Annotated in this window: 50 protein-coding genes and 1 riboswitch (2 of these 51 running past the window's edge); of the genes, 32 read left to right on the forward strand and 18 right to left on the reverse strand. The window is 42.5% G+C overall.

Features of this window, described 5'->3' with window-relative positions:
* Both BWD47_RS12835 and BWD47_RS12840 read right to left on the reverse strand, forming a co-directional pair.
* Nucleotides 1–345, reverse strand: partial view of a ketopantoate reductase family protein gene (locus BWD47_RS12835; protein ID WP_075594091.1) — the beginning only. 558 nt of this gene lie to the left of the window's left edge; 345 of the gene's 903 nt are visible here — the first part of the coding sequence; it begins with the start codon at nt 343–345; its stop codon lies beyond the left edge, outside the window.
* Entirely contained in the window at nt 338–688 is a 351-nt protein-coding gene (locus tag BWD47_RS12840) for a VanZ family protein (protein ID WP_036970865.1), read from the reverse strand. Before BWD47_RS12840 ends, BWD47_RS12835 begins: the two co-directional genes overlap by 8 nt.
* Nucleotides 689–842: 154 nt before the next feature.
* Here BWD47_RS12840 and BWD47_RS12845 point away from each other — a divergent pair, with 154 nt between their 5' ends.
* Both BWD47_RS12845 and BWD47_RS12850 read left to right on the forward strand, forming a co-directional pair.
* The gene (locus BWD47_RS12845) at nt 843–1325 is read left to right on the forward strand and encodes a YajQ family cyclic di-GMP-binding protein (protein WP_036970862.1); all 483 of its coding nucleotides are present in this window, start codon (nt 843–845) and stop codon (nt 1323–1325) included.
* Between the two features lie 217 nt (nt 1326–1542).
* Nucleotides 1543–1698: riboswitch (cobalamin riboswitch) on the forward strand.
* Between the two features lie 33 nt (nt 1699–1731).
* Complete coding sequence (locus BWD47_RS12850) at nt 1732–3585, forward strand: TonB-dependent receptor domain-containing protein (RefSeq protein WP_075594092.1); 1854 nt, start codon at nt 1732–1734, stop codon at nt 3583–3585.
* A 60-nt stretch (nt 3586–3645) separates the two neighbouring features.
* Here the strand turns inward: BWD47_RS12850 and msrA are convergent, their stop codons facing one another.
* The 3 genes from msrA to BWD47_RS12865 all read right to left on the reverse strand — a co-directional run bounded on the left by msrA (nt 3646) and on the right by BWD47_RS12865 (nt 8419).
* Entirely contained in the window at nt 3646–4179 is a 534-nt protein-coding gene (msrA, locus tag BWD47_RS12855; protein ID WP_036970858.1) for a peptide-methionine (S)-S-oxide reductase MsrA, read from the reverse strand.
* 85 nt (nt 4180–4264) lie between these two features.
* Complete coding sequence (locus BWD47_RS12860) at nt 4265–7363, reverse strand: efflux RND transporter permease subunit (protein WP_075594093.1); 3099 nt, start codon at nt 7361–7363, stop codon at nt 4265–4267.
* A 3-nt stretch (nt 7364–7366) separates the two neighbouring features.
* The gene (locus tag BWD47_RS12865; RefSeq protein WP_036971758.1) at nt 7367–8419 is read right to left on the reverse strand and encodes an efflux RND transporter periplasmic adaptor subunit; all 1053 of its coding nucleotides are present in this window, start codon (nt 8417–8419) and stop codon (nt 7367–7369) included.
* Between the two features lie 241 nt (nt 8420–8660).
* Here BWD47_RS12865 and BWD47_RS12870 point away from each other — a divergent pair, with 241 nt between their 5' ends.
* From BWD47_RS12870 to BWD47_RS12885, 4 genes are all read left to right on the forward strand, one after another.
* The gene (locus BWD47_RS12870) at nt 8661–9377 is read left to right on the forward strand and encodes a DUF2982 domain-containing protein (RefSeq protein WP_036970855.1); all 717 of its coding nucleotides are present in this window, start codon (nt 8661–8663) and stop codon (nt 9375–9377) included.
* A 23-nt stretch (nt 9378–9400) separates the two neighbouring features.
* Entirely contained in the window at nt 9401–9733 is a 333-nt protein-coding gene (locus BWD47_RS12875) for a hypothetical protein (RefSeq protein WP_074988863.1), read from the forward strand.
* An 89-nt stretch (nt 9734–9822) separates the two neighbouring features.
* Nucleotides 9823–11499, forward strand: coding sequence for a DUF1566 domain-containing protein (locus BWD47_RS12880; RefSeq protein WP_036970850.1), 1677 nt, complete (start codon nt 9823–9825; stop codon nt 11497–11499).
* Between the two features lie 61 nt (nt 11500–11560).
* Nucleotides 11561–12022, forward strand: coding sequence for a DUF1566 domain-containing protein (locus BWD47_RS12885; RefSeq protein ID WP_227006851.1), 462 nt, complete (start codon nt 11561–11563; stop codon nt 12020–12022).
* Here the strand turns inward: BWD47_RS12885 and BWD47_RS12890 are convergent.
* Nucleotides 12010–13119, reverse strand: a complete 1110-nt coding sequence (locus BWD47_RS12890; RefSeq protein WP_065978028.1) for a tRNA nucleotidyltransferase — start codon at nt 13117–13119, stop codon at nt 12010–12012. The two genes, BWD47_RS12885 and BWD47_RS12890, sit on opposite strands and share 13 nt — an antisense overlap.
* Nucleotides 13120–13314: 195 nt before the next feature.
* On the opposite strand from BWD47_RS12890, the gene BWD47_RS12895 reads away from it, so the two are divergent.
* Both BWD47_RS12895 and BWD47_RS12900 read left to right on the forward strand, forming a co-directional pair.
* Nucleotides 13315–14235, forward strand: coding sequence for an ExeA family protein (locus tag BWD47_RS12895; protein ID WP_036970843.1), 921 nt, complete (start codon nt 13315–13317; stop codon nt 14233–14235).
* 13 nt (nt 14236–14248) lie between these two features.
* Complete coding sequence (locus tag BWD47_RS12900; RefSeq protein WP_075594094.1) at nt 14249–15328, forward strand: general secretion pathway protein GspB; 1080 nt, start codon at nt 14249–14251, stop codon at nt 15326–15328.
* Nucleotides 15329–15353: 25 nt separating this feature from the next.
* On the opposite strand, the gene BWD47_RS12905 is transcribed toward BWD47_RS12900, so the two are convergent.
* Nucleotides 15354–16562 carry an HD-GYP domain-containing protein gene (locus BWD47_RS12905; RefSeq protein ID WP_036970838.1) on the reverse strand — a complete coding sequence of 403 codons (1209 nt, stop codon included), beginning with the start codon at nt 16560–16562 and terminating at the stop codon, nt 15354–15356.
* Between the two features lie 225 nt (nt 16563–16787).
* Nucleotides 16788–20591, reverse strand: coding sequence for a bifunctional proline dehydrogenase/L-glutamate gamma-semialdehyde dehydrogenase PutA (gene putA, locus BWD47_RS12910; protein ID WP_075594095.1), 3804 nt, complete (start codon nt 20589–20591; stop codon nt 16788–16790).
* A 166-nt stretch (nt 20592–20757) separates the two neighbouring features.
* Here putA and BWD47_RS12915 point away from each other — a divergent pair, with 166 nt between their 5' ends.
* The gene (locus BWD47_RS12915; RefSeq protein WP_036970835.1) at nt 20758–21240 is read left to right on the forward strand and encodes a winged helix-turn-helix transcriptional regulator; all 483 of its coding nucleotides are present in this window, start codon (nt 20758–20760) and stop codon (nt 21238–21240) included.
* 110 nt (nt 21241–21350) lie between these two features.
* Here the strand turns inward: BWD47_RS12915 and BWD47_RS12920 are convergent, their stop codons facing one another.
* Nucleotides 21351–21950 (reverse strand): TIGR04211 family SH3 domain-containing protein, encoded by a 600-nt coding sequence (locus BWD47_RS12920; RefSeq protein ID WP_036970833.1) that lies wholly within the window; start codon nt 21948–21950, stop codon nt 21351–21353.
* A 213-nt stretch (nt 21951–22163) separates the two neighbouring features.
* Between BWD47_RS12920 and BWD47_RS12925 the strand changes: the two genes are divergently transcribed.
* The 3 genes from BWD47_RS12925 (at nt 22164) to BWD47_RS12935 (ending at nt 24809) form a co-directional block, all read left to right on the forward strand.
* Nucleotides 22164–23684, forward strand: a complete 1521-nt coding sequence (locus BWD47_RS12925) for a CYTH and CHAD domain-containing protein (protein WP_036970831.1) — start codon at nt 22164–22166, stop codon at nt 23682–23684.
* Nucleotides 23650–24336: an START domain-containing protein gene (locus BWD47_RS12930; protein WP_051501826.1), complete on the forward strand. Its 687-nt coding sequence runs from the start codon at nt 23650–23652 to the stop codon at nt 24334–24336. Before BWD47_RS12925 ends, BWD47_RS12930 begins: the two co-directional genes overlap by 35 nt.
* A gap of 68 nt (nt 24337–24404) precedes the next feature.
* Complete coding sequence (locus tag BWD47_RS12935) at nt 24405–24809, forward strand: diacylglycerol kinase (RefSeq protein WP_036970830.1); 405 nt, start codon at nt 24405–24407, stop codon at nt 24807–24809.
* 444 nt (nt 24810–25253) lie between these two features.
* On the opposite strand, the gene metK is transcribed toward BWD47_RS12935, so the two are convergent.
* A complete protein-coding gene (gene metK / locus BWD47_RS12940; protein ID WP_075594096.1) occupies nt 25254–26405 on the reverse strand; it encodes a methionine adenosyltransferase in 1152 nt (383 codons plus the stop codon).
* A gap of 267 nt (nt 26406–26672) precedes the next feature.
* Between metK and tkt the strand changes: the two genes are divergently transcribed.
* The 4 genes from tkt (at nt 26673) to BWD47_RS12960 (ending at nt 31279) form a co-directional block, all read left to right on the forward strand.
* Nucleotides 26673–28664 (forward strand): transketolase, encoded by a 1992-nt coding sequence (gene tkt, locus BWD47_RS12945; protein ID WP_075594097.1) that lies wholly within the window; start codon nt 26673–26675, stop codon nt 28662–28664.
* 333 nt (nt 28665–28997) lie between these two features.
* Complete coding sequence (locus tag BWD47_RS12950; protein WP_036970827.1) at nt 28998–29309, forward strand: pyrimidine/purine nucleoside phosphorylase; 312 nt, start codon at nt 28998–29000, stop codon at nt 29307–29309.
* A gap of 182 nt (nt 29310–29491) precedes the next feature.
* Entirely contained in the window at nt 29492–29848 is a 357-nt protein-coding gene (hpf, locus tag BWD47_RS12955; protein WP_036970825.1) for a ribosome hibernation-promoting factor, HPF/YfiA family, read from the forward strand.
* 258 nt (nt 29849–30106) lie between these two features.
* Entirely contained in the window at nt 30107–31279 is a 1173-nt protein-coding gene (locus BWD47_RS12960) for an NRAMP family divalent metal transporter (protein WP_143474494.1), read from the forward strand.
* A gap of 105 nt (nt 31280–31384) precedes the next feature.
* Here BWD47_RS12960 and BWD47_RS12965 read toward each other — a convergent pair whose 3' ends face one another.
* The 3 genes from BWD47_RS12965 to BWD47_RS12975 are packed head-to-tail and all read right to left on the reverse strand — an operon-like array spanning nt 31385 to nt 33714.
* The gene (locus tag BWD47_RS12965) at nt 31385–32572 is read right to left on the reverse strand and encodes a VWA domain-containing protein (RefSeq protein ID WP_075594099.1); all 1188 of its coding nucleotides are present in this window, start codon (nt 32570–32572) and stop codon (nt 31385–31387) included.
* 1 nt (nt 32573) lies between these two features.
* Nucleotides 32574–33422, reverse strand: a complete 849-nt coding sequence (locus BWD47_RS12970) for a MoxR family ATPase (RefSeq protein ID WP_075594100.1) — start codon at nt 33420–33422, stop codon at nt 32574–32576.
* Nucleotides 33423–33474: 52 nt separating this feature from the next.
* Complete coding sequence (locus BWD47_RS12975; protein ID WP_065978071.1) at nt 33475–33714, reverse strand: DUF1653 domain-containing protein; 240 nt, start codon at nt 33712–33714, stop codon at nt 33475–33477.
* A gap of 61 nt (nt 33715–33775) precedes the next feature.
* Between BWD47_RS12975 and BWD47_RS12980 the strand changes: the two genes are divergently transcribed.
* Genes BWD47_RS12980 through rpoS form a run of 11 tightly spaced genes read left to right on the forward strand, consistent with a single transcriptional unit; the run spans nt 33776 to nt 41348 of the window.
* Nucleotides 33776–34258 carry a DUF2947 domain-containing protein gene (locus tag BWD47_RS12980; protein ID WP_036970820.1) on the forward strand — a complete coding sequence of 161 codons (483 nt, stop codon included), beginning with the start codon at nt 33776–33778 and terminating at the stop codon, nt 34256–34258.
* A 59-nt stretch (nt 34259–34317) separates the two neighbouring features.
* Nucleotides 34318–34950: a hypothetical protein gene (locus tag BWD47_RS12985; RefSeq protein WP_065978034.1), complete on the forward strand. Its 633-nt coding sequence runs from the start codon at nt 34318–34320 to the stop codon at nt 34948–34950.
* Nucleotides 34951–34972: 22 nt separating this feature from the next.
* Entirely contained in the window at nt 34973–35263 is a 291-nt protein-coding gene (ftsB, locus tag BWD47_RS12990) for a cell division protein FtsB (protein ID WP_036970819.1), read from the forward strand.
* A complete protein-coding gene (gene ispD, locus BWD47_RS12995) occupies nt 35253–35954 on the forward strand; it encodes a 2-C-methyl-D-erythritol 4-phosphate cytidylyltransferase (protein ID WP_075594101.1) in 702 nt (233 codons plus the stop codon). The genes ftsB and ispD overlap by 11 nt, the downstream gene beginning before the upstream one ends.
* On the forward strand, nt 35951–36433 hold the full coding sequence (ispF, locus tag BWD47_RS13000) for a 2-C-methyl-D-erythritol 2,4-cyclodiphosphate synthase (protein WP_036970817.1): 483 nt from the start codon (nt 35951–35953) through the stop codon (nt 36431–36433). Before ispD ends, ispF begins: the two co-directional genes overlap by 4 nt.
* Nucleotides 36430–37458 (forward strand): tRNA pseudouridine(13) synthase TruD, encoded by a 1029-nt coding sequence (gene truD / locus BWD47_RS13005; RefSeq protein WP_036970816.1) that lies wholly within the window; start codon nt 36430–36432, stop codon nt 37456–37458. Before ispF ends, truD begins: the two co-directional genes overlap by 4 nt.
* Nucleotides 37459–38223, forward strand: a complete 765-nt coding sequence (gene surE, locus BWD47_RS13010) for a 5'/3'-nucleotidase SurE (RefSeq protein WP_036970815.1) — start codon at nt 37459–37461, stop codon at nt 38221–38223. It begins immediately after the preceding gene.
* A complete protein-coding gene (locus BWD47_RS13015; protein WP_074988868.1) occupies nt 38213–38851 on the forward strand; it encodes a protein-L-isoaspartate(D-aspartate) O-methyltransferase in 639 nt (212 codons plus the stop codon). The genes surE and BWD47_RS13015 overlap by 11 nt, the downstream gene beginning before the upstream one ends.
* 11 nt (nt 38852–38862) lie before the next feature.
* Nucleotides 38863–39441 (forward strand): YqaA family protein, encoded by a 579-nt coding sequence (locus BWD47_RS13020; protein ID WP_065978037.1) that lies wholly within the window; start codon nt 38863–38865, stop codon nt 39439–39441.
* Between the two features lie 41 nt (nt 39442–39482).
* Nucleotides 39483–40307, forward strand: coding sequence for a peptidoglycan DD-metalloendopeptidase family protein (locus BWD47_RS13025; RefSeq protein WP_036970808.1), 825 nt, complete (start codon nt 39483–39485; stop codon nt 40305–40307).
* A 57-nt stretch (nt 40308–40364) separates the two neighbouring features.
* The gene (gene rpoS, locus BWD47_RS13030) at nt 40365–41348 is read left to right on the forward strand and encodes an RNA polymerase sigma factor RpoS (RefSeq protein ID WP_036970803.1); all 984 of its coding nucleotides are present in this window, start codon (nt 40365–40367) and stop codon (nt 41346–41348) included.
* 95 nt (nt 41349–41443) lie between these two features.
* Here the strand turns inward: rpoS and mutS are convergent, their stop codons facing one another.
* Complete coding sequence (mutS, locus tag BWD47_RS13035; RefSeq protein WP_036970801.1) at nt 41444–44014, reverse strand: DNA mismatch repair protein MutS; 2571 nt, start codon at nt 44012–44014, stop codon at nt 41444–41446.
* A gap of 21 nt (nt 44015–44035) precedes the next feature.
* Here mutS and BWD47_RS13040 point away from each other — a divergent pair, with 21 nt between their 5' ends.
* The gene (locus tag BWD47_RS13040; RefSeq protein WP_036970798.1) at nt 44036–44533 is read left to right on the forward strand and encodes a CinA family protein; all 498 of its coding nucleotides are present in this window, start codon (nt 44036–44038) and stop codon (nt 44531–44533) included.
* A gap of 58 nt (nt 44534–44591) precedes the next feature.
* Nucleotides 44592–45638, forward strand: coding sequence for a recombinase RecA (gene recA / locus BWD47_RS13045; RefSeq protein ID WP_036970796.1), 1047 nt, complete (start codon nt 44592–44594; stop codon nt 45636–45638).
* Between the two features lie 496 nt (nt 45639–46134).
* Here the strand turns inward: recA and BWD47_RS13050 are convergent, their stop codons facing one another.
* Both BWD47_RS13050 and BWD47_RS13055 read right to left on the reverse strand, forming a co-directional pair.
* Complete coding sequence (locus tag BWD47_RS13050) at nt 46135–48258, reverse strand: TonB-dependent siderophore receptor (protein WP_036970794.1); 2124 nt, start codon at nt 48256–48258, stop codon at nt 46135–46137.
* A gap of 138 nt (nt 48259–48396) precedes the next feature.
* Nucleotides 48397–49566, reverse strand: a complete 1170-nt coding sequence (locus BWD47_RS13055; RefSeq protein ID WP_036970793.1) for a DcaP family trimeric outer membrane transporter — start codon at nt 49564–49566, stop codon at nt 48397–48399.
* A 271-nt stretch (nt 49567–49837) separates the two neighbouring features.
* On the opposite strand from BWD47_RS13055, the gene acs reads away from it, so the two are divergent.
* Together acs and BWD47_RS13065 are read left to right on the forward strand one after the other, a co-directional pair.
* Entirely contained in the window at nt 49838–51778 is a 1941-nt protein-coding gene (gene acs / locus BWD47_RS13060; RefSeq protein ID WP_075594102.1) for an acetate--CoA ligase, read from the forward strand.
* A 96-nt stretch (nt 51779–51874) separates the two neighbouring features.
* Nucleotides 51875–52525: a response regulator transcription factor gene (locus tag BWD47_RS13065; RefSeq protein ID WP_036970789.1), complete on the forward strand. Its 651-nt coding sequence runs from the start codon at nt 51875–51877 to the stop codon at nt 52523–52525.
* A 51-nt stretch (nt 52526–52576) separates the two neighbouring features.
* On the opposite strand, the gene purU is transcribed toward BWD47_RS13065, so the two are convergent.
* Nucleotides 52577–53407 carry a formyltetrahydrofolate deformylase gene (gene purU, locus BWD47_RS13070; RefSeq protein ID WP_075594103.1) on the reverse strand — a complete coding sequence of 277 codons (831 nt, stop codon included), beginning with the start codon at nt 53405–53407 and terminating at the stop codon, nt 52577–52579.
* A 459-nt stretch (nt 53408–53866) separates the two neighbouring features.
* Between purU and BWD47_RS13075 the strand changes: the two genes are divergently transcribed.
* Nucleotides 53867–56509 (forward strand): DUF2339 domain-containing protein, encoded by a 2643-nt coding sequence (locus BWD47_RS13075; protein ID WP_075594104.1) that lies wholly within the window; start codon nt 53867–53869, stop codon nt 56507–56509.
* 12 nt (nt 56510–56521) lie between these two features.
* Here BWD47_RS13075 and BWD47_RS13080 read toward each other — a convergent pair whose 3' ends face one another.
* On the reverse strand, nt 56522–57671 hold the 3' portion of the coding sequence (locus BWD47_RS13080; protein WP_075594105.1) for a PAS-domain containing protein. The gene runs 2291 nt beyond the window's last position; only the last 1150 of its 3441 coding nucleotides appear in the window; its start codon lies off the right edge, out of view; its stop codon occupies nt 56522–56524.

A 57671-nucleotide genomic window follows, 5' to 3' on the forward strand; every position in this document is an offset into this window, starting at 1 on the left:
ATGGGCCGAAAGCGCGGCGTTAAGTTCATCCACATTGCCCATGCCATTATGAGACAAGATAACTTGGCAGTGCTCAGCTAGATAAGGTTGAAGTTGCTTAAATGCAGCTTCAACCTGAAAGGCTTTCACCGTAAATAACACCCACTCGAATGGGGCAAACTGGTTAAGTTCTTTATGATTAATTAGGCGTGCGTTAATAGGTTGTGATTTACCATTTGAAGATTGATAAAAACGGGTGGTCAAAGTGGGCTTGCGCGTTAATAAGGTAACAGTATGTTGAGCTGATAAAAAATGACTGAATAACAAGCCAATAGCACCATCACCTACAATTAAAATATTAGCCATTGCGCTGTTTATTACCTAAATGAAAACCAAGTTTAATAATAAAGTAGCTCGAAGCACCTATAAAATCGGCAACAAAATCGGCAACTGAAGCTTGACGATAAGGCAGCATATCTTGCATAAACTCAATGGCAGCACCGTACCCTGCAAGCAATAATATTTGCACTATAAGGGGTAATTTAAACGCTTTATCCATCACCATAGCCAGTACGAAGAAAATGCCAAAATGCGCGACTTTATCAACATGTGGGAATAGGTTACTTACGCCTTTAATTTCTTTGGCGAAAAGAATAGTGAAGCCAATAATGCTGACTAAAAATATAATTTGGTATATGCGCCTAGTCACAATAAACCTTTAAACTGCCTAAAAAATGAATGGGCAGTATATCAAACAATTTTCGTATCGCACCTGAACGGTGTGCAGAAAAATGTAAAGATTTATAAAATTGACGTTATAATCCTAGGCATATTTATTTTAAAAATCTTGTTAGGAGAACCCCATGCCTTCATTTGATATTGTTTCTGAAGTAGAAATGAACGAAGCGCAGAATGCAGTGGATAATGCTAAGCGTGAATTAGAAACACGTTTTGACTTTCGTGGTGTTGATGCATCAATCGAATTAAACGACAAAGTCATTAAGCTAAAAGCTGAAGCACCACAGCAAGTTATGCAATTATTCGATATTCTTGCTGCGAAAATTTCAAAGCGCGGTTTAGACGTATCTAGTTTAGAGCTTAGAGATGAGTCGCGCAGCGGTAAATTCGTCATGCGTGATGTGGCACTTAAGCAAGGTATCGAAAAAGACGTTGCAAAGAAAATCGTCAAGTTGATTAAAGACTCAAAAATTAAAGTACAAGCCGCTATTCAAGGTGAAGAGTTACGTGTAACGGGTAAAAAGCGTGATGATTTACAAGAAGCAATGCAAGTTGTTCGTACTGCTGATTTAGGTCAACCATTCCAATTCAAAAACTTCCGCGATTAATTAATTTTATTGCGAAAGCACTGTCTGACTACGAACGCACAGCTCTACTAGAAGAGCGGTGAAGTTGTGACTAATCTAAAGCCAAACATAAACGTGTTTGGCTTTTTTATTTTACTTTCTATCTAAGTTCATTTAGAAGTTTAGACGTCCATTGACATTTATTCCTAAAATCATCACAATAGCAGCCTATTTTCAAGGTGCTTGCTGTATCTGCTTAGATACATGCTATTTCAAAGGCTGAAATAACAGCAAGATAATCGGGAAGCTGGTGCGTTTTCAAGGAGAAAACAATGCCAACACTGCCCCCGCAACGGTAATGCGTATGCTCAGTATATGCAGAGTCCGGAGACCGGCCTTGAATTAACTTACTATTTGCGTGTGCGGTGGGCACAGGCTAGGGGATATCATGCTATATAAATCTACGTTAGGCGTAGCGGTTGCTGCTGCGTTGTCTTTTTCTGTGTCTGCGGATGAGCAATCAATCGAGCACATCACAGTGACTGCCAATAAATTCGAACAATCTATTAATGAAGTCTTAGCGAGCGTTACAGTCATTGACCGTGCTGATATCGATGCAAGCTATGTTCGCGACTTACCTAGTTTACTGGCAACACAAGCCGGTTTCCAAATTAATGCTAATGGTGGTTTTGGGCAAAGTTCAGGTGTTTCACTTCGGGGTGCCAGCTCACGTCATACGCTTATTTTAATTGATGGTGTACGCACAGGTTCGGCAACGCTGGGCTATAAAAGTATTAGCAATATTCCGTTAAACAGTATTGAACGCGTTGAGGTCATTAAGGGTTCTCGTGCTGCTGTGTATGGCTCAGATGCGTTAGCGGGTGTGATCAATATTATTACTCGTAAAGCACAAAATACCACCTTGGATATCACCTTTGGTTCAGATTCTTACCAAGAGTACCAAGTGGCTACTGGTGGTCAGATTGCAGACGTCGATATTTCTGTTAATGCAGGTTACGAAAAAACAGACGGCTTTGATGTATTGCAAGGTGTAGCGCCTGATGAAGATGGCTATGAAAATAAAAACCTTGGTTTTAACCTAGGCTATCAAAATGAGCGGCTAGGGGAGCTTTTATTACAGGGTCAGTACTCAGAAGGTGAAGCGCAATACGATAGCTCTTTTAGTCCTGCTGATAGTACAGTAGAAAAAGGTGAGTTCGAAAACTACCAAGCTTCATTAGGTTGGAAAAAAGCATTCGAAAAACACGCCCATGCGATTGATATTGCAATCTCTAGCGACAGTTCAGATGACTCGCGTATCGACTACACCGGTGCAACGGTGGTTGATAAGTTTGAGACAGAACGTGAGCAAATCGATTACAACGGCCAATATTTTTTAAATCAAAGTTTAACAATTAGCGGTGGTTTAAACTGGTATAAAGATGAAGTAAATACTAATTCTGGCACTTATCTAAAAGACAGTCGTGAGGTATTCGCTGCGTTTGTTGGGGCTTACTACGATGATGAGCACGTGCTGGCAAATCTAACGGTACGACAAGATGATGACCAACAATTTGGTGACGAAACAACCTATACGGCAGCGGTCGGTTATCATCTAAATGATATCGCGACATTCCGCTTAAGCCAAAGCACCGGCTTTAAGTCACCAACCTTTAATGATCTGTATTATCCCGGCTCTGGTAACCCAGAACTCAATCCTGAAACATCAGATAACCAAGAGTTAGGTTTGTCACTTAATGTGAATGATATCAGCCTAGATATCGCTATTTTCCGCAGTGAAATAGATAACAAAATTGCCTGGGCACCAAATGCATCCGGCGCTTGGCAACCAACGAATATCAATCAAGCTCGCCACGAAGGGGTTGAATTTAGCTTTAAAAACCAAGTGCTAGGTTTTGATCACAGCTTCAATTTTACCTACCTATCAGCAGAGGATACTGAAACAGGTAATGCATTGACCTATGTATCTAAACACAGCGTGAATTGGTCATTACATAAAGCATGGGGCGACTTTGATGCTGGTATTGATATGCAATATCGCGGTGATCGAGATGGCAAACTGACACACTTACCTTCATACACGTTATGGAACCTTGTGGGCCATTACCAAGCAACCGATAACCTGACCGTGTCACTTCGCGTAGAAAATCTATTCGATAGAGAATATAACGCCGTTGATGCGTATGGGAAAGATCTCGATGGTGATTTCATCAACGACGAATTTTATTACTACAATACGCCAGAGCGTCGCTTATTTGTAGGTGCCCGTTATCAGTTCTAATAATAAAGGAAATTATTAGTTCTGCGTCTAAAAGCTCGCTACCTACTTAGCGGGCTTTTTTCATTTTAATTTATCGGCGTAATAACGAGCGAACTTTTCAAGTTTAGGGGCAATAAGAATACTGCAATAACCTTGGTTCGGGTTTTCGTTATAGTAATCTTGATGGTATTGCTCTGCTGGGTAAAAGTGTGTAAGCGGGCTCAGCTCGGTGACAATCGGCTCACGAATTTGTTTTTGTAAGGCTGCTATCATCGCCTCTGCTTCATCTTTTTGCTGTTCATCATGATAATAAATGACACTGCGGTACTGTGTGCCAACATCATTACCTTGGCGGTTTAATTGTGTCGCATCGTGCAGCGTAAAAAACATTTCAAGTAAGGTATTGTAGCTGATAATGCTGCTATCAAAGTCCAGTTGTACGACCTCGGCGTGTCCGGTTAACCCCGTACAAATCTGCTGATAACTGGGGTTTTCAATCTCGCCGCCAGCATAACCAGAGCTTACATTTAATACGCCTTTGACGCGTCTGAATGCGGCATCAATACACCAAAAGCAGCCACCACCCAATGTGGCTATTTGTATGTTGTTATTCATGTTTTACTCCCTCACTGTTTTGCTGACTATAGCTGAAAAAACAAAACGCCGTAAAGACGGCGTTTTATTGAAAGCTACAGAGCGTCTAAATTTCTTCTAACGGTTTGTCTTTCGCTTGCTGTTCCAGTTTACTTTGTAAGTACTCTGGTGACTGTGTATTACGCGCAAAGGCAGTATACGCAGCGGGCACAACAAACAAGGTGAGTAAGGTTGCCACAATTACCCCAGTGAATACCACAACACCAATTACCATACGGCTTTCTGCACCCGGACCACTTGCGAGTACTAGCGGTACAGAGCTCATTACGGTTGTTAATGAGGTCATAATAATGGGACGTAAACGCTGCGTAGCAGCTTGTGTAATGGCTTCGTTAAACTCAACGCCTTTATCTCGTAGCTGGTTTGCAAATTCAACAATCAAGATACCATTTTTAGCACTTAAACCTATTAGCATCACAATACCAATCTGGCTGTAAATATTTAGCGTTAAGTCTGTGTACCATAAACCAAATAAGGCCCCAACTAAACCGAGTGGCACAGTTAGCATGATCACCAGTGGGTGAATAAAACTTTCAAACTGGGCTGCAAGCACTAAGAACGTCACTGTCAGTGCAAGGATGAACACATAGGTCATCGCTGATGCACCTTCGTAAAACAGCTGAGACTCACCTTTGTAATCAATGGCGCCATCAATGTTGTTCTCTTCAGCGGCAACCTGATTTAAAAAGTTCAGTGCTTCTTCTAAGGTGTAGCCATCAGCTAAGTTGGCGCTAAGAGTAATCGCACGCATACGGTTGTAGCGATTTAAACGTGATGCAGTCGCTTCTTCTTTTAGCGTAATGAGGCTATCTAGCGGCACGAGTTCACCACTACGTGATTTTAGGTAGATGTTTGAGATATCCGTTGGGTTAGCAAAGTCTTCTTTGGTCCCTTTTAGGATCACATCGTACTCTTCACCACGGTCGATAAAGGTTGTCACTCGACGTTGACCTAGCATGGTTTCAAGAGTGCGGCCTACATCGGATACAGACACGCCTAAATCAGCGGCTTTGTTTTTATCGATATTGATTAAAAACTGTGGGAATGTCTCTTTATAGTCGTGGTCAATGCGCACAAGGCCTGGGTTTTTCTCAGCACGCTTAATAATGCGATCACGCCAATCGGCTAATTGGTCGTAATCGTTACCTTGTAATACGAACTCAATTGGGCGTGATGAGCCACCGCCACCAATACCACTGCGCATAATAGCAAAGGCACGAATGTCAGTCACTTCTTGCATTTTTCCACTAATTTCATCGATCACTTCCCATGTTGAGCGTTTTCGTTTATCCCAATCGGCCATACCAACGATTGCAACACCCCCTTGGCCGCCCCAGCCAGGTACACGAATGAGCACACGGCTCAACTCACCAGACTCTGAATATGGCATTAAACGCTCTTCGATTTTAGCCATATTAGCGGCGTTATTTTCGTAACTTGCCCCTTCAGGGCCGCTCATCATGATAAAGAAAGTACCGCGGTCTTCTTTTGGCGTCAGTTCCGAAGGAATTTGCTGAAATAGCATGAAGCTGGCAACGCCTGTCATGATCATGGTGAGCAACAAGCTCCATTTTCGACTCATGTTTGATGCTAGTGAATTACGATACGCCTGTTCAATTTTGGCAAATGTTTTATCCATCCATTGGCTAAATTTACTTTCTTTTTCAGAGGCTTTAAGTACCTTTGAGCACAACGCTGGTGACAAGGTTAGCGCGGTAATACTTGAGAAAAACACAGCCGCACTCACTGCCATGGCAAATTCTGTGAACAATGCGCCAATACGGCCATCCATAAAGACCAGTGGCACAAACACTGAAATAAGCACCAGCGTGGTGGCAATAATGGCAAAGCCTACTTCACGTGCCCCACGAAAGGCAGCAAGTAAAGGTGGCTCACCAAGCTCTATACGGCGGTGAATGTTTTCAAGCATTACAATGGCATCGTCGACCACTAAACCAATGGCTAACACTAAAGCGAGTAGGGTAAGCAAGTTGATTGAGTATCCCATGGCAAGCAAGAACATAAAGCTACCAACGAGTGCCACAGGAACAGTAACTGCGGGCACTAAAGTCGCGCGAATACTCCCCAAGAATAAGTAGATAACTAAGACAACCAAGGCCATTGAAATAGCGAGTGTGCGGTACACTTCGTTAATCGATTCTTTAATGAACACTGACGAGTCGTAGCTGTCTTGAATCGTGGTGCCTTCAGGTAGGTTACGTTTTATTTTCTCAAGTTCGGCGCGGGCATTGTCTACCACAGTAAGGGTATTCGCTTTTGCTTGTTTTACAATGCCTAAACCAATCATGTTACGGCCATTACCACGGAATAAACTTTCGTCGTCAGCAGCTTCTAAATGCACATCGGCCACTTCACCTAGGCGCACTAAGTAGCCGTCGTCGCCCCGTTTAATAACCAGGTTTCTAAAGTCGCGTTGATCCTTATAGCTGCGTGCTGTACGCACAGTAAAATCACGGTCAATTGATTCAATCTCACCAGCGGGAAGTTCAACGTTTTCTGTGCGTAAGGTATTCTCGATATCGCTGCTGGTAATCCCACGTGCCGCCATGGCTTTGCGGTTTAGCCAAATTTTCATGGCGTACTTACGCTCACCACCGACACGTACATTCGACACACCATCAACTACGGCTAAACGGTCGACAATAAAACGCTGTGCGTAGTCAGAAAGTTGCAACGAATCCATTGTCGAACTATTAAGGACAAACCAAGCGATTGGACTTTCATCGCTGTTCGATTTTGACACCTCAGGTGGGCGTACTTGTTCTGGTAGGCTATCAAGCGCACGTGCTACACGCTCACGCACATCGTTTGATGCGGCATCGATATCGCGACTGATATTAAACTCAATAGTGATGTTTGAGCGGCCATTACGGCTTGACGAATTAATGCTTTTAATCCCTTCAATACCCGAAATACGATTTTCGAGCACTTGGGTTATTTTGGTTTCAATAATTTCTGCACTGGCCCCAGTATACGATGTGCTTACACTCACAATCGGGGTTTCAATATCAGGGTATTCACGCAGTGGTAGCATCGAAAAAGCGACGAGACCAAAGGTAAGTAACAGTAAGTTTATTACGATCGCAAAGACCGGACGTTTAACGCTAGTATCTGTAATTTTCATGGTTTAGCCCTTGATACTAACTTTGCTGCCAGTGCGAATTTTGATAATGCCTTCAGTCACGACTTGTTGACCATCTGTTAGACCCTTATCGATGGCAACCCACCCGTTATGACGTCCCGCTACATGTACTTCAACTTTATTGGCAACCCCGTCTTCAATTTTGAATACATAGTGTTTATCTTGCTGAGGGATTACTGCTTTTTCAGGCACCATGAGTGCTTGGTTTGAACTCAGTTGTAATGCAGTGTTTAACAGCATGCCAGGGCGTAATAAACCGCTTGAATTGGTAAAACTGGCCGTCACTTCAACACTGCGAGTAACCGAGTCAATGCGTGAGCTGATGTGCGTGACTTTGCCGTTAAAGGTTTTTCCTGGGTAAGCATCATTTTGAGTCATGACTTTCATGCCTAGCTGCAGTTGCGCAAGGTATTTTTCAGGAACTTTAAAGTCCACTTTTATAATACTGATATCATCGAGAGTGGTAATATTGGTGGTGCTATTAACATAAGTACCTATCGAGATTTCACGCTTACCTAATAAGCCTGAAAAAGGCGCTTTAATGGTCATTTCTGCCAGTTTAGTTTTGGCGCTTTCAAGCTGAGCTTCGGTGGCATCTACACGAGACAATTGCTCTTCAAGTAACGATTTAGCGGTTGCTTGCGAACGTGATAGTTCGGTTAAGCGGTCTAGTTGGCGTTTTTCTTCACGTAAATTGATACTCAATTCTTTTACTGCTAATTCTTCTTGTTGTGCTTGTAACTGAACTAGTTTTTGACCTTTACTTACTAAATCGCCATCATTGAAAAATATATCAGTCACATAGTCGTTTTGTGCACTGCGAATGAAGATCGCTTGATTCGCGCGCGCGCTGCCTATCGCTTCGATTAAAACGGCATTTTCTTCAGCCGTGACGGTATGTGCGACAACCTGGGTTGAACGGTCTCCAAAGTTGCTTTGCTCGCCTTGGCTTGAAGGTAAATATAAATAAATACATAACCCTAGCAAAAGGGTAATAATAAAAGGAAAAAGCGCTTTACCAGATTGTGTCGAATACATCATCGTGTTACCAGAAAATTAGTTGAGTGTAGTGTACAAAATTAGTACGTGCCCCGTATGTCAGGTATCTCATATATTTGTGCATTTGGCGTAAAAGTTAAAAGTTCAGCGTATTTGTTCCTTAATTGTTATGAGAAGAGAGGTGTAAGTATGAGTAAACAAACCAAGTGTCCGTATTGTTTAACGCTTAGAAAGATTGTTTTGGTCACAATTGTAATGTTTATTTTTTACTTTTCAGTGTATGGATAACAAAAACGCGATTTTAAAGGTACGGGCACAGGCTTCGCGACATGGTATTGAGTTTTTATTGGTCGGAGGCATTGGGCTTGTATTCATTATGCTGTTTAACCTGCTACGTCCCGGTGAGATTAGTATAGTGGAAATTTTTTTAGTCAGTAGCTGCCTTGCTGCTATATTTGTCGGCTTTTTAAAAACACAAGAGCCTTATTATAGCTTTACCTATACTAATCAGTTGCTTATATATCATCATAAAGTTGGGCATTGGCAATTAAAACGAGAAAACTTTCACCACAGTGGTGTCCCAAAAGTGGAACAAGGCTTAGAATACCTTGAGTTAAACGCAGTTGGTATTAAACTCAATAACATAGATGAATTTTTAACTCAGATTCACCCCCGAATTGCAGGGCGATTATTAATAGAACAACGTCATATATTTATGCAAGTTGTTCAAAAACATTGCAAAAATGGCAATTGCCCATCAGAATGGTTAGTTGAAGAGACGGACTACACTGCCCCTAGTGGTCAGCTTTACAAAGGATTGATTGCCATGTTTGCTAATCGTACGCAGCATTTGAGGCAATTGACAGGGTACGATTTATTGTTGCCTGCCAATGCACTTGATACTGATATTTGGCAATTCAGTGCAGATTTGAATCGTTGGAAATTAAACCCTAGTGAATTTATCAATACTCGTTTACAGAAAGATGTAAGTAATTAGGTGGCAGTAAGTAGGAAAAGGCTATGAGTCAAGAACGTTCTTTTATTAAAAGTGGTCGAAACACAATTATTCATAAAGATAAAAAACTCGACTTAGTAATTGTGAATGGCGAAAACCACCCACGTATAAAAGTGACACAAAATGGTCTTGAACCGTTTAAAGAAGATCTGCCAAAAAACCGTCGTGAAGCAAAAGAGCGTTACCTCGAAATGGTTTACATCACCAGCCCTGATGTTTTTGCAGAAGAAAAACGTCTATTGTTCATTCAAGCCCTTGATGGCCGAGAATATAAGATAGATTACAGTAAAATTGGCACTAAATTGTTTGTGCGTATTCATCAAGAAAGTTACTTATAATTTAGAGTGTTCTTGGCACTTTACTTGCTAGTTATCTTCTTATTTGGCCGTTGGTTATAAAGCCAACGTTGCATTTTAAGGTGGTAAACATGAGATTAGTGCCTCTTGTAGTTGTTGCATTAACGACACTCACAGCCTGTGGGGGCGGTGGGTCGAGTGACACAACACCAATCGCTGCGACAGTTAATGCTGGAGCTGATCAGCAAATTATTGAAAAAAGCGAGTTTACATTATTGGCTAAGGGCTCGCCTGCTGATGGAACATTTACGTGGCAACGAGTAAGTGGCCCTGTTGTAGAGGGTTTCCCAGCAGAAGGTGCTGAGCAAACTCTCACTGCCCCTGATATTAAGCGAGACTCAGAGCTCGTACTTAAAGTTAATTATCAAACGGGTGATGGTCAGTTAGTCAGTGATGAAGTAAGCATATTCATTACCTCTAATAACCAGCTGCCTGTTGCCGTGATCACGCAAACTGCACCGCAAGAACTGCCCTCGAAATACAATGATACTATTGTGCTCAGTGGTGAAGAGTCTGTCGATATTGATGAAAATGGTTCGATAGACAGTTATTTATGGACTCAGCTTTCGGGCCCAGATTTAACCGTTGATAGCTTTAATAATCAAACGATTAGCTTTACTCACCCGCTGCTAGAATCAAACACGTCAATGACATGGCGACTAACAGTGACCGATGATGAAGGGGGCTCTGCAAGCTCTGAACAGTCATTTACGCTTAATAAAACCCTTGAAGTAATCATTGCTAACGCTGGGGAAGATCAGCAAGTTATAGAGTTTGATACCGTTACGCTTGATGCAAGTAACAGTGAAATTGTGACTGCAACCAAGCAGTGCTATTGGGAACAACTAACGGGTGAAATAGTCACCCTTGCAAATCAAAATCAATGTATCACCACATTCATTGCCCCTGATGTTGATACCGACACAGAACTTAGTTTTGAGGTTACCGTCACCGACAGTAAATCGCGCAGTGATACAGATACGGTAGTGATTGGTATCAGCCCTAAACCCCTCGGCCTTATAAATGATACGGGCATGAGCGACTGCTATAACAACACGCAAAAAATTAACTGCAAAAGTGATAACTTCCCAGCTCAAGATGCAGATTTAGGGCGTGACAGTGTTGCTAATCAACTTGATAAAGTAGGCCAAGGTGACTTGGCATTTGATTTTACAAAATTAAATGAATTTGCGGATGAGCTGCCAGACGACGCAGCAAACTTTAGTTGTGTACGCGATAACGTGACAGGCTTAATTTGGGAAGTAAAAGCGGCAAGTGCCACACTGCCACCGGCAACCACTAACCGTGCAGCAACAAATCATTATACGTGGTATTTAAATAGTAATAACGGGGTACAAACGGGCAGTGTTCAAGGTGCAGCAAACTCAACATGCCCAAGTAACACTGCGTGTGGTTTACAAACGTATGTGAATGAAGTGAATGCGATTGATTTTTGCGGCGGCACTAATTGGCGTGTTCCTACCTATACCGAACTTCTTGGAATACTGGATTACGCTAAACAAGGTGAAGTAAGCTTACTCAACAGTGAGTTTTTTCCAAATCAGCCAAGCAATATTCAGCTAAGCGATGATGGCAACCCGTTTATGCCGTATTGGACATCACAAACCGCTGTGGATGGTACCAGTTTGTCGCAGGCATATATTATTGATATGAGTAGCGCAAACGACTTGGCCTATCCGAAAGGGAAAACCGCCTTTGTCCGTTTAGTAAGAACACCGGGAGAATAATATGCGTAAACTATCTTTCTATGCATCGGTTGCCTTACTGGCAACACAGCCTACATTTGCTATGGCGCAGGTTTGCTACGATGCGGTAACGCAAACGACCCCAGACAGCCGCTTTGTCATTAACGAAAATGGCACGGTAAGTGATGTAGAAACAGGCTTAATGTGGCAACGTTGTAGCTTTGGACAAACTTACAATAGTGCAACGGCAACATGTGAAGGCACCAGCCAGCAGCTAACCTGGGGTGAAGCATTACGCGGTGCAAAGAATACGCGTCTTGCCGGTTTTTCTGATTGGCATGTGCCTAATGTAAAAGAGTTAGCCAGTATTTTAGAGCATCGATGCGTGCAGCCGAGTATTAACGAAAGTGTCTTTCTTGCTACTAAGCTGCAAAATTACTGGAGCAGCACATCAGGAAAAGAGCGAACAGACCTTGCTTGGGTTTATCAGTTTGATAAAGGCATAAACAGTCTTCACGCTAAAGAATCCGATGTATTTCTGCGACTCGTACGTTATGAAAAATAATTTTTAATGATAGATAGCCGCGCGTTTTCAAGCGCGGTTTTTATGTCGGCCCCTTTAATTCCTTGGGCGATAAATTGCTGTGGATCGACAGCGCTTGCCTGTTCAGTCACTTGGTGTAGTTGTGTTATACATGCCACTGGCTTTTGTTCACTTATTTCTAACGCCTTGAGTACGGCGTTTAAACGCTCAGGACGACGCCATAAATCAAGTCGGTTAAAACAGCCTAGCAGTGCGTCACAATCCGGCTGCTTGTCAGTCAATATTGAACGATGAGCAACAGTGTTAAGAGCAACATCACGCACTTCATTTGGTAGACGGATCTGCTGTGCGATTGTGTGAATATCAGATTCTGTTAGCGAGAGTGTCACTTGGCTAAAAAGTAATGCTGTGTCTGTAATAGAGTGCTTGTTGGCATAATCAAAGCGCGCTTGCATCGTTTGATACAATGCATCACTCCACTGTGATTCTAACGTGGGGCTGATCACATGTAAGCCTCCAATTTTAAAGAGAGTATTTAAAAACTCTGCAAATGCGCCATCACTAAGAGATTTTTCGCATTCTAACCAAACTCGTTCCGCTGTGAGTGTTTCAAGCTCGCCTGCTTTTACCATCGCAATAAGCAAACGTTCTGTTTCTGGCGCAATAGAAAAGCCTAAGTAATGATAACGAGCAGCAAATCGGGCGACTCGCAAAATACGTAACGGATCTTCAGAAAACGCATCTGAAACATGGCGTAATAAACGGTTCTCGATATCGCTTTGCCCACCAAAAGGGTCAACTAATGTGCCATCTTCGGCTTGCGCTATCGCATTAACAGTTAGGTCTCGGCGGATTAAGTCTTGTTCTAAAGTGACATCGGGCGTGAAATCGCAGATAAATCCCGTATAACCTTGGCCTTGTTTCCGCTCAGTTCGGGCAAGTGCATATTCTTCTTTTGTTTTTGGGTGCAAAAAAACAGGAAAGTCTTTGCCGACTTGTTGGTAGCCTTGTTTAATTAGTTGCTCGGGAGTTGCACCTACGACAACGTAGTCGCGTTCTTTTACTTCACGACCTAACAGTGCGTCTCTTACAGCACCACCGACCAAATAAACCTGCATAGTACACCTATTATTTTTACCTTTTCGGTATTTTACGTTATTTGCCAGCGATACCCAAACTCCAAAAAACAGGCGCTTTATTCGGGGCTGTGTTTTTTATCTTAAAGTAATTTTAGTATAACGTACGAACAAGGTTTTAAGTCGCGTAGTTTTTTGCCATTATAGGCCGTGATTTTAAACGCAAGGAACATCACGGTGTATTTAAGCTATTTTGGCTTGTCAGAAAAACCTTTTTCGATTGCCCCTAATCCTGAATATTTATTTCTTAGTGAGCGTCATAAAGAGGCCTTAGCGCACCTTACTTATGGACTAGGTGAAGCCGGCGGTTTTGTACTTTTAACCGGCGAAGTGGGAACAGGTAAAACAACATTAACCAGAAGTCTGCAAGAGCAGTTACCTGAAAACACGCAAGTCGCACAAATTCACAACCCGGCATTGTCTCAACTTGAATTGCTAGCCAGTATTTGCGACGAACTTAAGATTGACTATGACAGCGAAAATGCAACATTAAAAACCTTAACAGATGTGATTAAAAAGCATCTTGAGGCGAATAATTTAGCAGGCGGTCATACCATCTTAATTATCGATGAAGCACAATTGCTGGCTCCCGATGTGCTTGAGCAATTACGCTTATTGACGAATATAGAAACAGATCATAAAAAGTTACTACAAATAGTGTTAGTTGGGCAGCCTGAGCTACAAGAGCTATTAAAACGCACCGAACTTAGACAACTTGCTCAACGTATTACGGCGCGTTACCACTTATTACCGCTTAGCGAAGGCCAAGTATTTGCTTATGTTAAACACCGTTTACTCAAAGCAGGTACTGAACAAGCGCTCTTTTCTGCTGATGCCTTAAAAGCGATTTACCAAGTAACAGAAGGGGTGCCAAGGCTTATTAATTTATTGTGTGAGCGCTGCTTAGTCGGGGCTTTTTCACAGCAAAAGCTGAGCATTGATAGTGAGCTTGTCATGCGCTCAGCAGTTGAAGCCTTACCGCCAAGCAGTGCGCCTATTTCGTCAACTGCGAACAAAGAGCCAAGTTATGTTTGGCTTTATCCTGTTTCATTTTTAGCCGTATTGGGTATGGGTATTGGTTTATCTTACCTAATATAACGAGTGATCATTTATGTCATTACTTTTAGATGCAATTAAACAATCTGGTCAACACGAGCAAACAGCGATTGATCATGACCACGCTGCTCTGCAGCTTAAACAACAACAAGAATTAACCCGTTATCGCCGTCTTGCTTTTTCGTTTGGGTTATTACTAGCGGTTATTTTAACGCTGATGGCAGGCTTTTCTATTGGTAAATGGCTGCAAAAAAATGAACCTTTTGCGCAAAAGCAAGTTACTAGTAACAGTGCTGAAAAGACACAAAGTTCTTCACAAGCAACAGAGACTTTAGCGACAACAGATACAAATAATGTACCTGTGACAGAGGAAGCACCCGCAACAGCTGTTCCGCAAGCTGCCAATACACAGGCTAATCCACCTGTTAACAATACTGCGAATAATGTGGGCCAAGTGCCTGTTACAGTCGCACCTCAGCAGCAAATGATGCAGCAAGTTCCTGTGCAAGGGCAGCAATATCAATGGGTACAAGTACCCGTTAATACCGTGCCTGTTTATGCTAATCAAGGTTATCAAGGGCAACCTGTTTATCAACAGCCTGTGTATCAAAATCAGCCTATTTATCAGCCTCAGCAGCCGCAATTTTCGCAGCCAATGCAAATGCAACAAATGACACCGCAGCAAATGAGCAGTCGAGACATTGACATGAGCAAATACAAGGTGCTGGGTAAGCCGCTAAATGATCAAAGCCCATCGCAAGCCAACCAAACCGTGGTTGATGACGAATTTAACGACGTGCCTAATAACTTAAAAAGTGCCTTCGAGAGAGCAGTACAAGATGTCGATAATAAGCATGTGGCTGATATAACGCGCAGTACTAAAAACTCATCATACGCAGAGCCTGTCGAACTGCTGCCTGACTCGTTGCAAAGCTTGATCCCAACAATTAAGTATCAGGCGCATATTTATGCCTCTGAAGCCTCTAAACGTTGGATAAAGATAAATGGTCGTGAATTGTATGAAGGCGATAACATTGGCGTACTCAATGTGATAGAAATCACACCTGAGCAAAGTTTATTTAGTTACGACGGTTACGAGTTTACGTTAAAAGCACTGCAAGACTGGCCAGAGTAGCCAGTCTTATATTTAAAAATAGTGGCTATGGCAAAATTGAGTTTTTAAAGAAGCGGATCAGATCGACATTAAAGTCATTGGGTCTGACTGCTGCTTCTAAGCTATCGTGACAACGGTTATTTGCTAAATCAATATCTTGCACTTCGGTATAGTGTGCATGTTTGGCGTTATAAAACACTTTTACCACGGGTTTTAATGGGCTGCTTGGGTTACTTCGTGTAACCACGGCAAGCTTTTGGCTTTCAAGTTTCACCAAGGTGCCGACAGGGTGAATACCGATACATTGAATAAATTTCGTCACAAGGTCGCCATCAAAACTATCTGGGCAGCCATCTTTTAGAATTTTAAATGCTTTAATTGGCTCCATACCGGCTTTATAGACTCGCTCTGCGGTGAGTGCGTCATATACATCAACAATCGACGCCATACGAACGTACAGGCTTAATTCATCACCATGCTTACCGAATGGGTAGCCGCTGCCATCTAATCGCTCATGATGGAAACCCGCAATTTCAACTGCGATGCCACTGAGGCCTGATTGTTCTAATATTTCTTTGCTGAAACGGGCATGGTCTTGAATGATTTGATATTCTTCGTCTGTTAACTTACCTGGCTTATTGAGTATTTCATCAGGTATTTTTATTTTGCCAATATCATGCAGTAGGGCACCTGTCGCTATTTCTTGAATGATGCTTTTATCGATGCCTAAGTGTTTGGCAAAAATACTAATAAGAATTGAAACGTTAATTGAGTGTTCGAGTAAATAGGCGTCTTTTTCGCGCATTCTGGTAATGCAGGCAAGGGCATCTTGATTACGGAAAACAGAGTCCATAAAGCCACTGGCCAATTCTTGAAATGGCGCAATATCAATTTTATTACCAGTACGAATATCATTAAATGCTTTGCTTTGGAGTGACTTTGCTTCGTTGTATAAACTATTCGCTTTGGCCATTTCTGCAGACACGCTATGCGATGTATGCCAGGGGTTATGGGCGACGGTTTGCGGCTCTGGCGGCGAAGTGTTTTGCTGCTCTTCCACTTTATTGTCACTGCTCATTGTGAGCGTTTTATCGGGGTCGATAACGACTTCTAAGATACCCGCTTTAGCTAGTTTATCGATACCTCCCTGAGTCTTCACCCATCCTTGGTTTTTAATGCGGATTTTGCCTGTCTGTTTTGTAACGCTTTGTACAAACATACCGGGCTTAAGTTGATTAATAGGGAGAGTTTTCAAGGCCTTTACTTCAAGTTAAATACATTACCTTTAACCTAGCAGATAATTTGTCTTCTAGTAAATAATAATAAAGGTGATAATTTTGAAATTGGTGCAGCTTTTCGTCTATAAAGTGGTTGTTTTTCTTAATGTTAGACTATTTTATCTGGGTATAAAAAAGCCCCTGTTAGGTACAGGGGCTTTTAGATTTTATAACAGTAAAGTTAGTTAACTTTTATGCGCTGTTTACTCATCATCTTCAACAAGCGTCATCAGTGATGTATTACCACCTGACGCTGTTGTATCGATACTGATTGTTTTTTCAGTCAGTAAGCGCTTGATTAGCGTATCGTAGTACTCAGAGCTAATCACTGGCAGAATCGCCCCTTTACGTTGTGCTAACTGTTGGCTGAAATAGCCTAAACGTGATGAGCGAGCTGCTACAACCGCACCGGCAAGGTGAGGGTGTGCCAAGATAGCTTGTAACTGGTTAGGCTTAGCAACTTGGAATACACCTTCGGCGATACCTGTTGAAATAAACTTGTCTTTGAAAGCAACCGCTTCTTCGTAGAACAGTTCAGATGCAACGGTGATAACTGTATTACCCGCAGCAAGTGCTGTGATAATTGAAATCGCCCAGAAGTTAAATGAAGTACTCTTATCGGCATAACACACAACACAACCACGAGGCTCAAGGTGAAGCGTATTAGATTCACCTGTTGGTCCAGGTAATACAGTGTGTTTACGCATGTGCTTTTCAAGGCGGTTAAGCTGCGCACGTGCATCGGCTAATGTTAATGCTAAGTCATCAGCAAGCTCATCGATAATTTCGACAGTAGCGACTTTTGCTAACAACTGACGTACCGCAGAAACGCGGTCGTTTAACGGTGTTGCACGCCAGATTTTTTCATCGCGTAATGAGTTTTCCATTAGCTTAGCAACTTGCTCAGCCGCACCTGAATAATGGTGAGTGTCTAGCTCATCAGGTGATAGGTTCGTCATTTGTACGTTATCAGGTGACGCTTTTTCTTTCACAAGACGTTGTAAGTAGTTAGGACCACCTGCTTTAGGGCCAGTACCTGAAAGGCCACGACCACCAAATGGTTGCACACCAACAATTGCACCAATCATGTTACGGTTTACGTACACATTACCTGCACGAGACATTTTTGCTAAGTATTCACAACGCTCTTCAATACGTGAGTGAATACCCATTGTTAGACCGAAGCCTGTGCCATTGATTTGATCAATCACATTATCAAGCTCAGAGCCTTTGAAACGAATAATGTGCACACATGGACCAAATACTTCGCGTTTAAGTACTGAAAGGTCTTTAATTTCATATAAACGCGGTGCGAAGAAATAAGCGCCATTTTCGTTGTTATCAGGAATTGCACACTCGTAATGAAGTGTTGCATTACCTTTTAAGTATTCAACGTGTTCGTTTAAGTTTTTCAGTGCTTTTTCGTCAATTACAGGACCAATGTCAGTCGAAAGTAATGAAGGGTCGCCAACATGAAGCTCTTTTAATGCGCCTTTGATCATCTCAATGATGCCATCAGCAATATCTTCTTGTAAGAATAAAACACGTAATGCAGAACAACGTTGACCCGCACTTTGGAAGCCAGAGCTGATCACATCATCAACAACTTGCTCAGGAAGCGCTGTTGAGTCAACGATCATACAGTTTTGACCACCTGTTTCTGCAATTAACGGCACTTGAATGTCGTTACGTGCAGCTAGTGTTTGCGAGATGATTGTGCCTGTTTCAGTTGAACCTGTGAACATCACAGCTTGAATACGTTCATCAGGTACAATTGTCTTACCTACTTCGCTACCACGTGCAATAACAGGTTGTACAACATGCTCAGGTAAGCCAACAGATAACATAAGGTCAATTGTACGAAGCGCAATTAAACTTGTTTGCTCAGCTGGTTTTGCAATCACCGTGTTACCCGTTACGATAGCAGCAGCAACTTGGCCTAAGAAGATAGCAAGCGGGAAGTTCCATGGGCTGATACATAAGATCACGCCACGCGCTTCAAAACGCTCATCTTCAGATAACTCTTCAGCACGAGCAGCGTAATAACGGCAGAAATCAACGGCTTCACGCACTTCATCAATGCCATCTTGCGCCACTTTACCCGCTTCTTTAATACAAAGAGCGACGAGTTCATCGTGGTGACGCTCTAAAATATCAGCGATGCGGCGAAGTAAGTTAGCGCGTTCTTTAACCGGTGTTTGTGACCATGATTCAAACGCTTTTTCAGCATTTTCAAGAAGCGCAGTCATCTCGTCAGATGATTGTAGTTTCACATGACCAATGATTTCTTTGTGGTTCGCAGGGTTTTTAACTGCAATTGAACCTTCTGGTACATCATTTAACTCAATGCGATTTTCTGCAAACCAGGTGTCTAGGTTTTCTTTAAATGGTGTAATGGCATTGATGTCAGTTAAATCCATGCCTTTTGAGTTCGCTCGCTCGTCACCGTATAAATCGATAGGCATCTTGATTTGCGTGTTGTACTTATTACGCAGCCCTTGCAGTGTTTCAACTGGGTCAGGTAACAGTGCTTCAACTGGTTGAGTGGTATCAACAATCGCGTTAACAAACGATGAGTTAGCGCCGTTTTCTAATAAACGACGTACTAAGTATGCAAGTAAGTCTTCATGCTGACCTACGGGTGCGTATACACGACACTGAATTTTTTCTTGTTCAACGATTTGGTCGAACAGTGATTCACCCATACCGTGTAAACGTTGGAATTCGAAGCCTTCGTGATCGCCTTTTGCAACTTCTAAAATCGTCGCTGCTGTATAAGCATTGTGTGTTGCAAATTGCGGATATAGAACATCGCGTGCTTCAAGCAGTTTAATCGCACAGGCTTTGTATGATACGTCGGTAGTCGCTTTACGGGTAAATACAGGGTAGTGATCTAAACCATCTTGTTGTGTGGTTTTGATTTCGGTATCCCAGTATGCGCCTTTTACAAGACGAACCATTAATTTGCGGCCAACACGGCGTGCAAGGTCTGCAACCCACTCAACAACGAAAATAGCGCGTTTTTGGTAGGCTTGAACTGCTAAACCGAAACCTTGCCAGTTACCCAATTCTTCATCACTGAATACCGCTTCGATAATATCTAAAGAAATATCTAAACGGTCAGCTTCTTCAGCATCAACCGTAAAGCCGATATCGTAGCTTTTAGCTGCAAGTGCGAGTTCTTTTAGTTTTGGTACGATTTCAGCCATAACACGTTCACGATGCGTGAACTCGTAGCGAGGATGAATCGCAGAAATTTTCACTGAAATACCCGGGCTCTTTATTGGGCCACGACCATTTGCAGCTTTACCAATTGCGTGAATGGCTGTCATGTAACTTTGGAAATAACGCTCAGCATCTTTCATGGTGCGCGCGCCTTCACCTAGCATATCGTATGAGTATACGTAGCCTTTTTGTTCTTTATCAGCAGCACGTTCAATTGCTTCGTCAATGGTACGACCCATTACGAACTGCTTACCCATGATCTTCATCGCGAAGTTCACAGATTTACGAATAACCGGTTCACCTAAACGACCAATGGTTTTCTTAAGCACACCAAATTGTTGCTCTTTAGATTTGTCGCTGTAGTTAACCATTTTACCCGTTACTAACAGACCCCAAGATGAGGCGTTTACGAATAAAGAGTCACTGCTACCTAAATGCGAACTCCAATCACCCTTGGTAAGCTTGTCACGGATAAGCGAGTCTTGCGTTGCCTTATCTGGAACACGTAGTAATGCTTCTGCTAAACACATTAAAACAACGCCTTCTTCACTCGATAGTGAGAATTCGTTTAACAGTGCATCGACACCGCTTTGACCATCTTGGTCGCGACGGATATTTAAAACCATTTGACGAGCACGTTCCCACGCTCGGCTACGGGCTTTAACGCCTACTTCAGCCAAAGGCAAAATGTGATCGATAACCGCATTTTCATCTATACGGTAAAAGTCGCGGATCTTTTGTCTAATTGGACATTCAGTTGTCAAATCGCCATTAAATAGCATATGTAACCCTCTGGTATGTGGAGTCTAGAAATAAACTAAAAGTATTTCTTACCATTGATATAATCCGTGCATTCTAATTAAAATCCAGCAGAATATGCTGGTTATATTTTTCGATTTACGATAATTTACAGGGCATACCGTTAACTTAGCCGCATAAAATTCTGTTATGACTAACCCGAATAGATTACGCATGTTAGATCGTATCGATTTAGCAATTTTAGACGCTCTGCAAAAAAATGGCAGAATATCGAACGTAAACCTGGCAAAACAGGTGAATTTGAGTCCGAGTCCATGTCTTGACCGTGTTAAGCGCTTAGAGCAAGAGGGCTACATTGAGGGGTATTATGCAAAGTTAAGCGAAGCCAAGCTTAATCAAAGTTTGTTGGCTCATGTGCAAGTGTCGTTAGTGACCTCAAATACCTCAGTGTTTAAAGTGTTCAGAGAATATATTTTAAATATTCCACAAGTGGTCGAGTGCGACATGGTGGCAGGCGGATACGATTACCTATTAAAAGTGCGAGTCTCTGATATGGACGAATATCGCCAAGTTTTGGGTGATTTGGTTGATATTCCCGGTGTTGGTACGCACCACACCTATATGGTGATCGAAAAGATAAAACAAGATAGCGGTTTAAGATTCGATATCTAAACAAAAAAAGCACCAAACGGTGCTTTTTTTATGAAGATTTTTTGCTGGGTTATACCCACTCGCTTAATTAATCCCTAAAAATGATTAACTATTATTGCGGGTTGCTATTATTACGCCCAACCATCATAACGTTTACGGCGTGAAAGCATAATCGTTAAAATAATACCAAGTAATAAACCAATAAATGCAATAGCACCGCCGTATGTTAATAGTTGGCGTTTTTCTTTGGCACTGGCTAATTGTTTCACGTTGCGCTCAGATTCTATGGTACTTTTTAGTTTTTCAATTTGTTCGCTTAGCGCTTGGTTTTGCTCAGTGAGGGTTCTGTTTTGTTCTTGTAATTGCGGTAGTTCAATTTCTGCTTGGCGTAATTGCTCTTGCATCAAGGTCATGTCGTTATTCAGAGCTTGAAATTGCTGATGGATACCGGCGTTTTCGCTGATAAACTTCGTTTCTACCCAGCCTTCGCGGTCTTTGTCGTCGCGAATTTTAAAATAACCATTATCTTCTTCTGATAACAAGGTAATTTGAGTACCTGCATCAACTGACCCCAAAATACGGTAGTTTTTACTCGGGCCTGAATGCATAAAGGTATAGAGGTTGTCGACTATGTATGCGGTGTTTCCGTTGTCGCTTGTAGGCGCTTCTTCTGCATAGCTAATGAAAGTGGCGGCTGATAAGAGCAGCCCAAAAATACACTGTTTTAACATCAATCTACCTTGTTAATGTAACCTTGCCCAAAAATGGTCAAATTTTTAAATACGTAATGTATAGAGATAGTAGGGATTTCAACTATTAATAGCAAGGCTGATATTGTAATCCAAGACAGGGTTTGAGGGTAAAAATCAGGAAAAAGTTTGCATTAAGTAGCTGCTTTGTTTATTTTGAGCACTTATTTATTTTAAATGTACTCCGCAAAACGAATGGATACTGAGATAGAACTGAAGTTTTTGGTGTCAGATGCCGTTGTTCCACTGATCCCCGCATTAATTACTCAATTTGCAAAAACCGTTACAAATAAACCGTCACGCAGCTTACAAAATGCTTACTATGATACGCCAAGTCGTGAGTTACGCGCACTGGATATTGGTTTGCGTACCCGCTGCTGTGATAACCAGTGCGAGCAAACGATTAAACTCGCTGGCGAAGTTGTAGGTGGATTACATCAACGCCCAGAATATAACTTACCTTTAGAGGGTGGTCGCCCAGATTTAATGGCTTTTGATGCCACAATTTGGCCGCATGGCATGCAAGTTAATGCGATTGCTGACAACCTGTATCCTATTTTTAGTACTAACTTTATTCGTCGCACGTGGTTAATCGAAACCAACAGTGGAGCTAAAATTGAGGTTGTACTTGATAAAGGTGAAATTGCAGCGTCAGGTAAAGTTGAGCTGATCTCTGAGCTTGAAGTGGAATTAATTGAAGGCAGTCGCCACGAGTTATTTGCCCTTGCAGATAAACTGGTTAGCGAATGTAATGTGCGTCTTGGGCTATATTCGAAAGCTGCACGAGGTTATGGCTTAGCTGATAACACCCCACTAAAAGCAAGTAAATCGATTGGGTTTGTGCCTCTTAAAAAAGAGGCCACACAAGAACAAGCTTTGGTCGCAGGGATAAATTACGCGATTCGCTTTGTACAAAAGCATGAAGCCTGTTACTTCATCAAGCCGAGCTTAAAAACCTTAAAACGAGTCACAGATGGCATTCGATTAATTCGCCACACCTTTTGGCTGTTCGATGATATTGTTAGTAAGGATGATACAGAGTCATTACGTACTGAGTTAAAGTGGTTGCTGAGTGAGTTGGCGTGGGTTGAAAACGCCATTCAGTTAAAAACCTATACCTCAAAACGTCACGCCTATTATAAAAAAATTAATAGCGCACCAGAGCTAACTCAAGTGATTAACGACCTAAAAGAGCTTCAGCCGAGTATTGACGATGTAAAAGCGTTATTTCACAGCACCCGTTACAACCGTTTGCTGTTGCAATTGACCACCTGGTTGATTGAAAAGCAATGGCGTAAGTCGTGGGGGCAGGCAGAGTTCCAAGCTGCAGAAAAACCAGTAGCAGATATAGCCAAGCGTTTATTTGCAAAAGATTGGCACGATATGCATGAGCTTATTCCTGAACAACAAGCACTGAGTGATAAAGACTATTTATCGTTGCGTACTCGTCTAGAAAACTCTCTGTTAAGTGGTAACTGTTTGGGGGCATTATTCAATAAAGACGACAGAAGCGAGTTTCGTATTCCTTGGTTAGATATTTCGCATGGTATTTACGAGCTCAGTACTCTTGAGTATTTAAAGCAGTTGTGTGCAGGACAAGACGATCAGGAATTAGCAAAGATTCAAACGTGGCTTGAGCAAAAGTCAGAATTTTTAGTGAGCGCCATGGAACAAAGTCGTCATGCCTCATTCAATACTGATCCCTACTGGTTATAAATTTGTGAATCGTTGGCTATTCATTGGGTTAGCGTGGTTTAGTTGTTCAACTGTCGCGACCCCAATAGAATGGCATACTTACAAGCAGCAAGAAGGTATAAAGGTCACGTATCAAAAACATGACAGTGGCATTATCGAAATTAATGCATCTGTGGTTGTTGAAGATACCAAGGCAGATGACTTTATGGCCTTACTTAGCGATACCGACAACGCGCCAAATTGGCTCGAAAATGTTCAAAGTGTAACCTTAATAGAGCGGCTTAGCCCCGCAGAGACGCTCGTTTATACGCGCTTTAACTCGCCTTGGCCGGTTTCTGATCGTGATTTAGTGAGCTACTCTTGCTATCACACCTTAAGCGATAATAAAACCGAGCTTAAAATTACCAGCCAGCCCTACGTTAAACCTTTGGTAAAAGGGGTGGTGCGTATTAAAGAGCTCGCCGCTTATTGGCGCTTAGAGCAACAGCAAAATAACTTATTGATTACTCACCAAGCGTATGCAGACCCAAGCGGTGCTATTCCGCATTGGTTAAGTAATAAAGTATCTTTAAAAAGTGTGTTTAAGTCATTACAAGCATTGCGTGAACAGCTAAAAAAGAATGCGTTTTCACGGACAAATCCCCCAAGTGTGCCAGGAAAGTGCTTATCTTAGTAAAGCGAAGATGACATTTTAGGTATTTATGAATATTATCTGCGAAGTTTATTCGTACTAGGAACAGCATGAAAGAACCCAAAATCCCCTTGGTCAATAAACCCAACGGCATTGGTATTGGACGTATTTTAAAAGCCACAAGGTGCTCAATTAAAGGTTTTAAGGCCGCATTTAAAGAAGAGTCAGCTTTTCGCTCAGAAATTTATTTAGGGGTGTGTTTATTACCGTTATCGGTTTTTCTGGCGCAGTCACTGACTCATTGGCTCGTGTTGTTTATTCCGTATTTATTACTGTTGATTGTTGAACTACTCAATTCGGCCATCGAAGCGCTGACTGACAGAGTGGGGATTGAATATCATGTACTGTCTGGGCGCGCAAAGGATATGGCCTCGGCAGCGGTGACCTTGTCATTGGTTATTTTAGCGCTGGTTTGGCTGGTGGCGATGTATGAAAAGATAATGACGTTACTGTAATTAATACCAATCGCAATAATACTTAATCATTTTGAGTGATGAAACCAGTCGCTATCTGCGTTAATAATATCTGATTTACGACTGCATGGATGCAGGAGGTAGAGCAATGCAGGAGCAATTGCAGAGAACAACTAAATAACTAAATTTTTGCCTTGTTATCAACGCGGTTTTATTGCCTTAAAATAGACCACTTATTTAATACCATTCCGCAAAAATACTTAATCATTTTGAGTGATTAAACCAGTCGCTACCTGCGTTAAAAATTTCTGATTTAGAACAACTAAATAACTAAATTTTTGCCTTGTTATCAACGCGGTTTTATTGCCTCAAAATAGACCACTTAATTAAGCGTAATGGTATAAGCGCAATGGTATAAAAATTTAGAGTAAAAAATTAAACACAAAAAAAGCGCCAAAATGGCGCTTTTTCAGTCTGTATACCCTATTACAGGCCAGCAGCTGCGCGAAGTGCGCCTGCTTTGTCTGTACGCTCCCAAGGGAACTCTTCACGACCGAAGTGACCATAAGCGGCAGTCGGTTGATAGATAGGACGCTCAAGATCAAGCATTTGGATTAAGCCGTAAGGACGTAGGTCGAAGTGCTCACGCACTAATTCGATTAGACGTGCTTCTTCTAATTTACCTGTACCAAATGTCTCGATGCTGATAGATGTTGGCTCTGCAACACCGATAGCGTAAGAAACTTGAAGTTCACACTTGTCAGCAAGACCCGCAGCAACCATGTTTTTAGCAACGTAACGTGCCGCGTATGCAGCGCTACGGTCAACTTTTGATGGATCTTTACCTGAGAAAGCACCACCACCGTGACGCGCCATACCACCGTATGTATCAACGATGATTTTACGGCCAGTCAGACCACAGTCACCCATTGGACCACCGATAACGAAACGGCCAGTTGGGTTGATGAAGAATTTCGTTGCGCTAGAGATAAGCTCTGCTGGAAGAACCGGCTTAATGATGGTTTCCATTACCGCTTCTACTAGGTCGTTTTGTGAGATTGAATCACAGTGTTGCGTTGAAAGAACAACAGCATCAATACCTACCGGCTTACCATTTTCATATGCAAATGTTACTTGTGATTTTGCATCTGGGCGTAACCAGTTAAGCTCACCGCTTTTACGAACTTGCGCTTGACGCTGAACTAAACGGTGTGAATACGTGATTGGTGCAGGCATTAAAACGTCTGTTTCGTTACATGCATAACCAAACATTAAACCTTGGTCACCCGCGCCTTGGTCTTCTGGACGTGCACGGTCAACACCTTGGTTGATGTCTGGAGATTGTTTACCGATAGTGTTTAGGATTGCGCACGAGTCAGCATCAAAACCCATGTCTGAATGCGTGTAACCGATTTCACGTACAGTTTTACGTGTAATTTCTTCGATATCAACCCACGCGCTAGTAGTGATTTCACCACCCACCATAACCATACCAGTTTTAACGTAAGTCTCACATGCAACACGGGCATGAGAATCTTGCTCTAAGATAGCATCTAGAACCGCGTCAGAGATTTGGTCCGCGATTTTATCCGGATGACCTTCAGATACAGATTCAGAAGTAAATAAATGTTTTGCCATTGTATTTCTGCTCACAAATATTGCGCTTCACTAACGTCGGTAATAGCGCTAAAAAATTAAGGGGCGTATTTTATCTAAAACAATTATGTTTGCATAGTTATTTTACGCCTAGACGTCTATTTTAAATTACTAATAACATTTCGTTCTTAATAAACAGTGGTAATAGACCCATTTAATACGGATTTTTAATTGCACTGCACCCATACAATAAGTAAGAATGGGGCTTAACAAACAACCAGCGCAAATACATTAAAGGTAGGAGAATTCATGCCATCTCGCAAAGAACTTGCAAATGCTATTCGCGTCTTATCAATGGACGCAGTACAACAGGCCAACTCTGGCCACCCTGGAGCCCCTATGGGCATGGCAGATATCGCAGAAGTACTATGGCGCGATTATCTAAAGCACAACCCGACGAACCCAGAGTGGGCAGACCGTGATCGCTTTATTCTTTCAAATGGCCACGGTTCGATGCTGATTTATTCTCTACTACATTTAAGTGGTTACGACTTACCACTTGAAGAAATTAAAAACTTCCGTCAAATGCATTCAAAAACACCAGGGCATCCAGAGTATGGCTATGCACCAGGTATTGAGACCACTACGGGCCCATTAGGCCAAGGGATCACAAATGCGGTAGGTATGGCAATTGCTGAAAAAGCGCTTGCTGCTCAGTTTAACCGTGAAGGCCATGACATTGTTGATCACTTTACCTATGCGTTTATGGGTGATGGCTGTTTAATGGAAGGTATCTCTCACGAAGCCTGTTCATTAGCGGGCACATTAGGCCTGGGTAAACTTGTTGCGTTTTGGGATGACAACGGCATCTCTATCGACGGTGAAGTAGAAGGTTGGTTCAGCGACGACACACCTGCACGTTTTAAAGCATATGGCTGGCACGTGGTGAGTGATGTTGATGGTCATAACCCTGAGGCCATCCGCGCAGCAATCGAAGAAGCACGTAGCATTACCGACAAGCCATCATTAATTTGTTGTAAAACAGTGATTGGTTACGGTTCACCTAATAAGTCGGGTAGTCATGACTGTCATGGTGCTCCACTTGGTCATGATGAGATCAAAGCGGCACGTGAGTTCTTAGGCTGGACAGGCGAAGCATTTGAAATCCCAGCTGATATCTACAGCGAATGGGACGCAAAAGAAAAGGGCCAACAGCTAGAATCAAACTGGGACGAAAAGTTTGCGGCATACGCAGATGCACACCCAGAGCTAGCAGCAGAATTTAAGCGTCGTACAAATGGCGAATTGCCAGCAGATTGGGCTGAAAAGTCACAAGCGTACATCGAAGAGCTGCAAGCAAACCCTGCAAACCCTGCAACACGTAAAGCTTCACAAAATGCACTGAATGCATTTGGTCCATTATTACCAGAGTTTATGGGCGGCTCAGCTGACCTTGCTGGTTCAAATTTAACAATTTGGGATGGTTCAAAAGGCGTAACAGCAGACGACGCAAGCGGTAACTACATCTACTACGGTGTCCGTGAGTTTGGTATGTCGGCAATTATGAATGGTATTGCACTGCACAAAGGCTTTATTCCTTACGGCGCAACATTCTTAATGTTTATGGAATACGCGCGTAATGCGGTACGCATGGCTGCATTAATGAAGCAACCAAGCATTTTTGTATACACGCACGATTCAATTGGTCTGGGTGAAGATGGCCCTACGCACCAACCAGTAGAGCAAATTGCAAGCATGCGTTTAACGCCTAATCTTGTTAACTGGCGTCCGTGTGACCAAGTTGAGTCTGCAATTGCATGGCAACAAGCGATTGAGCGTAAAGATGGCCCAACGTCATTGATCTTCACACGTCAAGGTCTTGAGCAACAAACGCGTACTGCACAACAGTTAAGCGATGTGAAAAAAGGTGGTTACGTACTGAGTTGCGATGGTGAGCCTGAGCTTATCCTTATTGCAACGGGCTCAGAAGTACAGCTTGCACAAGACGCCGCTGCAGAGCTTCGTTCACAAGGCAAAAAAGTACGTGTGGTTTCTATGCCTTCAACTGACTTGTTTGATGAGCAAGACGCAGCCTACAAAGAAAGCGTATTACCAGCAAGCGTAACACGCCGCGTAGCTATCGAAGCGGGCATTGCAGACTACTGGTACAAATACGTAGGCCTAAATGGCGCAGTAGTAGGTATGACGACATTTGGTGAGTCAGCACCTGCTGGTGAGTTATTCAAGCACTTTGGTTTCACGGTTGAAAACATCGCAAACAAAGCAAACGCTTTGTTCTAAGCTTTAGTCGCTAAAATTTAAAAGCCCGCGCGGTCTTAGCACTGCGCGGGCTTTTTTATGGATTTTTGCTGCCAGTCAAAAGATTCGATACGTACCCGACAGATCAGCAATAATTATCACTGCTACTTGGGTACTTTATACCGTAGGGGGCGTTATTAGTGTTTTGGTGAACACATAGGCAAGTTCATTAATTTTTTTTAATTGCTCAGTTTATAAAAGATAATAAAAAATCAGCTCACATATAGAGTTTAATTGAATAATCTTCAGTTGCTGCTTACTTAAAATTCGGGCAGGCTGAAATAAAGAAGATTATAAAACATAACAGGAGTGAGTATGACTCAGTTTGACAGTGTAAGTGTTGTAAAAAAAGCGAATGTCTATTTTGATGGTAAAGTTTCGAGCCGTGTTGTACTTTTTGCCGATGGCAGTACTAAAACATTAGGTTTTATGCAACCAGGAGAATTTGAGTTTGGCACAAATCAAAAAGAGCACATGGAGTTACTTGCGGGAGAGTGGCAAGTGTTACTGCCAGGCGAAACTGAGTGGCAAGCCATGAAGGCTGGAGATTCGTTTAATGTAGACGCCAATGTTACCTTTCGCGTAAAGGTAACTGACTTTGCTGATTATTGTTGCTCGTACACTTAATGAGCAGTTGATAACCTTTCTATAAAGCCCGTGTAATACGGGCTTTTGCATATTTTATCCGCAGAGCATGATCTAAATCATGTGTGGTTACAATCAATTACTAATTATCTTTGATTTTCGCTTGTGTTAATTCAAATCGCCCCCAATACTAACTATGAGGTAACAAGAAAAAAGGATACCCTATGAAGATTAATATTTCTGGTCATCATGTTGACGTTACTGAGGCTGTTAGAGCTCATATCAACGAGAAATTCTCAAAAATTGCTAGCCATTTTCCATCGTTAATATCTCTCGATATTATTCTTTCAAAAGAACATCACAAGTATCAAGCTGAGATCAGCACTATTTATGAAGGTGCACGTTTATCAGTTAAAGGAGAAGATGAAGTGATGTACCCAGCACTTGCAAATGCAGCTAAAAAACTCGATGCATCGCTAAAACATCGTAAAGGGCAAATGAAAGCTAAACTACATGAAAAACCGGTGAGCACAACGCCGGAAATCGCCCATGAGATTATTCAAGAAATGAATTTAAGCTAATAAATTAGACGCTAAGTGTTAGCCACAAAAATTTAGCGCAAAACCTCGAACAAGAGAAAGCCAAACATAAATATGTTTGGCTTTTTTGGTTTTATAAACTGACAACTTAACCTTAGAACTCAGAAGCGAGGAGTGTCTTCCAATCTCATCTAAAACGCTGTAAGTTGCTTGTAACTAAGAATAAAACACATAAAGCATATGCAATCAGCAGTATCACATTGGCAATCTAAACTTAATGCACTTGGCCCAGGCATATTAATGGCCACAGCGGCGATTGGTGGCTCACATTTGGTGGCGTCGACGCAGGCTGGCTCGTTATTTGGCTGGCAACTATTTTGGCTAATTATTGTTGTGAATGTACTTAAGTACCCATTCTTTCGATTTGGTATGGAATACACCCTTGCAACTAAACAAAGTTTAGTTGAGGGCTACAAGCAAAAAGGGCCGGGTTACTTTTACAGTTTTATTGCGTTAAATATTGTGGCTGCAGTAGTGAATACCGCAGGGGTACTACTTTTAACAGCCAGCCTATTACATTACGCACTGCCGATCACCATTTCGGTGACCTTGTTGTGTTGGATTATTTTGGCTGTTTGTTTACTTATTTTGTTGTTGGGGCATTTTAAGGCGCTCGATAACGTGTCTAAAATCATTATGGGGCTGCTTACTGTTACAACTGTGGCTGCTTTGGTGGTGGCAATTAATAATGGTCTTATGGCTCCAGTTGACTACGTGGGCCCGTCGCCGTATGAGCTTGCAATGCTTGGCTTTATGGTGGCGCTAATGGGCTGGATGCCAGCTCCTATTGAAATCTCAGCGATTAGTTCACTTTGGCTAAAAGAAAAGCAGCAGCAACAAGTTATTACTAAGCAGCAAGGTTTATTTGATTTTAATTTAGGCTACTGGCTTACAGCAGCCCTAGCTTTGGTGTTTTTCTCGCTAGGTGTATTAGTGCAATACGGACAGGTACAAGCCGTGCAATTAGGTGGGGTGGCGTTTGCTAAACAGCTTATTGATATGTACGCCCTTACAATGGGAGAGTGGGCAAGGCCATTGGTGTCGGGTATCGCTTTTTTATGTATGTTTGGCACCACGCTTACCGTGCTTGACGGCTACGCCAGAACCTTAAATGAATCGCACAAATTACTGCCAGTAAAACAGTCTAAACACAGTTTAAATATGTGGCTTTTACTGCAAGCATTTTCTGGTATGGCAATCATTTTATTCTTTAAATCGGCACTTGGCCCAATGCTTACGTTTGCCATGACTCTCGCCTTTGTTACCACCCCAGTATTTGCATGGCTTAACTTTAGTTTAGTGCGCTCAGAGCCAAGTATTGTGCATTCCCCCTTAATTCGCACTCTAAGCTGGCTAGGTTTGGTTTATTTAGTGGGCTTTGCGCTGGTATTTTTGGTTTGGAAGTTTACCTAATTTGCCTGAACGAAGTGAAACCCAGCATCATTGTGTGTCAGCAGCGGGTTTATCCCAAGTCAATTTTTAGTATTGCGCGATATAAAATCGCGCCTACAATCTAGGCTAACTTAATTCCCTAATCGCATTACTTATGCCATCTAAGGTGAGTGGATACATACGGTTGTTCATTAACTGTTTTATAAAATCAATCGATTGATAGTAACGCCAGTGCTCAACGGGTTGGGGGTTGAGCCAAGCGACTTTATTAAAGTGATTTGTTATGCGGTTTAGCCAGGCGCTGCCGGGTTCCTCATTCCAATGTTCTACACTGCCACCAGGGTAGGCGATTTCGTAAGGACCCATGGTGGCATCGCCAACAAAAATGACCTTGTAGTCACTGGTGAACTTGTTAATCAAGGTCATGGTATCAATCACATTTGAGTGGCGGCGCTCGTTGTCTTGCCAAACATGCTCATACAAACAATTATGAAAATAGTAAAACTCGAGATGCTTAAACTCGCTGTGTGCAGCACTAAATAATTCTTCACAGGTATGAATGTAATCATCCATTGAGCCGCCAATATCAAACAGCATCAGCACTTTTACGGCATTGTGGCGCTCGGGTGCCATTTTAACATCGAGCATGCCACCTTGTTTTGCAGTAGCACGAATGGTTTCGGTTAAATCCAGTGTATCGCTAGCGCCAGTGCGGGCAAATTTACGCAGCTTTTTAAGCGCGAGTTTAATGGTGCGCGAGCCGATTTCACGGTCACTGTCGAGGTTGCGGTATGTCCGTTTATCCCATACTTTTACAGCACGGCGGTTACGATTACCGTCTTGACCTATCCGCACGCCTTCTGGGTTAAAGCCATACGCGCCAAACGGCGAGGTGCCGCCAGTGCCAACCCATTTGTTGCCGCCAGCATGGCGTTTTTGCTGTTCTTCAAGGCGCTGTTTCAGGGCTTCCATAAGTTTATCGAGGCCACCCATCGCTTTTAACTGTGCTTTTTCTTCGTCTGTTAAGTGTTTTTCAAACTCTTTGCGCAACCAGTCGTTAGGCAGGTTATGCTGTTGTTTTAAGCTTTCGAGTAAATCAAGGTCAGCAACCCCGCTAAAGTAATCGGCAAAGGCTTTATCAAACCGGTCAAAGTGAGTTTCGTCTTTGACCATGATGGTACGCGCTAAGTAATAAAACGCGTCTACGTCGGCAAAAATGACCCCTTGCTTGAGCGCGTTGATCAAATCAAGTAACTCACGCAGACTCACGGGTAAGCGGTATTCACGTAACTTAAAGAAAAACGCAATTAACATCTTAACGACGACTCATAAAAGCAAGTTTTTCGATGAGGCTAATGTCTTGCTCGTTCTTTAATAGCGCACCAAACATTGGCATTAGGCCGCCTTTTTGGCTTTTATCATGCAGTGTTTTGGCATCGATATCTTCAGCCATCAATAATTTTAACCAATCGAGTAACTCGCTGGTTGAGGGCTTTTTCTTTATGCCATTTACATCGCGCAGGTTAAAGAATACTTCAAGTGCTTCGCGTACCAAGTCTTGCTTAACATGCGGGTGATGTACATCGATAATTTGCGCCATTTCGTCGCTCGATGGAAAGTCGATGTAGTGGAAAAAACAACGACGTAAAAAGGCATCAGGCAGCTCTTTTTCGTTGTTTGAGGTAATAATAACAATAGGGCGGTGCTTGGCAATAACGCGCTCACCGGTTTCATAAACATGAAACTCCATTTTATCGAGTTCTAACAATAAGTCGTTTGGAAACTCGATATCGGCTTTGTCGATTTCGTCAATCAGCAACACGGGGCGTTTATTATGTTGCTCTCCATAGGTGAAGGCTTGCCATAATTTACCTTTTACAATGTAGTTACCAATGTCGTGAACGCGCTCATCACCTAACTGGCTGTCGCGCAACCGTGACACTGCATCATATTCGTATAGGCCTTGCTGTGCTTTGGTGGTCGATTTTATATGCCATTGAATAAGCGTGGTGTCTAAGCTTTTTGCAAGCTCCTCGGCTAACATGGTTTTACCTGTGCCGGGCTCACCTTTTATAAGCAGAGGTTTTTCGAGCAAGATGGCTGCGTTAACCGCTTGTTTTAATGAGTTACTGGCAATGTAGTTGTCGGTTGAATTAAAAAGCACGATGTCACCTTATCTGGTCTGAGCAGTGATTAATAATGCTATGATGCCATAGTTATTCTGCGTCTGAAAGGTATGCAAAGCGTGGGACTGTTTTGCCGTTTACCTCAACGGTTTCTAAAAACATGCTGAGTGGGCGTGCCCACATACCAAACTCACCATACAGTGCTTGGTAAATAACGAGTGGCTCTTCGGTTTCACTGTGAGTGGCGACATACTCTACTTTGTATTTTGGGCCTTTGTAATGCTGGTATATGCCTGATTTGAGAGGATGAGGTTTTATTGCTGTAGTCATGTTTTGATCTCTTGTATAATTACGTTTTGCACTTTTTAATGCTAAATAAACTGTCAACACTATGAATTATATTTCGTTAGATGAATACAAAAAAGCATGGGTTTTTCGCCATAAAGACATGCCAATTAACGCAGCAGATGCGCAGCAAATCAAACCAATGACCAGCGAACGTGCCGCTGTACTTTGGTCTACCATGGTGAGCCGCGAGCATGATCACCCAGATTTTTTCGATAAAACAGATTGGTGTGGCAAAGAAGACAGCTTTACCGAAACCATTAATTGGGAAAATGCGTGGGAAGCTGGCGAAGAACAACTCCCCGAGGCAATCTTGGCGCACCTTGATTGGGAAGCCAACACCACCGTGTATTTTTGTATGGCGCGCGACAATATTATTGAAACTAGCTTTGCAGTGTTTAAACGTTGCTGGCAAAACTTTATGTTTTTAGCCGATGGCAGTTTGTTAATGGGCAAAAAACGCGATGCAGTTGTGCAGTTTTTAGAAACGGGCAATGCTAAACTGGGTAAAAAAGGCGCAGTAAAGTAGCGCTCAATTAACGCTCTATGCTATAAAACAGTCAAGCAATTGTTTTATAAGAGCGGGCATTGTCTATTTCTAATCCACAGAGCGAACCGTCGCCACAAGCCGAAATTTGGCAAACTGATGCCGAACGGGCTTTGTATGCACAGTTATGTAATGCGTTTTATGCTCGAGAAATCCCGCGTTTGGTCGATGAACCTGATGCGGCAAGGCTTAGACGCTTATTGGCAAGTTTGCCTTATTACATAGAGCGACTAGCAATACGGATAGTCAGTGGTGATGCGCCTTTACAGCTTGATTCACAAAATGGCAGCTGGCTCGAAAAACAAAAAACTACGCCGCCTGTATATAGCAAAAGTGCATCAGAAGACTTTTATAGTCAATATGCTAAGCGTGGGTTAATTGTCCCCGTGCTAATTAATGACGGGCAATGTACCACCGTGCGCATAGACAGCTTAGATCAAGTAAGCGACAATAAGGTACATTGTAATGAGCTTGGTTGGTTTACGTTATCCGGTGAGTCATTAGAACACGCGCCAGCGCAGTTATTAAAACCGTCAAAAGCAGTGATGGCAGCAGCCTGTTGTGGCCATCAATGGCAACTTAATAAACGGATTACACCTAAGCGTTTGTCATTAAGAGAAATGCTACTAGCAAGCAATATAAATTGGCGTAATTTAAAACGCCCTTTGACTTAATTTAACCGCGAAGGAGTGTTCAATGCGGGTGTTTCAATTCGCCTTGTTATGTTTGGCTTTATTTATCCAGTATCGTTTATGGTTTGGCCATAATGGTGTGCAGGATTACACTCGTCTAAAACAAGCGGTCGCCTCTCATCAAGATACAAATGCTAAATTATTAAAACGTAACAAAGTGCTGAAAGCCGATATTAAAGATTTAAAACTCGGCCAAGAAGGCATAGAAGAACGTGCGCGTAATGAATTAGGAATGATTAAACCTGGTGAAACGTTTATTCGTGTATTGCCAGGCCAACAACAAAATGAAAACTAAACAGAAAATCACTTCAATAGTTCCCGCAGCCGGTGTTGGCAGCCGAATGCAACATTCTGCGCCAAAACAGTATATCGAACTGGCGGGTAAAACCATTTTAGAGCATACCCTTAGCAAGCTTGCAGAATTAGATTTTATTCACACGATAAAAGTAGCAATAAGTGACGACGATGGTTACTTTGACGCGATACCTCAAATCGATAGCCGCATAGAACGAGTGTCGGGCGGCACAGAGCGTGCCGACTCAGTCCTTAATGCTTTGCTGTCACTTGCTGATAACCCGCCAGACTGGGTACTGGTGCATGATGCAGCAAGACCGTTAGTGTGTTTAAGCGATATAACTCGTTTGGTCGATGAGTGCCTAGCAGCTAACGAGGGCGGTATTTTAGCCTCTAAAGTCAAAGATACCATTAAACGCGGCCGTACTCATAGTGAGCAAACTGTGCCACGTGATGATTTATGGCAGGCGCTTACCCCTCAATTTTTCCCTTATCAGGCGCTTGTAGATGCACTTTCAAATGCCCTAGAGAACGGCGTGACTATCACCGATGAAGCTTCGGCGATTGAGTGGGCAAAGCAGCCAGTAAAATTAGTCGCTGGGCGCAGTGACAACATTAAAATAACCACCCCAGAAGATTTAGATTTAGCAGCGTTTCTACTGCAAAAACAACAAAACGAGAGAACCCCATGATTCGAATTGGCCATGGCTTTGATGTTCACAAATTTGGCGGCGAAGGCCCGTTGGTTATTTGTGGTGAAAAAATTGATTACCCACAAGGTTTTTTAGCGCATTCAGATGGCGATGTGGCTATTCATGCATTATGTGATGCTATATTAGGATCACTGGCAATGGGCGACATTGGTAAGCACTTCCCAGATACTGCGAGTGAATACGAAAACATCGACAGCCGTATATTATTGCGTCATGTGGTTAAGCTTGCAAAAGAGCAAGGCTATGAACTTGGCAATGCAGATGTAACCATTGTAGCTCAAGCACCAAAAATGCTGCCTCATATTCAAGCCATGCGTAAAAATTTAGCTGCTGATTTAGAAGCCGATATTTCGCAAGTGAATGTGAAAGCCACTACCACCGAAAAGCTGGGCTTTGAAGGTCGTAAAGAGGGCATTTCAAGCCACGCAGTGGTTATTATGAGTAAACAAAATTCATGAGTGAATTGAATTATTTATACGGAAAACCACTATCAAAAGCCGACTTTAAAACGTTTGCTGAAGACTTTATGGTTGACGAAGACCTCGGTATTGAATTCACTGGTAGCGGCGAGCATGTGTGCTTACAGGTCGTCAAAAAAGGTGAAAACACCCCGTTTATAGCCAAGCGAATTGCCGAAAAAGCGGGCGTATCACCGCGTGATGTAAGCTATGCGGGTTTAAAAGATCGCCACGGTGTCTGTACACAGTGGTTTAGTGTGCCTGTGCCGATTAAAAAGCACATCGAATTTAGTGAACTGAATAACGAGCAATTCTTTATTATCGCGCAGCAGCGCCACAATCGTAAATTAAGAACAGGCTGCCACAAGGGCAATCGATTTACGATTACCCTGCGTAATGTGACTGAGCCTTTAGATATTTTGTGTCGTATTAATGCAGTGCGTGCTGGGGTGCCAAATTACTTTGGTGAACAGCGATTTGGTCATGGAGGGCATAACCTTGAAATGGCTAAACGGATGTTTGCAGGAGAGCGTATTCGCGATAAAAAGCTGCGTGGTTTAGTGATTTCAGCGGCCCGTTCTTATGTGTTCAATGAAATAGTAAGTATGCGTGTAGCTGAGCATGGTCTTGCGAAAACCATGCACCGCGAAGTGTTTATGCTTAGCGGCAGTAATGCCTTTTTTGAAGACAATATAAGCGATGACAATATTGCACGTTTAGCCTCTGGCGATATTGTTATGTCGGCACCAATGGTGGGCAAAGGCGAAAAAGGCTTAACCGAAACCGAAAAGCAATGGTTGCTCCCTTATCAGTCTTGGATAGAGGGATTAGCTGAGCTTGGGCTTAAGAATGAGCGCAGAATGCTGCGCTTAATTCCCGAGTCTTTAACTGTTGAAACACTTGATGAGACAACGGTAAAACTGAGTTTTGGTTTACCAAAAGGCTGCTTTGCAACCGCGCTTTTGCGAGAGCTGGTGGACTATAAAGACGCCAGCCCAAGAGAACAAAAACAAAAGGATGCGTAAATGAAAATCTTATTAAGCAATGATGATGGAGTGCATGCAAAAGGGATTGCCGTTTTATATCATGCGTTAACGCAAATTGCCGATGTGACGCTGGTTGCCCCTGACCGTAACTGCAGTGGCGCCAGTAATTCATTAACCTTAATGAACCCGTTACGTGCGACCACGCTAGATAATGGCTTTATTTCTATTAATGGCACCCCTACGGATTGTGTTCACCTTGGCGTGAATGAGCTAACCGATGAGCAGCCTGACTTAGTTGTGGCTGGTATTAATCATGGGGCTAACTTAGGTGATGACACGCTCTATTCTGGTACGGTTGCAGCCGCAACCGAAGGCCGCCACTTAGGGCTGCCAGCGATCGCTGTCTCACTCTGTTCTAAAGAAGGGAATCATTTTGAAACGGCAGCAGCAGTGGCTGTCGGTATCATTAAAGAGCTTGCATCACACCCTCTACCGAAAGATCAGATCATTAACTTAAATGTGCCAGATATTCCTCTTTCGGAGCTCAAAGGAGTAAAAGTAACACGCCTTGGCGCACGTCATAAAGCTGAAACCATGACCAAGCAACAAGACCCGTGGGGGCGTGATATTTTTTGGTATGGCACGCTCGGCGCTGAAAGTGACGCAGGAGAAGGGACTGACTTTTACGCCATTAATAATGGGTATGCCTCAGTAACACCGTTAAGTGTTGATATGACAGCGAAGGAGAGTCTTCAAGCCGTCGATAGCTGGTTAGCGAAGATGGAGATTAATAGTGCTGACTAATTATAATCGCAGTGCGTTGGCATTGGCTGAATTATTAAAACGGGATGGCGTAGAAGATGTCGCTGTACTTGAGGCGATTGCGACGACCCCGCGGCATGTGTTTGTTGATGATGTTTTACAGCATAAAGCGTATCAGAATACCGCTTTACCTATTGGTCAAGGGCAAACAATTTCGCAGCCTTATATCGTTGCGCGAATGACAGAGTTACTGCGACTTGCAGGAGTACGCGATAAGGTACTTGAAATTGGTACGGGATCAGGGTATCAAACCGCGATTCTTGCAAAAACGTTCACTAAAGTGTGTTCAGTTGAACGCATTAAAGCGTTGCAGTGGCAAGCAAAGCGCCGTTTACATAAGCTTGATTTATACAATGTAACGATGAAACATGGTGATGGATGGCAAGGGTGGCAATCGCAAGCACCATTTGAAGGGATTATCGTGACTGCCGCGGCAGCAACGATGCCGCAAGGGTTACTAGCACAACTTGCTGATGGCGGTGTGATGATAGCCCCCGTGGGCGAGCAAGATCAGCAATTAATGATGGTTGTCAGAAATGGCGACACATTCACAGAACATAAAGTTGCACCAGTACGATTTGTACCTTTAGTACCTGGTGATATTGAATAGGACGTTACACTTTGAAGTTGTTTACTAAGTTATATGATATGGCGCTTGTGTGGGCTAAGCACCGTCACGCAGAGCGTTATTTAGCAGGGATGAGCTTTGCTGAATCTGTTTTTTTCCCTGTTCCGCCAGATGTGATGTTAGCTCCTATGTCACTCGCTCAGCCAGATAAAGCATGGCGATTTGCCAGCTTTACTACTATTGCGTCTGTTATTGGTGGTATTTTAGGTTACTTGCTTGGCTTTTGGCTATTTGAGCCCGTCGTTGAGCCGCTAATTGCTCAAATGGGCTGGCAAGCAAAGTTTGATACTGCGCTAGGCTGGTTTGAAACATACGGCGTGTGGGTTGTATTTCTTGCTGGGTTTTCGCCTATTCCTTATAAAGTTTTTACTATTGGGGCAGGCTTAATGCAGATGGCATTTTTACCTTTCTTAATTGCGTCTGCAATTGGACGTGGGGCTCGGTTCTTTTTAGTGTCGGCTTTAATGAAGTGGGGGGGCGTGAAAATGGAGCAAAAATTACGTCAATATGTTGAAGCGCTTGGCTGGGGATTAGTTATTTTAGTTGTTGTTGCGTACTTTTTACTACGATAACCCCTAAAACTCACAGTTAGTATTATAAGGAGCATTTTACGATGAACAGACAGTTAGCAGTGTATGTTACTTTGTTTATTAGTATTTTGCTCTTTGGTTGCTCCTCCCGTAATGCTCCCGCTCCTGTTAGTAGTTTAGATAATCATACAAAACAAATTACCCGCAAAGTTAATATTTCTGGCTCAAGTTACAAGGTTAACAAAGGCGATACTTTATACTCAATCGCGTTTAGTGCTCAAAAAGACTTTCGTACTTTAGCAAAATTAAACGATATTCCAGCACCTTATACGATTTATCCTGGGCAACGCATTTTGCTCACAAAATCGGCACAAAAACAAAAAAAGACGAAAAAATATACGAATTCGAGTAAAAAGTCTACCGTTTTGATACAAAAAAATAACAAAAAATTAAAAAAAGAGCTTGATCAGCCAAAACAACGAGAGTATGTTCAAAAACAAGCCAACAAGAAAGTTAGTGCAAAAAATAGTAATCCTAATACAAAAGTCATATGGAGCTGGCCCGCTAAGGGTAAGGTCACGCGCCGTTTCTCTACAAAAGAAAATGGCTATAAAGGGTTACAAATCGCTAATAAACAGGGGGCATCTGTTTTAGCTGCTGCACAAGGAACTGTGGTATACGCGGGTAACGCATTGAGGGGCTACGGTAATTTAATCATATTGAAACATAATGATGATTACCTAAGTGCTTATGCACACAACTCAAAGTTGCTTGTAAAGGAAAAACAGGAAGTAAAGGCGGGGCAGAAAATAGCAGAAATTGGCAGTTCAGATTCGTCGGTTACGGCTTTAAGATTTGAAATTCGTTACCGAGGTCAAGCAGTCAATCCTGCTAAGTATCTACCTTAGCCAAAGGTATTGATAAAGTGATTTAGCTCAATCACATATTTGCTCGGGAGGACGCTTATGGGTCACACAGCAAAACTTGAGAAAACAACTGAAACAGTTGATGATAAATTTGATGACACGATGGTTGAAGATGATTCATCTGAGTTACTCGAAGAAGTCGACAACGATGATGAAATTTTTACAAAAGACGAAGTCGTCAAAAACCTAGACGCGACACAGTTATACCTGGGTGAAATTGGTTTTTCTCCTCTTTTAAGTGCAGAAGAAGAAGTATTTTTTGCGCGTAAAGCATTGAAAGGCTGTGAAGCCTCTCGCAAACGAATGATAGAAAGTAATTTACGTTTAGTGGTGAAAATTGCTCGCCGCTATAACAACCGAGGTCTTGCGCTGCTAGATCTTATCGAAGAAGGTAACCTTGGCCTGATTCGCGCTGTTGAAAAATTTGACCCAGAACGTGGTTTTCGTTTTTCAACTTATGCAACCTGGTGGATCCGTCAAACGATTGAACGTGCCATAATGAATCAAACACGAACAATTCGTTTACCTATTCATGTTGTAAAAGAACTGAATGTTTATCTAAGAACAGCTCGCGAACTAACACAAAAACTTGACCACGAACCAACCGCAGAAGAAATTGCAGAGTGTCTGGATAAACCCGTTGAAGACGTGACTAAAATGCTACGTTTAAACGAAAAAATCACGTCGGTTGATACGCCAATTGGAGGCGAAAACGACAAAGCCTTACTCGATATCATTGCTGACGAAAAAGGCTCTGGTCCTGAGGGCGAAGTACAAAATAATGACATCAACAAACACATTGTTGATTGGCTTGGTGAATTAAACCCAAAACAACGCGAAGTACTTGCACGTCGTTTCGGTTTACTTGGCTACGAGCCTTCAACGCTTGAAGATGTCGGTCGTGAAATTGGCTTAACGCGTGAACGTGTAAGACAAATTCAAGTGGAAGCATTACGTCGTTTAAAAGATATTTTGCAACACGAAGGCTTAAGTACAGATAGCCTGTTTGACCAATTTACTTGAGTTGACAACAATATACCTGACTCAGGTATGAGGCCTTCGGGTCTCTAGAACACACAAAAAAGCTGACATACTGTCAGCTTTTTTTATGCACGCAATTAAAGTAAATCTTTTAATTGGTATAACAGCTGGTGTGCTTGTCTTGGTGTTAAACTGTCTGGGTCGAGCTGCTGTAAAGTTAGCTCAAGTTCAGAGGGTTCATTGTCAAACGCCAGTGCTTGCTGTTGTTGCACAGGGGCTGTAACAGGCTGATGATTTTCGAGCATTTTTAGTTTTTGCTTTGCTTGCTGAATAACGGCTTTTGGTACACCGGCAAGCGCGGCAACTTGTAAACCAAAGCTTTTACTTGCTGCACCTTCAAGCACGGTATGCATAAAGGCAATAGTGTCGTTATGCTCAATCGCATCTAGGTGAACATTAACCAATCCTTGCTGCTGCTCGGCCAGTTCAGTTAGCTCAAAATAATGGGTGGCGAATAAGGTTTTTGCGGCAATTTTTGAGGCTAAATAATCGGCCGTAGCATAGGCGAGAGACAGGCCATCATAGGTTGAAGTACCGCGTCCTATTTCATCCATCAAGACCAAAGATTGCGCCGTGGCATTGTTTAAAATGGTCGCTGTCTCTGTCATTTCAACCATAAAGGTTGAACGCCCTGATGCTAAATCATCACTTGCGCCAATACGCGTAAAAATGCGGTCAATATTGCCAATTTCTGCGCTGTCAGCAGGGACATAAGACCCAATATGTGCCATGAGTACAATTAACGCAGTTTGACGCATATAGGTTGATTTACCCCCCATATTTGGCCCCGTGATGATCAACATCTTACGGTCGTTGCTTAACTCGACAGGGTTGGCAATAAAGGGGTCTTTCATTACTTGCTCAACAACGGGATGACGCCCTTGCTTTATGCTTATATTGTCGTTATCACACAGTGTTGGTTTGGCGTAGTTGAGCGCTTGCGCACGTTCAGCTAAATTATTAAGAACGTCTAAATCAGCCAGTACCGCAGCCATTGTTTGTAGCTGCTCAATATGCGGTGCTATAAATTCAAATAGTTGTTCATAAAGTTGTTTTTCGAGAGCCAACGCTTTTGATTGGCTACCGAGTACTTTGTCTTCATGCTCTTTTAACTCAGGAATGATATAGCGTTCGTTATTTTTTAATGTTTGACGACGAATATAATCAGCAGGGACTAAGTGTGAATTAGCACGGCTAACTTCAATGAAGAAGCCATGCACCTTGTTGTAGCCAATTTTTAAGGTGCTGATGCCTGTGCGTTCACGCTCGCGCTCTTCCAGTTTTTCAAGGATATCGGTTGCGCCTTGGCTAAGCGCACGCCATTCATCTAACTCACTATTATAGCCTGGGGCAATAACTCCCCCATCACGAATAAGTACCGGTGGTGTTTCAATGACTGCGCGTTCTAGGAGATCTTGCAGCGCTGGTAATTCTTGTGACTGTGCGATGATCTGGTTAATGCGTGGATCGCTGGCATCATTCAGTAGCTCATGCAGTGGTGCCAGCGCTTGTAATGCACTACGTAAACGCGTTAAGTCACGAGGTCTGGCTGTGCACAATGCAAGGCGCGCGATAACTCGCTCAATATCACCAATTTGTTTTAATGATTCGTGCAGTTCGCCGCACAGTTGAGCATCGATGATCGCAGTAATCGCATTTAGGCGTGAGTTAAGCTCATCTTTACTGCGCACAGGGGTATGAATTCGGCGTTTTAATAAACGAGACCCCATTGCTGTAGCGGTTTTATCAAGCACCTGTGCCAAGGTGTTTTCATAGCCTCCAGAGAGGTTAACCGTGAGTTCTAAGTTTTTACGGGTTGCAGCATCTAAGATCACTGCGTGTTCGTTTTGCTCAAGGGTAATGGCGCGAATATGTGGCAGAGCAATGCGTTGAGTGTCTTTTACATATTGCATTAAACAGCCCGCGGCAATCAGAGCGCAATGGGCTTTATCAACCCCAAAACCAACGAGATCTTTGGTGCCAAATTGATCGCATAAGAGGTGTTGTGCGGTGTCTAAATCGAACTCCCATTCTGGGCGACGGCGAGCCCCTTTAATATGTTCGATTAAGTGAATATTGGCAAACGTTTCACTGTAAAGCAGTTCTGCTGGCGCAAGGCGTTGCAGTGTTGAGCTAAATGCTTCGTCAGTATTCACTTCAAGTACATTAAAACGGCCTGAGTTAATATCGAGGTAGGCTATGCCGTAAACACCGTGTTTATTTTGCCACACACTTGTGAGTAAGTTATCTTGGCGCTCTTGCAGTAAGGCTTCATCGGAAATAGTACCGGGTGTTACAATGCGCACGACTTTACGCTCTACCGGACCTTTGCTGGTTGCTGGGTCGCCTATTTGTTCGCAAATAGCAACCGATTCACCCATTTGTACAAGGCGTGCTAGGTAATTTTCTACTGCGTGATAAGGTACGCCGGCCATTGGAATAGGATCGCCACCGGCTTTACCGCGATGAGTTTGAGAAATATCAAGAAGTTGAGCTGCACGTTTAGCATCATCAAAAAAGAGTTCGTAAAAATCACCCATACGATAAAACAATAAAATATCGCGATGCTCGGCTTTTATTTTTAGATACTGCTGCATCATCGGTGTTTGTTGTTTTATAGTGTGTGGAGCATAAAGATCAAACGACATGTATTTACCCAAAGGCTGAATATGGAATTACATCAAGAGATTAAAACACTTGCTGCGAAATTAGGAGCTATTTTAACGGATAAACGCTTATGGATCACTACCGCTGAATCGTGCACGGGTGGGGGCGTGAGTTATGCGCTAACAGATACACCAGGAAGTTCTCATTATATTGACCGTGCTTTTGTTACATACAGCAACCAAGCAAAGCATGAATTAATTGGTGTGAGTAACGAGACTTTACAGAACTTTGGCGCTGTCAGTGAGCAAACTGTTTTAGAAATGGCGTCAGGTGCTGCGAAGGCTGCAAAGGCTGATATTGCGATTGCTATTTCGGGTATTGCGGGCCCCGGTGGGGCAACCCGGGATAAACCGGTTGGTTTGGTGTGGTTTTGCGTGCATTTTGCAGGAAAAAATTACCCAAGCAAACATGTTTTTACCGGTGATAGAGCCAGTGTTAGAGCTCAAGCTATTGTTTATTCAATAGAAAAAGTTATCGAGATAATAAAATCAGAAAATTAGCTTGATACTGTGATTTCATACAGTATACTGTCTGCATTAGCCGGATTTGGAGAACAGAATGAACGATAACAAACAAAAAGCGTTGGACGCTGCTTTATCACAAATTGAACGTCAATTTGGTAAAGGTTCAATTATGAAATTGGGCGACAACAAAGCCCTTGATATTGAAGCTATCTCAACAGGTTCACTGGGGATTGATATTGCATTAGGTATAGGTGGTTTACCAGCAGGACGTATCGTTGAAGTATACGGCCCTGAATCATCAGGTAAAACAACGCTAACGCTACAAGTTATCGCTGAAGCTCAGAAGCAAGGCAAAACGTGTGCATTCGTTGATGCTGAGCATGCTCTCGATCCTGTATACGCACAAAAGCTAGGTGTAAACATTGATGAGTTACTTGTTTCTCAGCCTGATACTGGTGAGCAAGCATTAGAAATCTGTGACATGCTTGTTCGTTCAAGTGCGGTTGACGTGGTTATTGTTGACTCGGTTGCTGCATTAACACCAAAGGCTGAAATTGAAGGCGACATGGGTGACTCACACATGGGTCTTCAAGCTCGTTTAATGTCGCAAGCCCTTCGTAAATTAACGGGTAATATTAAGCGCTCGAACACCTTGTGTATTTTCATCAACCAAATCCGTATGAAAATAGGTGTTATGTTTGGTAACCCAGAAACAACAACAGGTGGTAACGCACTTAAATTCTACGCATCGGTACGTATTGATATTCGTCGTATTGGTTCGGTGAAAGAGGGTGATGAAGTTGTGGGTAACGAAACCCGCGTTAAAATTGTTAAAAACAAAGTTGCACCGCCGTTTAAACAAGCTGAGTTCATCATTATGTATGGTGAAGGTATCTCTAAACACGGTGAATTAATTGACTTAGGTGTTAAACATAAGATTGTTGAAAAGTCAGGTGCTTGGTATAGCTACAACGGTAATAAAGTAGGCCAAGGTAAAGCAAATTCAATTAAGTTCTTAAAAGACAACCCAGAGATCGCAGATGAGATTGAAGGTAAGTTACGTGAAATGCTATTACTTCAAGCAACTATTAAGCCTGAAGACGGTGTAGATGTTGGCCTGATAGCTGAAGACGAGCTATAAAACACCTTTACAGTGTATCGTTAAGCGTGATTTGACCCGCCCTTAACACAAAAAGACCGCTACTTAGTTAGCGGTTTTTTTATGGGTGAATAATAGTCGCACTGAACCGTTTTTATAGGTGAAAAGTTGCGCTGGCTGTAGCGGCTATTTTACAGGGACGGGCCTATACCAGTTCACTTAATTAATACCATTTTGCAAAAATACTTAATCATTTTGAGTGATTAAACCAGTCGCTACCTACGTTAAAAATTTCTGATTTAGAATAACTAAATTTTTGCCTTGTTATCAACGCGGTTTTATTGCCTCAAAATAGACCACTTAATTAAGCGGAATGCTATAAGTGAGAAATTTTAGGGATTAAGGTAAGGGGATATAAGGGATTCAATCTGTCAACGCGGGATAAACCAGCTGCAACGAGTCGATACATAAAAGCCGCACAGTGTGCGGCTTTTAAATTCTTAACGTTTAGAGCTTATCGTTTCAAACTTGGCACTCATTAAAGCTGCCAGTTGAATGAAACAGCATAGCTACGTGGCGCACCATAGTAACCTTGTGCCCAGAATAGGCTATGAAGGTACTTTTCGTTGGTGACGTTATTAATATTTAAGTTAACACTAACATTGTCGTTAATATCGTAAGTGGCCATTAAGCTTAATAAACCATAGGCATCTTGCTGAGTGGTTATTTGCGGTGCATTAGTATCAGCATCGCGGACCTGTACGCGCTGCGTATCGTCTTGCCATTGGTAATTTAGGCCAAAGGTTAAGCCATCAACTTCAGGCACTTTGTGAGTTAGCGCAAGTTTAAATTGATTTTCTGGCGTGTAGTCTTTTACCAGCTCATCACCATCGATGTTTAAGTTGCTATAGCTAAAACTTGCACTCAATGTTTCATTGATTTGACCGCTAAGTTCTAGTTCAAAACCATCGCTATTAATGCCGTCTGCGCCATAGTAGCGTGTATCATCCGGTAAGGATCCTGGTACTGCTACAGCAAGACCCACTTGCTCTGCATCAAAGTAGGCAACAGTGACAAACAGGTTGTCATCAAGTAATTGTGCTTTTAAACCCACTTCACTACTTTTACCAGTAATAGGGTTGAGATAGTCACCATTTATGTCACGCTCAGTTTGCGGCACAAATGTTTCTGTGTAGCTTGCATAAGTTGAAAAGCGCTCGTTGATATCATAAACAACACCGTAGTAGGGCACGGTTTGATCGCTGTCTTTATCTTTCGCTTTCCCGTATGACTCACCTTCAGTTTCCCAATTTACTTGGCTGACACCTGCTAAGAAGCTAAGTGAATCGGTGGCTCTAATGCGTGTTGAAATATAAGCTGAACGTTGACGGCTAGTCAGATCTGCTCCTGTTAAACCATCAGTGAGTGTTGGAATTGGTGCAACTCCGTCCCAACCACCCAGTTCAGGCATTTTAGGGAAACCATTGCCTGTGGTGCGGTCATAAAGAGATTTATCATTATAATCCATGTCTGCTTGGTTAACACCAAACGATAGGTCATGCTCCATACCAAATAAATTAAATTTACCCGTTGCATAGATATCTAAAATGTCGTGCTTATCTTTATGATCGTATTCACTTGCGTAACCTGTTAAGCCTAAACCTGTTTCTCTATCAGGCGTGCCATAAACATAGAAAAGCTCAGAGTCTTGCTCATTTTCTAAGTGTGCATAGCTGGCTTTTAAAAACCAAGTATTAGTGATTGCTTGCTCAATGGATAAAAATAACTGCTCGGTGGTGTTGTTCCAGTATGACCAATCGGATGCAGTGCTAGTTGATACATCGAAGTTAGTCGCAGTACCATCGCTATAATAAAGTGGTAACGCCCCCCAAAGAGGGCTGTCTGCGTCTTTATTTTGTTTAACATAGTTAGCTGTTACGACTGTGCTGTTAGTCAGTTGGCCTTCATATGCTAAGTAATAAATTGTTTTATCTTGCTCGTAGCGATCAAGATAAGAGTCTGTTTTATGCTTTGTAAATACGGCACGCACTGCGTGGTTATCGTTGATAGCCGTTGATGCGTCAAGTTCAAGACGTTTATTATCCCATGAGCCATATGACACTGATGCATTGACCTGTGTTTGATATGTTGGGCGTTTTAATACCATGTTGACCGTTGCCGATGGATTACCAGCACCAGTCATTAAGCCATTAGCACCACGAACAATTTCGACACTATCGTATATAGAGGTATCAAGTGTGCCTTGAATAGAGCCATTATCTTGGGGTAAACCCATGCCATTAACTTGAAAGTTGGTAATTTCAAAGCCGCGAGCTTTAAAGTAGGTGCGATCGGTTTCAATTTGCTCAACAGTCACACCCGGGGTGCTTTCAAGTACTGAGTTTAAATCATCAAGTGAGAAGTCATCCATCAACGCACGAGAAACAACAGAGATAGACTGAGGTGTTTCTTTTATGGTTAAGCCCAATTTGGTCGCTGATTGAGCTTGTTCGGTAATATAGTTTTTGTGATGTTGACCGTAGACAGCAATTTTTTCGATCGCAGGTTCTTCTTTTGGTTGTTCTGCTAAAGCGTAGCCACTAAGAAGAGCTGAAGTCACTATGCTTAATTGTGACAAGCGCAAAAATTTAGTTGATGACATGCAAATTTCCAAATAGTTCAATGATGATTTAAATTAATGCGTAATTTAATCTAAATGAAAATGATTTGCAATTTGCTTTTTTGGGCTTTAATAAAAAAAGCGGCCGGAGCCGCTCAGGAAGTAAAACTATTTTTATACTTAAAAAACGTATTTTGCAGAAAATTGAAGGCGGTCCATATCACCATCAGCGCCACTTTCTAATTCTCGTTCAGCATGTTTCAGTTCAACACCAAATGTGAGTTTCTTTACTGGCGAGTATAAAATATTCGCGCTGTAGCTTTGACTTGTTTTAGTCGGATCACCCGAAATAGCTAACAGATCTGTGTTGTTATCAGCTGAGAAAAATGAATAAAGGAAAGTTGAACGCCACTGACTATTCCAGTGTTGTTGATAACCAATGAAGCCTGAAGTTGAGTCGATGGCATCTAGTTCATCACCATTAAGTACTGCACCGTGCGCTACGTTTAAACCAACATATCGACCTAAGCCTGAACCTTGTGTCAGCATGAATTTGAGGTTGTTTTGACCAAAATTAACTTTACCCGATGCACTAATACCAAAGGATGTTTCGTCTGCATCGACGCCATTCTTTTTATAGGTTAGTTGACGCGCTAAACCTGTAAAGACTAATTCACCCCAGTCTGCTTTATGAGCATAACGCGCGGTAAAATCAGGTAAAGATGCATCATCCGTTGCAACGCGTGCGCCACCTTGGGTCGTAATTGTACTTTCTGGGTTTTCAACAGAGAACGACCAGTTGCCCGTTGAGTAACGAATTTGTGATTGGCGGGCAAAAACGGTCCCTTCTGCAGGGCCTACGAAGTCTAGCGTTTCTGGCAGTGCGCCTACGTTTTGAAAGTTTGACCACGCTTGACCAAATAACCAGCCATCATACGTGATAAAAGCTTGGCGAATACGCGGAGCATAGGAGTTGGTAACACGTTCATTTCCACCCGGCGCGGATGCTAAAAAGTCAATTTCGATTTTAGTGTTAACAGTTTTACCATTGTCTAACTTTGTTGCAGTGCCAAAATTAAAACGCGATTGGCGGGCATGCATATCAAAGACTGCATCGCTGTCAACGTCAGGTCCCACGGGAGTTGTACTCGGTACATAAAAATCACGACCAATGCTGGTACCATCTGGAACACCTGATGAATAGTCACTCCACATCGCATCTAGCTTTACATAACCGCCATAAGTGATATCGGTATTACCTAAAGTGGCAGCACTTGCAGTGCCTGTTAGTGCGCATAACACGGCCGATGCCGTGAGGGTCTTTAAAGCGGTTATTTTTGTTGTTGTCATAATGTCTATTCCTGTTGAAGCTATTTGTGTGTTGTTGTATCACTGTTGTTTAAGAAATGACTTCTCTCAATTATCTATTGGTCTATTAGACTAAGGTGTTACATAGCGATAAATCGCTTACATCAATATATTGGAGTAGATTATAGGTGGCTATTACGAAGTTTTTAGCTATTTGGCGAGATATACAACTAAGGTCTAATACTTTAAGGGGCGTTGCTGAGTGATCCTTGAAGCAGGCCGAAGGCAAGTAATTAAAATGGAGACGACAACAATGTCACAAAGTATCTATCCAGTTCCCGCGCATATCAAGAATGCCGCATTAGTTGATAACGATAAATATAATACACTGTACAAGCAATCTATCGATGACCCTGAAGGATTTTGGCGAGAGCATGGTAAGCGTCTTGATTGGTCAACTCCTTATACTAAAGTTAAAAACACATCATTTGACAAAGGCCATATCAATATTCGTTGGTTTGAAGATGGCCAACTTAATGCCTCATATAACTGTATCGACCGTCATCTCGCTGCTAAAGCAAACAAAACAGCCCTTATCTGGGAAGGAGACAACCCAGAGCAAAGCGAAAATATTACCTACCAACAATTGCACGATGAAGTTGCAAAATTAGCAAATGGTCTTAAAAAGCTGGGTGTTGCAAAAGGTGACCGCGTAGCGATTTATATGCCAATGACTCCGCAGGCTGTATATGCCATGCAAGCGTGTGCTCGTATTGGCGCGATTCACTCTGTTGTGTTTGGTGGTTTTTCTCCATCAGCAATCGCTGACCGTATTAATGACTCAGGTGCAAAAGTCGTGATCACATCTGATGAAGGTCGTCGCGCTGGTAACTGCGTGCCATTAAAAGCAAATGTTGATGAAGCGGTATCACAAGATTCAGTAACCACAGTTGAGCATGTGATTGTTCACCAGTTAACTGGCGGTGAAATAGAGTGGAACAGTCACGACGTATGGTGGCATGATTTAGTGGCAGATTTACCGGCAGATTGTGAACCAGAGCCAATGAATGCTGAAGATCCACTTTTCATTCTTTATACATCGGGCTCTACTGGTCAGCCTAAGGGTGTTGTTCACACTACGGGTGGTTACCTTGTTTACGCATCAATGACCCATGAATATGTATTTGATTTAAAAGAAGACGATATTTTCTGGTGCAGTGCTGATGTTGGTTGGATCACGGGTCACAGTTATATTGCGTATGGCCCATTAGTTAACGGCTGTACACAAGTGGTATTTGAAGGTGTACCCACTTACCCAACTGCAGGTCGTATGGGTGAAGTAATCGACAAACACAATGTCACTATTCTTTACACTGCACCAACCGCTATTCGCGCGTTGATGGCAAAAGGTGATGAGCCAACAGCGACATCAAAACGCACAAGTCTGCGTATTATGGGCTCTGTGGGTGAACCTATTAACCCTGAAGCATGGGCATGGTACTACGAGCATATCGGTAATGAGAATTGCCCAATTGTTGATACTTGGTGGCAAACAGAAACGGGTGGCATCATGATCACACCATTGCCGGGTGCAACAGACATGAAGCCTGGTTCTGCAACTCGTCCATTCTTTGGTATTGCACCTGCGCTTTATGATGCAGAAGGCAATACACTTGAAGGTGCGGTTGACGGTAACTTGGTTATTTTAGATAGCTGGCCTTCACAAGCTCGTACAGTGTATGGTGACCATGAGCGTTTTGAACAAACTTACTTCTCTGCTTACCCTGGTGTTTATTTCACGGGGGATGGTTGTCGCCGTGATGAAGATGGTTATTATTGGATCACTGGGCGTGTTGATGACGTACTGAATGTATCGGGCCACCGCTTAGGTACGGCTGAGATTGAAAGTGCCTTAGTTGCTCATGAAGCCGTTGCTGAGGCTGCCGTGGTGGGTTACCCGCACGACATCAAAGGCCAAGGTATTTACGTGTATATCACGCCAAATGAAGGCGTCACAGTGAGCGATGAATTAACCGCAGAAGTGCGTAACTGGGTTCGTAAAGAGCTAAGTCCTATTGCATCACCAGATATGATTCAATGGTCGCCAGGTTTACCAAAAACACGTTCAGGTAAGATTATGCGTCGAATTTTACGTAAAATTGCCGCTAATGAGCATCAACAGTTAGGTGATACTTCAACACTGGCCGATCCGAGTGTGGTTGATGAGCTAATCGAGAATAGATTAAATCGTTAAAAACGCGTTAAAAACTTGATTAGAAGTTGATTCTAAACGTAGTATATCGGCTGTCACTTAGAAATAGGTGTCAGCCGAATTTATTAGGAGTGAACCATGAGTCAGTTTTTAATAGCGGATGATCATCCGTTATTTCGTGAAGCGCTGAAAGGGGCATTGAGTACTAAGTTTACGGATTTGGAAGTATTTGAATCGGAAAACTTCGATACCACATTGCAAGTGCTAAGCGAACAAGAAGATCTTGATATCTTACTACTAGACCTTCACATGCCAGGAAATGGCGATTTATACGGCCTTATTCGTATTCGCGAAGATTACCCAAGCTTACCGATTGCAGTTGTGTCGGGGAGTGAAGACATAAATATTGTGTCGAAAGTAATGGGATACGGTGCGATGGGATTTATTCCTAAATCATCATCATCGGATGATATCGCAATGGCGATTAATCATATTCTAGAAGGCGATGTGTGGTTACCAGCAGAGCTTAAAGATAAAGTAGCAGCCGTTGATGGCGAAGACAAAGAAATTGCAGCTCAGGTGGCATCACTAACCCCACAACAATACAAAGTGCTGCAGTACCTGCATGAAGGTTTGTTAAATAAGCAAATCGCTTATGAGTTACATATCTCTGAAGCGACAGTAAAAGCACATATTACGGCCATTTTCAGAAAACTTGGCGTATACAACCGTACTCAAGCCGTGCTTATTGCCTCAAAACTTCAACTTGATCCTATTGAATCGAACTAGTCATTAGATAATAAAAATAATAAAGAGGCGAGCAGCCTCTTCATTCATTACTTAAGCAAACACCACGGTTCGATTACCGTTTATAAACAGTTTATGTTCAGAGGCCAACTGTAAGGCTTTGCAAAATACTGTTTTTTCAACATCTTTACCCATTTTTGCCATCATCTCTGCGGTATCCGCATGACTAACATGCGTCACATCTTGCAAAATAATTGGCCCTTCATCGAGTTCGTTATTAACAAAATGAGCGGTTGCACCAATGATTTTTACCCCACGTTCAAAGGCTTGGTGGTAGGGTTTTGCACCAATAAAGGCAGGTAAAAATGAATGGTGAATATTAATAATTTTACCTTCAAAGCGCGCCACAAACTCAGGGTTTAAAATACGCATGTATTTGGCAAGGCCGATAATATCAGGCTGGTAGCTGGCAATTAAATCACCCACTTTTTGGTCATGCTCAGCACGGCTTAAACCTTCGTGCGATACTACATGAAACGGCACGCCAAAGCCTGCAGCCAGTGGCGCTAAATCTGCATAGTTGGCAATCACGGCCAGTACTTCGATGTTTAAGGCTTTTTCGAATTGCTTAAGTAATACTCCCCCTAAACAATGTGCTTCTTTGGTGGCAAGCAATACCACTTTGGTTTTTTCACTGCTGTGCAGCGCAAGCTCTGCGCCATCAGGAAGTAGCTCAGCAAGACTTGGTAAAAAGTCATCTGAAATAACCCCGCTTAATTCGGTGCGCATGAAAAAGCGTTGGGCATCTTTGTCTACAAATTCGTTATTACGGGTAATATTCAAATTATGTTGATGACAAAGACCGGTGATCTTGGCAATTAGACCCACATCATCATCGCATTGTGTTGTTAAAATCGTGTTCATAGTCCTCATTCTAATCCCATTTGTGTGAACGTTATTATTTGCTAATTTTTTAGCGCTGCATAGCGCAATTTCGACTATCTAATAATTAATTTTAAACAGACTAGTCTGGCTTTATAACAGTCAAAGCGCTGAAACTGTTGATATTACATGCAATGGTGTTGAGGTTTAACCCGATGAGCCAACAACAGGTAGTTGTGAATGAAGTGCACGTATCTTATGTGATACGTGAACATAGCCGACAGAGCGTCGTTTTTAAGCAACGTAACTCGGTAAGGGCGAAAATAGCGAAGATAGAGCATGATGGTATAACTTAAACTATAAAATGATGTTTGAGCGAATGGGAGCTGACCCTCGCTAATAGAAAAATACGCGAAACGACCATCGCTTTACTCTTACTAAGTGTTTATTGTATAAACAATGAACGCTTTTATGTTGTTAAAGCAGAGACAAGGATTGGGTATGGATGAAGGTATTGCGTTATTAATATTGCTTGTTTTAGTGGTATTCGGCGGTTCTGTTGCAGGAATAATTGCTTTATTTCAGCTGTCTGTTTTAAAAAAAGAAGTCACGTTTTTAAGAGAGAAGCTTGCTGAGCCAAGGCCCGATAAGCCGCAAACGGATACTGAATTTCAACAGCATGTACCAAGAACCTCATCACAATCAACAAACACAGCTTCGCATTCAACAATAACAGCAACGATTGATTCGTTGCACGTTGAGCCAATGCTCTCTGCAGCAAGGCAGCCTCAGGGGTCGTCTCATGAGCCAATGCTTACCCTAGGGAAAGCCGCTGCGTTTGAGTTTATCACGTCCCTTATTACAGTGTTTAAAACTAATTGGCTGACGTGGGTTGGGGCTATTGCACTTGCTTTTGGCGGAATCTTTTTAGCCCGTTATTCGCTAGAAGCAGGGCTCTTGTCAGAAACGATGCGATTAACTTTAGGCGCTGTTTTTGGGGTAAGTTTAATTGTGGCAGCAGAGTACTTGCATCGTAAAGGAATAGTGTTTGAAGGCTTTAATAACTATATACCGGCAGCGCTTGCCAGTGGCGGCTTTATCAGTTGTTTTGCTTTAACATTACTGGCTTATACCCACTATGCATTATTAGCGCCTTTGCCTGCCTTCGCTATTTTGACACTGGTGTCGTTGGCTGCCAGTTGGATGGCATTGCGCTTTGGTCCTCTGCTTGCGGCTATTGGTATTATTGGTGCTTACAGTGTGCCGGTCTGGGTGAATACAGGGAGTAACGACTTTGTTGGTTTGTTGACCTATGTTGGCTTTGTGAGTGTTTCGGCCTCTTTGGTGGCTCATTATGTGAAACGTCAGTGGCTTTGGTATTTGCTCTGGACTGGACACCTTGGTTGGTATTGGTTAGTGGCAGTAAGCGCTTCACATAATATTCTGTGGTTTATTAACGTATACGCTGTGTTCAGTATCTTGCTACTGATTGCGATTGTGCGTTTGGGTCTTAAGTTTATTCAAATAGAACACCGCCCTCAGCGTTTCATAAAGCAGCTTAAGCAACTACCCGATAATCCATTGCTTATAGCGATTTTAGCGCCGCTTGGTTTTTTGATGTTTAGCAATAATGCGTTACTCACTTGGCAACTTAGTAGTCTGTTAATGGTCAGTGTGCTGTTGTTTTTAGTGCTTAAAAACAGCGCGTGGGATAGTTGGTTAGCGATTGCAGTTGGCTGTGTTGTGCTGTTATTAATTAGCCAGCGTAATAGCGTTGATTTTAACGAGCAGCTTTTTGTGTTTAGGCAAAACTACGGAGTCGGGCTGTTTTTTATCGCGCTGTTTATTAGTTATGGTTTGCTGTTCGCACGCAAATATCCACAGCGGTTAGGATTCTCGCTGATAGCTTCGCTGTCGAGCTTTGTGATTATTGGTTGCTTGTATGCTATTACGCCAAATAATGCGCTTACAGATGCTTATCCGCTCTGGTGTACGGTGTTATTGGGGGTCAGTGCACTGTTATTTAAATTAGCGGTGCGTAACAAGCAGTCCTTACAGGTTTTTTGTTTTTGGTTAGGTGGCAATGGCAACATTAGCTTAGCGCTCACAATGTTGCTTGAAGGAAGTAGTTTGACGCTTGCATTAGCTATGCAGGTTGTATTAATTAGCTTTTATATTAATAAGCATGCACTGCGTTTACCAATGTGGCCATTAAAAGCGTTAATAGCGTGTTTGTTGGTACGCTTAAGCTTAGCACCTTGGACACCAAGTTACAGTGATGCAGTATTGCTTGGCGTTCATTGGAGTATTGTTGTCTATCCTTTGTGTGCTGGGTTATTTTATTGGGCTGCAAGGTTTTGGCAACAGCAGCCATTGAGGGTTTGGTTAGAAGGCGCAGGCTTACACTGTATTGCTTTATTTGTTACCACAGAGACCAGTTATCAATTGGTTGGGCATTATCCTGATTTTAATAACCTGTCAGTGTACGAGCACATCTTGCTTACGTGTAATTGGGGGGTATTAGGGTGTGTATATTTACTGCGTGCTCGGTATACGCAGCAAATGGTAAAACTTTACCAACTAGCGGGGTTAGGATTACTGACACTTGCAGGGTTACTCGCTGCTACTTTATTCATGGAGTTAAATCCTTTCTTTGCACAGATACGCATTGGTCAAATGCCTGTTTTTAACTGGTTACTACTTGTGTGGTTAGTGCCGGCATTAATATGTGTATGGGCAGGTCAATTAACTAGGTCTATTAATTCCCGTTTACTGAAGCCATTTCATATTTTAGCGGGTGCTTTCACCGCACTGTATATTAATGCAGAAATACGCCATAACTGGCAAGGTGAGTTTATTAACTTAGCGCAGCCTACCTCAGATGCTGAGCTTTATAGCTATTCATTAGTGTGGTTGATCATAGGTGCTTTAGTGGTAGTGATGGGTCATTTAAAGTCATTGGCTACGGTGCAAAAGCTAGGGCTTGGTTTATTAGCGCTGGTGGTATTAAAGGTATTTTTGATTGATATGGCAAATTTAACAGGGCTGTTAAGAGCCGTCTCGTTTATAGGACTGGGATTATCTTTAGTGGCACTGAGCTGGTTATTTCAAAAGTTTAAGGCAAAGCCCGTTGCTTTGCCTTAATAATGGGGGCATTTAAGTGCTGTGATTAAGCAGCGCTTTTAATTTTGCCGGTTTCACTGGTTTGCTCAAGTAGTGAATATTATCGGCTTTGGTTTGCTGTTTTAGGGCTTCGTCACGCACTGCGGTAATTAAAATGGCAGGAACAGGACTTTGCCAAATCTCTCGAAGTGTTTTTATTAAGGTAATGCCGTCGCAATCATGGCCAAGCTGATAATCCATTAGAATCACGTCGGGGGCGCGATGTTCTTTGGCATACGCAAGTACGGTGTCGACATTTTCAAATAGCTTATAATTTGCTTGCCATTTTTGTAATAAACTTGCCATTGCATGCAGGTTTTCGGGGTCATCATCAACAGCCACAATATTCATGGCTGTACGATTCTCAACGCCTTTTTTCGGTGTCTCTTTTTGTTGTATAAATTGACTGTCTCCGTAGGGCACTTCAATACTAAAGCGACTTCCTTTGCCGGGTGTTGAGCTTACATCGAGACGCAAAGACAAAAGGTCGACCATTCTTTTTACAACCCCAAGACCTAGGCCAACACCTTTATTATCGCCCGCTTCAATGCGGTAAAAGTCATTAAAGATTTTCGCTTGTTCTAGCTCTGAAATGCCAGGGCCGGTATCCCATACCTCGATTCTTAAATGATGTTTTCGTTTGCGACACGCAATCAAAACTTGGCCGCTATTAGTGTATTTAACAGCATTTGAAACAAGATTTTGAACAATACGACGTAAGTAAGTGATATCGCTATGTACAATAACACCGGTTGATCGCACTTTAAGTTTAAGGCCTTTTTCGCTCGACATGATGGCGTATTCATTTTTCAACGGGGCTAAAATGTCATCAATGCTAAAGTGGCGAGGTGTTGGGGTCATTGCGCCTTGTTCTAACTTGGCTATTTCAAGCAGTGCCGACATTAAGTGGACAGTTGAATCGAGGCTTGCCCCCAGTTTTTCAAAGTTATTTAAATTGTTACTTGAAAGCGTCTTATCATCAATTGCCGCCAAGTACAGGCGGGCAGCATTTAGCGGTTGAAGTATGTCGTGACTTGCGAGTGCTAAAAATCGGGTTTTACTGTCGTTAGCTTGCTCGGCCTCTTTTTTAGCTAAAGTAAGTGCTTGCTCAGTTTGTACTCGGCTGTCTATTTGTGCTTGTAGA

The organism is Pseudoalteromonas sp. PAB 2.2, from assembly GCF_001938575.1.
GTDB classification, from domain to species: Bacteria; Pseudomonadota; Gammaproteobacteria; order Enterobacterales; family Alteromonadaceae; genus Pseudoalteromonas; species Pseudoalteromonas lipolytica.

What these genes read in the sequence shown, in the direction of transcription:
- BWD47_RS12845 (WP_036970862.1), top strand. Translation starts at nt 843, where the DNA reads ATGCCTTCATTTGATATTGTTTCTGAAGTAGAAATGAACGAAGCGCAG.
- BWD47_RS12850 (WP_075594092.1), top strand. Translation starts at nt 1,732, where the DNA reads ATGCTATATAAATCTACGTTAGGCGTAGCGGTTGCTGCTGCGTTGTCT.
- msrA (WP_036970858.1), bottom strand. Translation starts at nt 4,179, where the DNA reads ATGAATAACAACATACAAATAGCCACATTGGGTGGTGGCTGCTTTTGG.
- BWD47_RS12860 (WP_075594093.1), bottom strand. Translation starts at nt 7,363, where the DNA reads ATGAAAATTACAGATACTAGCGTTAAACGTCCGGTCTTTGCGATCGTA.
- BWD47_RS12865 (WP_036971758.1), bottom strand. Translation starts at nt 8,419, where the DNA reads ATGTATTCGACACAATCTGGTAAAGCGCTTTTTCCTTTTATTATTACC.
- BWD47_RS12870 (WP_036970855.1), top strand. Translation starts at nt 8,661, where the DNA reads ATGGATAACAAAAACGCGATTTTAAAGGTACGGGCACAGGCTTCGCGA.
- BWD47_RS12875 (WP_074988863.1), top strand. Translation starts at nt 9,401, where the DNA reads ATGAGTCAAGAACGTTCTTTTATTAAAAGTGGTCGAAACACAATTATT.
- BWD47_RS12880 (WP_036970850.1), top strand. Translation starts at nt 9,823, where the DNA reads ATGAGATTAGTGCCTCTTGTAGTTGTTGCATTAACGACACTCACAGCC.
- BWD47_RS12885 (WP_227006851.1), top strand. Translation starts at nt 11,561, where the DNA reads ATGGCGCAGGTTTGCTACGATGCGGTAACGCAAACGACCCCAGACAGC.
- BWD47_RS12890 (WP_065978028.1), bottom strand. Translation starts at nt 13,119, where the DNA reads ATGCAGGTTTATTTGGTCGGTGGTGCTGTAAGAGACGCACTGTTAGGT.
- BWD47_RS12900 (WP_075594094.1), top strand. Translation starts at nt 14,249, where the DNA reads ATGTCATTACTTTTAGATGCAATTAAACAATCTGGTCAACACGAGCAA.
- putA (WP_075594095.1), bottom strand. Translation starts at nt 20,591, where the DNA reads ATGCTATTTAATGGCGATTTGACAACTGAATGTCCAATTAGACAAAAG.
- BWD47_RS12915 (WP_036970835.1), top strand. Translation starts at nt 20,758, where the DNA reads ATGACTAACCCGAATAGATTACGCATGTTAGATCGTATCGATTTAGCA.
- BWD47_RS12920 (WP_036970833.1), bottom strand. Translation starts at nt 21,950, where the DNA reads ATGTTAAAACAGTGTATTTTTGGGCTGCTCTTATCAGCCGCCACTTTC.
- BWD47_RS12925 (WP_036970831.1), top strand. Translation starts at nt 22,164, where the DNA reads ATGGATACTGAGATAGAACTGAAGTTTTTGGTGTCAGATGCCGTTGTT.
- BWD47_RS12930 (WP_051501826.1), top strand. Translation starts at nt 23,650, where the DNA reads ATGCCTCATTCAATACTGATCCCTACTGGTTATAAATTTGTGAATCGT.
- BWD47_RS12935 (WP_036970830.1), top strand. Translation starts at nt 24,405, where the DNA reads ATGAAAGAACCCAAAATCCCCTTGGTCAATAAACCCAACGGCATTGGT.
- metK (WP_075594096.1), bottom strand. Translation starts at nt 26,405, where the DNA reads ATGGCAAAACATTTATTTACTTCTGAATCTGTATCTGAAGGTCATCCG.
- tkt (WP_075594097.1), top strand. Translation starts at nt 26,673, where the DNA reads ATGCCATCTCGCAAAGAACTTGCAAATGCTATTCGCGTCTTATCAATG.
- BWD47_RS12950 (WP_036970827.1), top strand. Translation starts at nt 28,998, where the DNA reads ATGACTCAGTTTGACAGTGTAAGTGTTGTAAAAAAAGCGAATGTCTAT.
- hpf (WP_036970825.1), top strand. Translation starts at nt 29,492, where the DNA reads ATGAAGATTAATATTTCTGGTCATCATGTTGACGTTACTGAGGCTGTT.
- BWD47_RS12960 (WP_143474494.1), top strand. Translation starts at nt 30,107, where the DNA reads ATGGCCACAGCGGCGATTGGTGGCTCACATTTGGTGGCGTCGACGCAG.
- BWD47_RS12965 (WP_075594099.1), bottom strand. Translation starts at nt 32,572, where the DNA reads ATGTTAATTGCGTTTTTCTTTAAGTTACGTGAATACCGCTTACCCGTG.
- BWD47_RS12975 (WP_065978071.1), bottom strand. Translation starts at nt 33,714, where the DNA reads ATGACTACAGCAATAAAACCTCATCCTCTCAAATCAGGCATATACCAG.
- BWD47_RS12980 (WP_036970820.1), top strand. Translation starts at nt 33,776, where the DNA reads ATGAATTATATTTCGTTAGATGAATACAAAAAAGCATGGGTTTTTCGC.
- ftsB (WP_036970819.1), top strand. Translation starts at nt 34,973, where the DNA reads ATGCGGGTGTTTCAATTCGCCTTGTTATGTTTGGCTTTATTTATCCAG.
- ispD (WP_075594101.1), top strand. Translation starts at nt 35,253, where the DNA reads ATGAAAACTAAACAGAAAATCACTTCAATAGTTCCCGCAGCCGGTGTT.
- ispF (WP_036970817.1), top strand. Translation starts at nt 35,951, where the DNA reads ATGATTCGAATTGGCCATGGCTTTGATGTTCACAAATTTGGCGGCGAA.
- truD (WP_036970816.1), top strand. Translation starts at nt 36,430, where the DNA reads ATGAGTGAATTGAATTATTTATACGGAAAACCACTATCAAAAGCCGAC.
- surE (WP_036970815.1), top strand. Translation starts at nt 37,459, where the DNA reads ATGAAAATCTTATTAAGCAATGATGATGGAGTGCATGCAAAAGGGATT.
- BWD47_RS13025 (WP_036970808.1), top strand. Translation starts at nt 39,483, where the DNA reads ATGAACAGACAGTTAGCAGTGTATGTTACTTTGTTTATTAGTATTTTG.
- rpoS (WP_036970803.1), top strand. Translation starts at nt 40,365, where the DNA reads ATGGGTCACACAGCAAAACTTGAGAAAACAACTGAAACAGTTGATGAT.
- mutS (WP_036970801.1), bottom strand. Translation starts at nt 44,014, where the DNA reads ATGTCGTTTGATCTTTATGCTCCACACACTATAAAACAACAAACACCG.
- BWD47_RS13040 (WP_036970798.1), top strand. Translation starts at nt 44,036, where the DNA reads ATGGAATTACATCAAGAGATTAAAACACTTGCTGCGAAATTAGGAGCT.
- recA (WP_036970796.1), top strand. Translation starts at nt 44,592, where the DNA reads ATGAACGATAACAAACAAAAAGCGTTGGACGCTGCTTTATCACAAATT.
- BWD47_RS13050 (WP_036970794.1), bottom strand. Translation starts at nt 48,258, where the DNA reads ATGTCATCAACTAAATTTTTGCGCTTGTCACAATTAAGCATAGTGACT.
- BWD47_RS13055 (WP_036970793.1), bottom strand. Translation starts at nt 49,566, where the DNA reads ATGACAACAACAAAAATAACCGCTTTAAAGACCCTCACGGCATCGGCC.
- acs (WP_075594102.1), top strand. Translation starts at nt 49,838, where the DNA reads ATGTCACAAAGTATCTATCCAGTTCCCGCGCATATCAAGAATGCCGCA.
- BWD47_RS13065 (WP_036970789.1), top strand. Translation starts at nt 51,875, where the DNA reads ATGAGTCAGTTTTTAATAGCGGATGATCATCCGTTATTTCGTGAAGCG.
- purU (WP_075594103.1), bottom strand. Translation starts at nt 53,407, where the DNA reads ATGAACACGATTTTAACAACACAATGCGATGATGATGTGGGTCTAATT.
- BWD47_RS13075 (WP_075594104.1), top strand. Translation starts at nt 53,867, where the DNA reads ATGGATGAAGGTATTGCGTTATTAATATTGCTTGTTTTAGTGGTATTC.